The sequence below is a fragment of the Bartonella sp. ML70XJBT.G genome (genome assembly GCF_028618575.1).
Taxonomy (GTDB): domain Bacteria; phylum Pseudomonadota; class Alphaproteobacteria; order Rhizobiales; family Rhizobiaceae; genus Bartonella.
In genome coordinates, this window is the sequence record NZ_JAQITA010000018.1 from 1 (window position 1) to 44,738 (window position 44,738).

Here is a 44,738-nt window from a genome sequence, read left to right on the forward strand (position 1 = left end):
GGGTTTCTGCTGAAGAGGCTTTAAAATACAACAAGAGATACAGTGTTGTCTGGCAAGTGATCAATGCTTTGCTTTCCCATGATGAGAACTTTGAAGTAACCCTTAACCAGATGATTTTAGATCAAGACGTCAGTCATACTTTAGAGATTGTTGCTTTAAAGAGTATGACCACGGTTGAAGATAAAATCTATGTTTATGAGAAACCAGAAAGCACGGGGCTTGAGATTGGAAAAGCAGCCTATGAACCTCGTCATAGTTATAAAGGGCAAATGAGATTACCTTTTTATAAAGAGTTTCCCAATGCCCTTAAAACCCTTTTGGCTAAGAAATTTACCCTTGCGGATTACTGGGGCATATGGGCTGGCAATGTTGCTGAGATTGCTCAAAACCATATTAATCGTCTTAAAGATATCCTATCCGATGAAACCAGTGAAGCCTATCACGCCTTTGATGGGTTTTATAAAGAACTCAAAAACAACTTAAACAGTGAAATCAAACAAGAGGAAGCGCTTGAGATGTTAGGACAACATCTTGTCACGCGTCCCGTGTTTGAAGCCTTGTTTGAGGGCAATGAATTTGTGCAAAACAATGCCATTTCGCAAGCCATGGAAAAGATCTTAGCTGAGTTGGATAAAACCAATATTGAAGAGGTATCAAAAGAGTTACAAGAGTTTTATGACAGTGTGAAATTCCGTGCCTCTGGGATTACCTCCCCCCAAGCAAGACAAAACCTTATTATCAAGCTATATGAAGATTTCTTTACCAAGGCATTTAAGAAAACCACCGATAGGCTTGGGATTGTTTACACCCCCGTTGAGGTTGTGGATTTTATCATTCATTCCGTTGATGAGGTTTTACGCAATGAATTTGGAAAAAGCCTAGGATCACGTGGTGTTTCTATTCTTGACCCTTTTACTGGAACGGGTACCTTTATTACACGGCTTTTACAATCCAATCTCATAAAACCAGAGGATATGGAATATAAGTTCCGTCATGATATCCATGCCAATGAGATTGTTCTCTTAGCGTATTACATAGCAGCCATTAACATTGAATCGACCTATCATAGTCTTATGAAAGGAGATTATATACCATTCAAGCATATTGGTTTAACCGATACGTTTCAAATGCTTGAAGAAAAAAACTTGATAGACGGTATACTCAAAGAAAACAGTGAGTATTTGGAACATCAGAAAAAACTAGATATTGAAGTTATCTTTGGCAACCCTCCTTATTCGGTAGGACAAAAAAATGAAAATGATAATGCAAAGAATACTCCTTATCCTATTTTAGATGAACGTATCCGTAAGAAATATATATCGAATTCAACAAAAATAATAAATCGAAGCAAACTTTATGATAGTTATATACGAGCAATTTGCTGGGCTAGTGACCGTATAAAAGACTGTGGTGTGATTGGTTTTGTCACGAACGCGAGGTTTATCAATGGACGTTCTATGGATGGTTTACGAAAATGCCTCGTTAAGGAATTTAGCAACCTTTATATTTTCCATTTACGTGGTAATCAACGAACCTCTGGAGAACTTTCTCGCAAAGAAGGTGGAAAAATTTTTGGTGAAGGCTCTCGAGCCCCTATTGCTATCTCTATTCTTGTAAAAAATCCAAATGCACAGCAGCATGGTAAGATATATTTTCGTGATATTGGAGACTATCTCAATAGAAAAGAAAAGCTCACGATAATTGAAAAATTTAGGAGTATTGATGGCATTACACGAAGCAAAAAAGGTTGGCAAATAATTACACCAGATAAACATGGTGATTGGATACGTCAACGTGATGACAATTTCAACGCCTTTTTAGCTATAGGTGATAAAGGTGATAAAAAAGACCATAATAAAAAGCTCTTTGAAAATTTTTCGTACGGTGTTTCAACTAATCGTGATGCTTGGGCGTACAACTCAAGCCGTGAAATTTTAGCAAAAAATATGGGTAATATGATTACCTTTTATAACAGCGAAGTGAAATATTTTAATGAGATCTATCCACATGCTGACCACAAGACACGTAAAAAGGCTGTAGATAATTTCGTAAATTCAGATGCTAAAAAAATTAGTTGGAGTCGCGCTCTTAAACAACAGTTAGATAGAGGAAAGGTTTTTGAATTTGAAGAGACATGCCTCGCACAAAGTCTTTACCGTCCTTTTACACGACAGTGGCTTTATTATAATCGCGTCTTTAATGAAACAGTGTATCAAATGCCGCGTATATTTCCAATAGGACAATCAGTTGAAAATAGGGTAATACAACTTACAGGCATAGGAGTAAAAAATAGCTTTTCTATTTTGATGAGTGAAATTCTTCCTGATAGTAATATGATAAGTGCTAGCCAATGCTTTCCACGCTATATTTACGAAGACACTACGGTTTCAAAAGTTAAAAGTAAGCAACAATCCCATTTGTTTACAGACTTTACAGAAGACAGCACAACAGCTGGTTTACAACGCCGTGATGCTCTTACTGATGAGGGACTAGCACATTTTAAAGCCGCTTATCCTAATTAAACTATCACTAAAGATGATCTATTCTATTATGTTTACGGTTTACTTCATTCGGAAGATTATCGCGCCCGTTATGCTGATAATCTCTCTAAAGAATTGCCTCGTATCCCATGTGTAAAAACTGCTGATGATTTTTGGAAGTTTGTGACAGCAGGGCGTGAACTGGGTCATTTGCACGTGAATTATGAAACTGTAGAGCCTTATCCAGTGACCTTTAAAAAAGGAAATCCAAAAGTTACAGAGATCTCTAATCCCGAAAAATTCTATTATGTTACAGAAATGAAATTCGCAAAAGCAGCTAAAGAGAAAGGAAAATCCGAAAAGGATAAATCAATAGTTATTTACAATGGCAATATTACCATAACAGATATCCCTCTTGAAGCTTATGAATATATTGTCAATGGTAAACCCGCTCTTGAATGGGTTATGGGGCGTCAATGCGTTAAGACTGATAAAAAGAGTGGCATTGTTAATGATGCTAATCGCTATGCTGTTGAAACCATTGGCAACCCTGCCTACCCTCTAGAGTTATTTCAAAGGGTTATTACCGTAAGTTTAGAAACAATGAAAATCGTAAAAAACTTACCAAAATTAGAAATAAGAGAAACTGAATAACTTATAAAGCATGCTCACATAATGGGTATGATAAACGCATAAGGGGTATAGAGCTTATAACCATAATCTATACCTTTTTTGTTAAGTTGATTAGATACAATCCTAATATGCGTTATTCTAAAAAAAAAATCATTTGCACATTTAGATACTCTCATTTGGATTGCTTTAAGATTTATAAGAAACCCCATCTTAAATAGAGTTAGATTTTTTTACATTGCCTTTAAGAGGTTATACCGTAATCTCAAATGATCGCTTTATTGTTTTCAAAAGCTTTGTTTAAAGAGAGTTATGTATATTCATTTTACTTATAGATTTTGTAGGTTCTTACCCCCCCCCAAAACCCCTACAAAACCCCTTTTTATATATATTATAGATTGTATTTACGGATTGTATTTAATATAGGCTGTTTCTTTAAAACATTAACACATTGAAATATAATGATTTTTATTTTGGATTAAAAAATAAAATAATACGTACAAAAAGTACCCCCAAAACTCATAACCTAATGATCTTGATAGCATTTCTTATGAGTTACAAACCATCTTTTGAAAGGCTTTAAAGGATCACATGATTTTCATAAAGCACGTTGTAATCATTCTCTAAATCATAAGGTTATCATTCAAAAGAACTGATAAAATTCATAAAAAGGATTTTGATAACGTAATCAGTTTTTAATTTCATATGCTTTTCATAAGACACGTTTTAATGACTCATTAAAATGATCACTTTTGTCAGTTCAATTTACTGACACATAACTGACAAGTTTTAATCAATTCACATCATTGGCTATCTTTAAAGATTGTACTCTTGATATAAGTTATGTTTTAAAGATATTAACATATTGAAATATATTGATTTTAATTTTTTACCATTCAAAAAAAATAATAGAGGGTCTAAAAAGAACTGACAAAACTGACATCACTGACAAAAGCCTATTAAAAGGAATTTTACTGATCTCTATAATTATCAATCTCTCTTTAGATGTTTTCATAACAGTCTATAAATTACAATTATCCTACTTATCGTTTCTCTTATGAAAATGAAAAATGATGCCATGGCTATAAAGCATATAACAGCTATAGAAAATGCGTAAAAACAGCAGCTTCAAATAACTAAACTGTAAATGAACGCATTGATTATAAAGAGAGCACCTATAAGAGGCTATTAAATTTTAAATGTATTATAAACAAAATTCACAAAAAAATTTAAATTCATTTAGTAAAAAAACTGATAGGTTATAAAGATAAAAATACGCATTATGAGAGCCTTTTTAAATATTATAGATGTATAGATTCAAAACATAACGCAATCGTTTCATAAAGCCCATAATATAGCTTTAAACGCATATAAATATAAAAGAAGCAATTCATAATCATAAGATATTATCAATACACAACGTATTTAAAAAATACAAAAAAATATCAAAAAAAGATAAAATATTATTTGACAATAAATACGTATTTTGTTATATGAAGATGATAAGCTAATTTTTGTATTGTTATCCTCATTTCTTCTAAAAAAGCTACTTTTAGAACTTCACTAGAATGGGCGGAGTTATGCGTCATTTGTTTTCATTCCTTTCATAAATGGTAATCTTGATAATCAACAAGCTCCACATCTGTTCCGATAAAGCGAAAAATAACACGCCAATTTCCATTCATCTTAAAAAGTATATTACTCTTTATGCGCATTGGGAACGGCTTTTCTAGATCCTAGTAAGCTGAATATATAGCCTTGTCCGATTAGAACTCCAAAAATCGTAACAAAAACGCCTATGATTTGCGTGATTTGAGGGATGAAGCCGAACAGGATTTGCACCAATAAGGCTGAAATAGGTACAAAATTGAAAAATATCGCCGTCTTACCCGGACCTCGGATCGCTATTCCAATATTCCAAAATAGGTAGGCTAAAACTGATCCTGCAACCCCTATCCAAAGAAGTGCGAATAAACTAGCGCCGGACATAGACATCGTTTCTTGAAGAGGAGATTCGAATAAAAAGGTTAGGACGCCAAGGGCGACGGTGCCAGAGAGCATCGTCCAGCTTGTTGTTTCAAGCGGGGTTGCGTTCTTGACAAATGACCGCGTGCCCACGGTATAGAACGCCCAACCAATGGAACCTAAAAGAATCATAATATCTCCTTTGGCAAAGGAAACATGGTTAGACAAAAATCTCCCATTTGTTATGACTAAATAGACCCCGAACATGCTAATGAGCATCCCTATAACCCTCTCACAGGTTGGGAAAGATTTATTCATGATAGCTTCAATAATATTAGCACTAATAGGGGTTGTCGCCATGATGAGGGAGGCTGTTATGGGATTTGACGTTTGCAAGCCAACAAATAAAGCGCCATTAAACCCTGCCACACCGATAATCCCTAGGAAAATATAAGAAATAAAATTTTGCGATAAAACATGCCACCGCAAGCCTTCTTTGAAAATCATAATTAAAAATATGGCGATTACGGCAATGAGAAACCGCTCAAAAGAAGCTGTCCATGGAGAAACAGTCGTTAAAGCTATCTTAGTGGCTTGGAAATTGGAACCCCAAAAAAAGGTTCCTACGAGGGTTAAGACAAGAGCTATTCTGGGCGTGATTTTCATTGGATAGATCCTTATACTTGATACCAAAGTGGAGCATCGAGACGTATAGAAGAAATTTGTGCGGTATTAGATGAGGAAAGAATAAAGTTGACCGCGGAAGCAATGTCATCTGGGTGAAGCATTTTGGCAAGATTCTCTGGAGGTATCTCTGGGAATCCTTTAAAATTGCGACGAAAATCCGTGTGTAGATATCACCAAACCCAAACTCAACAACAAAACGAGCTAAGTCTGGAGCAATGCTACCCAGTGTCTTAATAATCATTTGTCCATCGGGACCATCAATATGTTCTAGTGCCTTCAGTCCAGATTCGTAGCGATCCTCGCATACTAATGGCGAGCCGCAACTAGATATGAAGTCTAGTTGCTTTTCATCAAAGACCTCTTTTGCAGCAAAAACACTATTTAAGGCTGCTGGAAACCCTGCATAAAGTGCCAACTGTATCATTACTTCAATCAGCTCAGCAGGACTACACCCAATATTAAGAGCACTGGTAAGGTGGAATTTGAGTTGCCGTCTTGCATTACCGAGAGTTGCAAAGATGGCAACGGTGGCAAGCTGCCGAATACGGCTTGTTAAGTGAGGTCGCTCATAAATTTCTCCATACACAAAAGAGATGATGAATTTTGCGAGATCAGGGGCAATATCGGCCATTTCTTCAAGAATTGAAGGGGTCTCGACCAATTCCATAGAGCGTAAACGCTCCACGCCCAATTCATAAGGCATTTTTCTTATAATTTACAAATGTTTGTTCTTGCATGTAATGGCCTCCTCCCCACGGAGCCTTAGTTGGATAAGGCTTTTACTTTCCTTAAAAACTAAACCTTCAATTAAAATGCAATACCTTATCTCCTCTTGCGGACTTGCATTGCATGAATCGTTATCGTGCTTTAATATCCTAGTCAATCATTTTTGTAAATTTATTTTATATTATTTTTCATTTTTTACATTATAGGCAATCCTTATGAAGCTATAGCAGATAGTAAGGGATTTTTCTATGGTATTAATATTACGTTGATGCAGCAGGCACGTGTAGCCTTTCCAGACGTTGTACTTAAGACTGAGCTAAAATTAGCAAATTAAACCTTCTTATTCGTATTTGCGCAAGAGAACTGAGGTGTAACTTGTTGAGCGTAGAAACACCATGCATGATTATGTGCGCATTGAGCTATAGGACTTAGTTGTATTTAGTATTTTGCGGCTTGAATTTACCGAGGAAAGTGCGAAGCGTTAAATTTATAACAGATGCTACTGACTTACCTCTAATCTAGTAAAGTTCTATCATGACAAAGCCATTTGTTGGGGTGTACGGAAGAGCTTTGTTTTTAACTCAAGTTAGAGGTATGTAATAGCAGATGAGTGCAGTACTCCTTTGCTGCAAAGTCCTCCAATCGGTTTAGCTAAAAATATTATGCCGCAATTAGGGCCCAATATAGCTTGATCATGTCTATAAATTTTGGTTTAATACCTTTACACTGGAGAACTTTAGTAAAATTAATGCTGTGTGCCTCTATCAAGTTGTAAAATATATTATGCTTTAAGATCTCGGTAAAAATTTTCATGAGAGCCAAGTGCTAACAAGGTCAAAGTAATCGTGTGATCTTCATAGCTGTAAGCAAGCAGCGTCAATTGCTTGGCCATTTTAAATTTATAGATAAAAACACCAGAAAGATCACCTGTTTTGGCTTGACCAATGGTAGGCGTTTTCATAATGACGCGAACAGCTTGGTCTAGATCTTGTTTTTGGTTGGCATGCAGTTTTTTGACAGTTTTTTTAAATGAATGGGTTTGTAAAACTTGCATAGATTCAGCCAAATTCGAATGCTGTTACATCGCCATCTGCATTTTCTTGTTGTCCAAGTAAGATTGCTTGAATAAATTGAAAGGAGAGATCTGGATTTTCTTCGGCTATTTTGCCCATACGCGACCAATATTCAATTTGCTTAGGAACCGAGCGGCTATAAACAGACGCGTAACGCTTAGCCTCATTAATAAGATCATCAGACAGTTTAACAGTTGTAGCCATGACTATACTCCTATCTTACAATAAGGTGGTAATATAGTTTAAAAGGTGTTAAAAAGCAACCTTTGAAACACAATAACCTTAGCAGATCTCTAACACAATTCCTTCTCTCAAAGCCATCTTTCTTAATATCTGAAAGAAGAGAAAATAAAAGATAAATTTAGAACTAAATGATCGAGAATAAGCTCTAAAAAGGTTCGGGATAGGCAGAAAATAAGTTAAAAGAATCAACGGAATCAAAATTCCCGAACTTCTATATAATCTATTGATTTTATATAAATATAGCATTCCTACCCCTAAAGCCATTCATTACCCCTTCTCTCATTAAAGCTTGTAGAGTGAAAGCTAACTGGGTATAATCAAGGTTGGTTATGAATCCACATAATGCATATCTGTAAAAAAATGAAAAATTGGGGGAAGCTCTTATGATAAATAATATTTACTGCGTTGGACACAATTATGTAGAACACGCATATGAACTAGGCAATGTTGTTGAAGATGAGCCTGTTATATTTAGCAAGCCAAACAGTTCACTTGTGTTAGGAAATCAAATTTGTCTCCCTGACTTTTCTCAAGAAATACATTTTGAAACTGAAATTGTGCTTAGAATCTCAAAGGACACTTTTATGGTCAATGAGATAGAAGCTGAAGAATGTTACGATGCAGTAGCGCTAGGGCTTGATCTCACAGCAAGAGATTTACAAACAAAACTAAAAGAAAAAAAGCTTCCTTGGCTTTTGTCTAAAGGATTTAAAGGAGCCGCATACGTTTCTGACTTCATAAGCAAAGAAAGAATAAATAACCCAATAACTTTTGAAATGAAGCTAAATGGTGAAACGAGGCAATTTGGCAATACAAAAGATATGATCTTTAGCTTTGAAAAAATAATATCATTCTTAAGTCGCTACATCCAACTAAAGAGTGGCGATATAATATATACGGGCACTCCACAAGGTGTAGGCAAACTTTCTTCACTTGATAGAATAGAATTATATCTCGAAGATAAGTTAGTTTCAGAAATAAAAGTCAAATGAATCATCAAATAGTTACCTTTTTTATCGTCTCATTATTTTTAGTCATCTCCCTTGGGCCCAATATGGCTCTTATCATCGATAACGCAACGAGATTGGGAAAAAGAATGCTCTCGCTAACGTTGCATGATTATGCACAGCAACATATGCGCATGGAGCATTTTCCATACTAGGTGTGTCAGCAATCATTCTCAAAAATAAAACGCTCTTTTTTAGTAAAACTTATGGGTGGCTGCTATTTATTATATATGGGAGTTAAATCGCTTAAATCCGGAATAAACAACTTAAATTCAAGAGAAATAATATCACAAAATGAAAGCAATACTAAGAATGAAGTAAAGATTTTAACCAGCTACGTAGACGGATTTATGACGCAAATACTAAACCCAAAGGTATCGATATTCTATATCGCAGCTTTTCCAAAATTCCTATCTTCTGGTGGTAGCATTAAAACAGGATGTGAACTTGTAACCATACATTCCTTTAATATATTTGCATGGTTTACTTTGATGACTATTTTTATATCATTTGCTCGTATCATTTTAAAAAAGTAACGCGTAAAAGGAATAATTAATATAACGACAGGCACCGTTTTATCTTTTGATAATAAGTTGCACAACTTTCAGTAAAAATTTTTATATTTTTTGTTTATCGCTATTTATATTGAGATCTTCGCTAGAACTGATACGATCACAAATGCTTCCTTATTTTCTATGCATATAGCTAAGTTATGAATTCATCGAGCGTACTCTTTGAATTTTTTAATAAATTAAAATTAACGATCATCTCTTTAGTGAAATTTTAGCTATCTTATTGACCTTATTATTACCAAAAGGTACCACAAATCGCAGATTATAAATACTGAAAGACCATAGCAAGCTTAAAGTGACTGCTCATACTTAGACGTTATCTTTGATCAATAGATATGGTAAATGCATTTGGTTAATTTGGCCTAATAAGAAGCAATTACCGCTTAAGTTGTAGTCTATCTATAAAAATCTCTTTGCTGTTTGTAATATTCCAGTTGAGAAACATGCCAGACAGTAATTATCCTGTGACGGTCATTTGAATTTTTACAGATTAAGCTTACATAACCGCACGTCGGTGTCTCATTTCTTACACAGTGCATTTTTCACGGTAGTTGCATAGTGACGTATCTTCAATTTGCCATTTAGTGCATATTAAAACTTTAAGCGCATAAAGTAAGGTGCGCGTATATGCGTTTGCGAGATTGGATGTATCATTTGCCATAGCTATCGCACAGAATCAAGAAAGGAAACTCCTTTCATTATTAAAATAGCTCGTCATTGCGTAATATTTAAAATGCCTTTGATATTTTAGCTGGAACATACTCATAAGAGGATATTTTGAATAACTATTCGAATTCAAAAGCGCAGTCAAATCTGATTTTTACCAAAGAATATAATAAACTTACGCCTTCTCCCCCATAATAGAAATAGTGATCAAAATAAATAAATTACACGACTGTTTCTTTTTATTGCCCACATTAGTAGAATTTTGCTTGGTGTATTACATAAGATCCTCAAGTTAGTATCCTGTTTTATCAAAAAAGTGCGTAATATTTTCTAGTTTAGATATTACTTTTATTTGTATTTTTACTTATAGAATAAAATTGATAAATTTTTATATCCGTAGCTCTTTAAAATCATCTAAAACTTTATTTCTTATTGTTATCTCTAAAAAAAACGATTTTTAAAAGAGTATTCTTTTTTGAAAATAACTTGCAATAATATAATAAATATAATTTAGTACTTATAAGCGTATATTTACATGTATATTATTATTTTACTATCAATCAATTACTAAAGCACGACAAAATGCCGAAGAAAGTTAATTCATTCATGAAACTCTTTTTCTAAAATTAAAAAGACTTTTCATCAAAAAGATATATCCTATATAGTACATGAAATCGCTGCGGAGATGTTTTATGTTAAATGTACAAGCTGTTTCAATTCCACACACTTATTCCATAACTAAAATGGTAAGACAATTTTTAATTGTTCTTTTCTTGACGCTTTTAGTGCCATTCCTAAGTGGCTGCGGATTTAATACAATACCAACAAATGAAGAAAAAACACATGCCGCATGGAGTGAAGTACTCAACCAATATCAACGCCGTGCAGATCTTATTCCTAATCTCGTGGAAACTGTCAAAGCCTATGCTGCTCATGAACAAGCTGTTTTTACCAATGTTATTGAAGCACGTGCTAAAGCAACGCAAGTAAACATCAACGCAGATATGTTAAATAACCCAGAAATGATGCAACAATATCTCAACAATCAAGCAAATTTATCAAGCGCCCTCTCACGTCTTATGGCTGTTGTCGAAAATTATCCTGATCTTAAAGCAAATCAGAATTTTCTTGCTCTGCAATCACAATTAGAAGGAACTGAAAACCGTATCTCTGTTGCACGCCGCGATTATATTGAAACAGTACGTGTTTACAATACTGCACTTAAGACAATGCCAACGATAATTTGGGCAAAATTATGGTTTCGTGATGCTAAGCCTATGCCAACATTTACGATTGATACCAATAGTCAGCAAACTCCAAAGGTCAATTTTAATTAATGAAACTGTTTCGACATTCTCTACAACGCAATGTTTTTTCATATTTATGGACTCTTTTAAGTGTTCTCTATCTGATCATTGTATTGGGGAATGTCGCTTACGCACAAAGCAAATTTCCTCCCTTAACGGGCTATGTTAACGATGTGGCTCACTTGCTGGATAATGCAACAAAGCAGAATCTAACAGAAAAATTGGCTGAACACGAAGAAAAAGCTGGAGATCAAGTTGTTATTGTAACTCTTCCGACCCTTTCAGGAAACGATATAGAGACGTACAGTAATGCTCTTTTTCGCAGATGGGGGATAGGTCAGAAACAAATTAATAATGGCGTATTACTTGTCATTGCCCCCAATGAACGTGAGATGCATATTGAAGTAGGCTATGGTTTGGAAAGCGTGCTCACAGACGCTCTTTCCGCAGTTATCATTAATAGCTTTGTTCTTCCCAATTTTCGTGAAGGAAATTATCAAAAAGGAATTGTCGAAGCAGTTCATGCTATTATCAGTGTCATTACAGAAAATGATTCTGATTTTTCTATTCGAATCAAAGAAAAAGCTAAAATTGTTGAAGCGCAACGCAAACAAGCTGAAAAAGAAGAAATGATCGTGAAGATAATCATATTTTTGACCTTTTTTATCATGTTTGGTTTGCCTATTCTTGCAATGATCTTTGGAAAAAAAGTAGGACCCCAAAAATATCTTTGGATGGGGATCGTTTTTACGCCTTGGTTTTTTAATTTAAATGCTGGCAGCAGACATTCTGATGATATCTTTGGCAACGGTTCAAGAGGTGGAGGATCATTTGGAGGAAGGAGATCATCTGGAGGAGGTGGTTTCTCTGGTGGTGGTGGATCATCTGGTGGTGGTGGTGCAACAGGAAGATGGTAAAATAAAAACAGATTTTTAAAACGTAGAAAATTCTTAAGATAAAATTTCACCTGTATTATCTTACTTTTAATAAAATATTTGACATCTTACTCTATAGCTCTTTTATTGTTTCATGCTACTTTAAACACCAACATAAATATTGCTCATGACATTTGAATTAAAACATGTTGATCGTGATCATTTATCACATCAATTTAAAGCGGTTTCTGCAAGTCCACCAGTGGAATGGAAAGTCAGCAATAGCTTGATCGAATATCCTGAAGCACTGCGTTATATGCAAGAGCATGTAGAAAACATTCTTGCAAAAAAAGCCCCTGAACAGGTTTGGCTCCTTGAACATCCTTCCCTTTATACAGCGGGTACAAGTGCAAATAAAAAAGATCTTTTAGCACCTCATTTGTTTCCTGTTTATGAAGCAGGGCGTGGTGGTGAATTTACATATCATGGTCCAGGGCAACGTGTTGCTTATATTATGCTTGATCTTAAACGCCGAAAACAAGATATCCGTGCTTTTATTAGTGCACTCGAAGAGTGGATTATACAAATGCTTGCAAAATTTAATATTAAAGGTGAACGCCGTGAAGATCGTGTTGGGGTCTGGATTCAGCGACACAATTTCCCTTCGACACAAAGTGGTTTACCTTCTGAAGATAAAATTGCAGCTATTGGCATTCGCGTGCGTAAATGGGTGAGTTTTCATGGGGTTGCTATCAACGTTAATCCTCATCTAGCGCACTATTCAGGGATCGTTCCCTGTGGCATTACTGATTATGGTGTAACCAGCTTTTTTGATCTCGGTTTTCCTGTAACAATGCATGATATTGATATTGCTCTCAAACAAACCTTTAAACAAATTTTCGGTCCAACCATTGATGTTTCCTAACTGCATTGATTTTTAAATAAAAAAAAGGCATAAAATTTATTTTTGTGAAGACTAATTTTATGAGGTGGATAATCAAACGCTATGAGCGATAACAGCAAAGATCTTTTTAGTATTTTAAATAATGCGCAGTCTCGGATAAATACAAAAACCAAAAATCCGCATTCTTCCATGAACTCCGAAGCAATAGCTTCAAAAAAAAATACAAAAGATATACAAGAAGATAGCTATAATGCTCTCTCTATTCGCGTGCTTGAAGGGTTAGAACCTGTACGTTTACGCCCTGGAATGTATATTGGTGGAACAGATAGTAAAGCACTTCATCATTTGTTTGCTGAAATTATTGACAATGCTATGGATGAAGCCGTTGCTGGTTATGCAGATTTCATTGACGTATCATTAGATAGAAACGGTTATTTAACGGTTACGGATAATGGACGTGGCATTCCTGTTGAAAATCATCCTCAAATGCCTGATAAATCTACCCTTGAAGTTATTATGACACAACTCCATTCAGGTGGAAAATTCGATGGAAAAGCTTATCAGACTGCTGGAGGGCTCCATGGAGTAGGAATTTCTGTCGTCAATGCTCTTTCTGACGATATGGAAGTCGAAGTAGCACGAGAACGAAAGCTTTATCGACAACGCTTTTCACGGGGTATTCCTCAATCTGGATTGGAAGATTTGGGTGATGTTTATAATCGTCGTGGAACACGTGTTCGATTTCATCCTGATCCTAAAATTTTTGGTGAAAAAGCCGCTTTTGAACCAGAAAAAATTTACACAATGGCACGCTCAAAAGCCTATCTTTTTGGTGGTGTAAAAATTCGCTGGAATTGTGATCCTATCATTCTTGAAGACACAAAAAATATTCCCGAAAAAGCTGTTTTTCACTTTCCTGATGGACTTAAGGATTATTTGCTCTCCTCACTCAAAGATGAATATCGCGTAACATCAGAAATTTTTTCTGGAAAAACAAAACACTCTAATGGTCATGGCTCTGTTGAATGGGCTATCGCTTGGCATGGTGGTAATGCTCATGTACAATCTTACTGCAATACTATTCCCACCGGAGAAGGTGGAACACACGAAATGGGACTGCGTCAAGCTCTTTTGCGCGGATTAAGATCTTACGCTGAATTAATAGGAAACAAGCGCGCTGCTATTATTACATCCGATGATGTAATGATTTCAACGGCTGCAATACTTTCAGTTTTTATAAAAAATCCTGAATTTGTTGGACAAACAAAAGATCGATTAGCAACAATTGAAGCACAGCGTATTGTTGAGAATGCAATACGCGATCCTTTTGATCATTGGTTGACCAATTCTCCACAAGAATCAACAAAACTCCTTGATTGGGTTATTGAACGTGCTGAGGAACGCGTTAAACGCCGCCAAGACAGAGAAATAAACCGAAAAACAGCTGTGCGTAAATTACGCCTGCCTGGAAAACTCGCAGATTGTAGCCAAAATTGTGCTGCTGGAGCTGAATTATTCATTGTTGAAGGTGATTCTGCTGGTGGTTCCGCTAAACAAGCCCGGAACAGAGCACATCAAGCGATTTTACCTCTTCGTGGGAAAATCCTCAATGTGGCCAGTGCTGCACACGAAAAAATGAATTCAAGCCAAACAATCAGTGATCTTATACTCGCGCTTGGATGTGGAACAGGCTCTAAGTATCGTGAAAAAGATCTCAGATATGAACGTATTATCATTATGACGGATGCAGACGTTGATGGTGCCCATATCGCCTCACTCCTTATTACTTTTTTCTTTCAAGAAATGCCCGATCTTATTCGTCAGGGACATTTATATCTTGCCGTCCCTCCCCTTTATAGAATCTCACAAGGAGGAAAAATTGCTTATGCACGTGACGATACACATAAAGATGAATTGTTAAAAACTGAATTCACAGGGAAAGCTAAAATTGAAATTGGCCGTTTTAAAGGACTTGGAGAAATGCGTGCTGACCAGCTTAAAGAAACGACGATGCATCCTGAAAAACGTACATTGCTACGCGTTTCTATTGACGCAATGGAAATGCAGGAAACGAAAAATATTGTAGAAAGTCTCATGGGAACAAAACCAGAAGCACGGTTTCGTTTCATACAAGAAAATTCTACTTTTGCTTCCAATCTTGATATTTAACGTTCAAAAAAATCCCTTTTCAAACCACTGCTGCTGCATCAATCACGCGTAGCTGTGGATTAATTGTTCCATTCCAATAATTCAAACTCAAATTACCAGCCAAATGGATCATTTCACCAACATTTCTCAACAGAAAATCACCAAGTGACGTCCCCACAGCACGGAAAGCTATTCCTTGTAGTCTTTTGCCTTCCATATTAGCCACCGTAAGGCGAAGATGTCCTTTACCCACTTCAGACAAATTCATTAATCGATGAGAAGGAAGAACAAAAACAGGTGTTGTATTCCCCGAACCAAAGGGGCCGGCTTTTTCAATCATATCAAAAAGCCCTTTATTGGCACCAGAAGCAGAAAGACAACCATCTATACGGAGAGACTTTTTAGCACGCAACTGTGAAACCATTAAAGAAACTTTTTCTGCCAGCCATTCTCGAAAAGTTTCAATTTTTGTCGCTTGAATTGTGAGTCCTGCTGCCATACTATGCCCTCCCCCTTTTTCTAATAAATTGAGTGTAACAGCTTCACGCACAAGGGCTCCTAAATCTATGCCACTGATTGAACGCCCCGATCCCACCCCACTTCCATCTTCTTTCAAAGCAATGGCAAAAACAGGACAAAAAAAACGCTCTTTTAAGCGGGATGCAAGAATACCAATAATTCCTGGATGCCATTCTTGGTGAGCAAGTACGAGGGACAGAGGCATTTTCCCATCTTGATAAAGAGAATCAATATACGATTCTGCTTGGGCTAATTGAATACTCTCCATTTCTTGACGCTCTTGATTAAGCAGATCCAATTGTTCTGCTATTTTGTCTGCTTCATCTTTATCTTCACAACTGAGCAAATATGCTCCCAAAGCTTGGTCGCCAATACGCCCTCCCGCATTAATTCTTGGACCTAACAAAAAACCTAAATGAAAACTATTCAGTGGCTCACCTATACGCGCAACCTTTGTTAAAGCTCCTATCCCGTGATTATACATAGAACGTGCAACTTCGAGCCCTTTCACCACAAAAGCACGATTCACACCTTGTAAGGGAACGACATCACATATGGTTGCCAAGGCAACAAGATCAAGCATACTGAGAAGGTCAGGAAGTTTTCCTGCAAATTTCTTCTTTCGCAATAAATGATGGACCCACGCTAAGGTAACAAAGACAACGCCAGCTGCGCATAAATGCCCTTGTCCCGAAAAGTCATCAGGACGATTAGGATTAACAAGCGCAACAGCTTCTTGATGAATCTCTGACATTTGATGATGGTCTAAAATGATAACATCAGCGCCTGCAAGTCTGGCGGCTTTGACTGCATCTGGACTGTTTGCCCCACAATCAACGGTGATAATCAAATCAGCACCTTGTTGTACCAACATCCTCATTGCTTGTTCATTGGGACCATATCCTTCAACAATACGATCAGGAATATAAATTTTTACCTCGACATCCAAATAACGCAGAAAGCGCGCCATAAGTGCCGATGAACAAGCACCATCCACATCATAGTCACCAAAAACTGCAACCTTTTCTTGATTCAAAATAGCTTTTACGATGCGCTCTGCTGCACATTGCATATCGATAAAACTTTCTGGATTAGGCATAAGCGTACGCAGTGTTGGATTGATAAAAGCAACAGCTTCTGATTCATCCACATCTCTTGCCGAGAGAACACGAGCTAATTGATCTGGAAAACCAAATTTTTGAGAAATAGCGCGCGCATTATTTATCCCTTGAATATCAAGAGCATCCAACCAAGCTTGACCACAAGCAGAAGATTCAACATTGAGGAAATAACGGGACCGCTGCATTGTTGCTTATTTTATAATGAAGGCGAATAAAATACAATCATGCGTTCAAGATAAAACAGTCTTTTGCCACATTTATTCTCAATAAAATGTACATAGGCACCTCTTTGTATGAGGTATCATAACACCTCAATGATAACATACTGTTTTATAAAGTTTTTATTTTCTCTTGACGTAAATCAAAAGACATTATATCAGAATAAACAATGCGCGTTAAATATTTCGCTATGATACAACTTTCAACGCAAAACAATGAAAATGCCCTTCGTGATAAGGGTTTTAATAAAGGATACTTCTATGGCAACTTTTTCACAAAAGCCAACTGAAGTGGTGAAAAAATGGGTTATTATTGACGCAGAAAACCTCGTTTTAGGCCGTCTTGCCACATTTGTTGCTAACCGCTTGCGTGGTAAACATAAAGCTACATTTACTCCACATGTTGATGACGGTGACAATGTTATTGTGATCAATGCAGATAAAATATCTCTCACCGGTAAAAAATATACCGATAAAAAATATTATTGGCATACTGGCTATATCGGTGGAATTAAGGAGCGTACAGCGCGTCAGATTCTTGAAGGTCGTTTTCCTGAACGCGTTGTTGAAAAAGCTGTGGAGCGCATGATTCCTCGCGGACCTCTTGGTCGTCGTCAATTGAAGAATCTCCGTGTTTATGCTGGGAGCCAACACCCGCATGAGGCACAACAGCCCGAAGCTCTTGACGTTGGTGCTTTAAACCGCAAAAACAAAAGGATTGCTTGATTATGGCTGAAATTAATTCTCTTGCTGAGCTTAGTGTCGTCACAAATACTGTAGAAGCTCATGAAAATGTCGCTCCCGTCCATGTGCAAAAGCTTGATTCACAGGGACGTGCCTATGCAACAGGTAAACGTAAAGATGCTGTTGCTCGCGTATGGATCAAACCAGGCTCTGGAAAAATTACCATTAACAATAAGAAATTTGACCAATATTTCGCACGTCCTGTTTTGAGAATGATTCTTCGCCAACCAATTGTTGCAACAAACAGGGATAGCCAGTTTGATATTGTTGCGACCGTTGCAGGTGGTGGTCTTTCTGGACAAGCTGGTGCAGTGCGCCATGGTATTTCCAAAGCTTTAACCTATTACGAACCTGAACTTCGTACAATCTTGAAAAAAGGTGGCTTTCTTACCCGTGATAGCCGTGTTGTCGAACGTAAAAAATACGGTAAAGCAAAAGCGCGTCGTTCTTTCCAATTCTCAAAGCGCTAATTTTCATTTTTGTGCAATGCATAGAGCCTCGTTTTCAACGAGGCTTTTTTTATTTGCTAAAGCAGAATTCTTATGACACGAGATTTTGCTTGTTTATCAATATTTTTTATGAGGACAATGTAGAAGAGAAGTTTTTTATCTTTAGAAAAAAATAAGGATGCAAAATGCCTTATTTTGTAGGTAAGGACTGGAAATCGTCCATAAAAGCTTCAGAACTTCGATTTACATTTTTTAAAGTTGTGCTTTAGTAACTCAAGCATAAATAACTTATTCATATACATGCTCTTTTTACAGAAACATTAGCCATCTATGGTTAGTGATCTCATGCGCTTTTCAGTCTCTTTTTTCTACTATATTACGCAAAGTTTCAGTCTAAAAAATTCTTTACCATTGAGATAAAATGCGGAACAGAAATGGGCTTTGACATATATTCTTCACACCCACTGTCGCGAATTCGTTCTTCATCGCCTTTCATAGCAAAGGCTGTTACAGCAACAACGGGGATAGATCTAAGCTCCTCATCCTCTTTTAATTGCTTAATCACATCAATCCCTGATACTTCAGGCAATTGAATGTCTACAAGGATAAGAGAGGGCATGGATGAACGAGCCAAATCTAATGCCATAAGACCATTGCGTGTCTCAACAGTTTCATAGCCACTCGCTTCCACAAGATCACGAAATAACTTCATATTCAGTTCGTTATCTTCTACGATCATGACTTTTTTTGACATTAGGTAACTCCACCCTTTGAGATAAAATAGATCAAGAGAAATGAATACATACTCCCTCTCAGTTAAGATAAAATGATAAAAAAAATTGTAAACTACAAAGAGCCTCAATAATTTTTGTTAAAAGCATTTTTTCGCAAATATTTGCTATGCTTATCACTATGCTTTTTCATTTTATAAGCATAAAATCATAATAACTATGAGATTATCGTATATTTTTTGAACGGATCTACAAAATTTATGGATATCTTGATAACGCAGAGGCTTTTTCATCGTAGAAAAATATCAACCTCAAATTTAGCTCAAATATACATTTCAAAGAGAGAAATCACTTTGATATGCATTGGTTGTTTGGGGGCAAACAATCAGTGTTTAACCTGTTCGATTAAGATGCTTACTGCTATAATGTTTTGTTGTCTCAAACATTTGTATGATACATCAACAAAGCTTTTCAATAATACATTCAGAACAAAGATTACCGATGAATTTTAAACGAAATTTTGGAAGAAATCACACATGCAATTAGTGCAAAATTAAATGCAAAAGCGCTAACAATATTGGAAAATCTCATTATAAATTCTCAACATTTCCTTCCTCCTTATTTCCTCTCTTTTATTATTCTTCAAAAGGAATTAGTAAGAAAATATGAACATACAGAAAACTCTTTCAATCTTTTGTAATTTCTATACATCAATCACATGAGTTTTATCATTGATAAGCAATAACATCTGTATAGCTCTAGGCTTATTGTGCAACACCAGATGAAAGCATCATTTTTGTTTATTGAAAGAGAGGGTATGAAGCTTTATTTTGCTCTTTGCAGCATCCGCCAAAATTGAGAAATAAGCCTAACTAAGTTTTTTTAATAATAGAAAATTACTTTTTTATAATACAATAATATAGATTATAATTAAAACAGACTATTTTATATAATTTAATACATTATCAAGTAAATTATATCTATAAAGCATAATAACAACAAATATACAAAAAGAAGTTGAAGATATAAGTACAAAAAATAACTTTAATAACATTACTTTTTTTCTTTTTTACTATAATATTTAGACTTAAAAAACAAATTTAAATAAAATATAGCTGTAATTATACTTATTATTCAAAATAACATATTTACAATAAAACTACTAAAATCTTTCCACATAAATAATAACCACTACAAATTATTTCATTAAATAATAAAGTCCAAAATATATTATAAAATATATAATAATTATAATTGACCCTAATTTTATAGACTGTCTCCAAGTAGGAAATTTTAATTTAGAATAAAACATACTTAAAAATACAAATATATTTGTTGCAAGTAATGTATTTTTAATATTAAACATAAGATCAATCATAACAAACTTCAAATTAAATATATGACGTTATATAAAAATTAACTAAAGAAAATAAGAAGAAGAAAAATACAAAAAATGAGATTATTCTTATAAATGATTTTTTACTAATATATTTTTTAAGACACTCCTTAGATTTATAATACAATTCAAATAAAGCTATAAAGACAAATAAAATAGATATTGATAAAAATAATTTAATTAATTCGCTAATAATATGAAAAACATCCATAACATAAAAAATTTCCAAATTAGAATATAGAATTATTATCTAAGAGTTAATTTTATCAATACTTATAGACACATTAATAAAAATGCGTTTATAAGATTATTATAAATATTAGAGATATATTTATAAATTAATAATAGCACTCGTTATACTTGTAACCTAGACCTATACCTGCTCCTACCCCATAGCCAATACCTGCTCCGATACCTGCACCAGTGCCTGCACCTGCAATTGCACCCAATCCACCTGATGAAGAACCTCCTACTAAAGCACCTACAACTACTCCAGTAGTTCTTCCAATATCTCTTCCTACCACTCCGTATGAATTTGCTGTAGAAAGATAATCTCCAACAGTACACCAGGCTGTGATCCACTACCTTGACAAATTTATTGATGAAATATTTGACCACGTATTAGAAACATGAGACCATCCATTAGAAAAACTAGACCGAAATGAACCAAACATATAAATCCTCCTCCTTTATATTTATTAAAACAACGTATCATAGTGATACAGATAAAATGGTTAGCATGCTATTTAGAGCACTTTCAAATATAATTTTAATTTAAAATAAAAATAATGCATACATAATAAATACAGTATGTGTGTATTGTTTATACGTAAAAATATATTTTAATTACATAATAATACTCTTTACAATACTTTTAAAATATTAAACCAAAGCTCTATTTCTCTTTTAAAAATCATAAAATCAAATGAACCCTTCACAAGAAAAACCAGTATCATTCTCCTAGTTTACAAGCACACAAAGAAATATATTTATTATGTTCTCGAACTTAGTTACGTTGCTGTTGTTTTGCGTTTGCTGGGTTTGGTGAACCCCTTTATCTTTCAGGCAATTATTGACCGTATTCTCCCTTTTCAGCGTGCTGAAAGTCTCTATGCTATTGTTATCCTCATGATCGCTATCATGCTGTTTAGCACAGCTCTTAGCACTCTATCAGGTTATTTAGGCACTTATTTAGCCAATCGGCTTACCCTAGAATTTGGACGGCGTATTTATACCCATCTTTTAAGTCTCTCTTTACCTACCTTACGCCATTGGCAAGTAGGAGAACTGTTTTCACGTATTGGAGAAGTTGATACAATTCGCGGGTTTCTAACAGGAACTATTGCAACAACTGTACTGAATGTTCTGTTTGCCATTATTTATCTTGCAGCACTCTTTTCCATTAGTCCGAAACTTACCTTTATCGTCCTTATCATTTTACCCTTACAAATGGGCTCTTTGGCGTTTGTTGGTCCCTTTTTGCGCCGCCAATTACGCCGCGCATTCACTCTGCAAGCCGCCCATAAATCACGCCTTATTGAAAGTTTTACTAATCTTGAAGCCATCAAAGCACATGTAAAAGAACCTGCTCATACGATACGTATGCAAGAAACTTTAGCACGCAGTCTCGATCAAAGCCTTACAACGAGTAAATTTCACCTTTTAAATGGGGCTTAAGCCATATTTTTGGTGATCTTTTCACCATTCTTATTATCTTTTTTGGCGCTCAAGCAGTGCTGCAAAATCAAATCACACTAGGACAACTTATTGCCTTTCATCTTCTTGCTGGCAATGTTTCTGGTCCTATCTTAAGCCTTGCATCCTTATGGGAAGAATGGCAGCATTTAAAAATTTCTCGTCTTCGTTTAGGTGATATTCTTAACTCTCCTTCAGAATGGGAAACAGAAAAACTACCTCTTCAGCTCACTGCGCCCCCTTATCTTGAAGCGAAAAATATCTGCTTTTCTTATGGAGAAAAATCTATTGTTAACCATCTTGATATCTGTTTGCAACCTGGCAAGCCTATCATGTTGCTTGGTCCTTCAGGCTGTGGAAAATCAACTTTAGCCAAACTCCTTTTCGCTCTTTATCCCCCAGCAAGTGGACAAATGATTAACGATCAATCTATACAGAATTTTGATATCCGTAGCGTTCGTAAAACAATCGCATATTTTCCCCAAAGTCCTTGCCTTTTTTCCGGAACCATTCTTGAAAATATGTATCTTGCCAAACCGGATGCTACTGAAGATGAAATCAATGCTGCAATTCATGCTAGCGCTTGTTATGATCTCATTGCCCAATTGCCTCAGGGGCTCCATACCCAAGTGGGTGAGCAAGGTGGCTTTTTGTCAGGTGGACAACGCCAACGCTTAGCATTGGCTTGTTTTTTTCTCATCGAACCGCAGATTCTTATCTTGGATGAACCAACTTCTGCATTAGATGACACGGTCAGTACACAAATTGTTGAACATTTATATAAACTTTCGCAAGAGCGCATCGTTCTTGTCATTCCCACAAACGTGATCTTTTTCCCAAGCATGCAACCATATTAGATTTTACTGATCTGGAGGCAAAAAATGGCAGATAATGCTCCCCATTTGCGCCCTTTATCGCCAACCCTTCATATGGTGGTTGCTGTTTTGATCACCTTATTCCTTTTTATTGTGATTGGTAGCTTTGTCACAAAAACAGAGATTGTTGCACGGGGACAAGGAGCGGTTATTCCCACTTCCTATGTTCAACTCGTCCAAGCGCAAAATACAGGACGTATTGAGAAAATTCTCGTAAAAGAGGGGCAATTTGTTCATCAAGGCGATCTCCTTATTCAATTGGATCCCCGTGAAGCCCTCAATGAACGCGCACGCGTTCAAGCCGATATTGCCCAACAGACTCTTCAAGCCCAAATTGCCGCAGCGATTTTAGCTGCCTTGAGTGAGCGAGATCCTTTGGAGAAAAATTTTGTAACCAAAGGGCTCGCTTATTTGCAGTTTCCTACCTCAAGCAGTACAACAGCGAAAATGGAGGGAGAGAAACTCATTCACGCGACCCTCCAATCATTACAAGATAAAGTAAAAGCACTGAAAGCTCAAGCTGATCGTGTTACACGAAGCGGTGCTGTTCAATACGCGCAATTGGATAAATTAAAAGACGATCAACAATTAAGCCAAGAAAAGCTTAAAGCTGCTAAAAGCCTAATGGAAACAAAAGTCATCAGCAACTCCCTTTATCTAGAACGTTTACATGACTTTAAAAATGTAGAACATGAAATTTTAGCCAATCAAAGACGCTTAGAAGAAAACACGGCTGAAATAGAAGCACTCCGCCAACAAAGACAAAGCCTTATTTCTGATGAAATCGCCCGCTATCGGCAACTTTCTCGTGAAACAGAACTCACTCTTCAAGGATTAAAAGCCAAACTTGACAGCTGCCAATATCGTCTTGACCACTTATCACTTTATGCACCTGTGGATGGACGCATTGATGATTTAAGTATCCACACTTTGGGTGGTTTTGTAGAAGCGGGGAAAACGCTCATGCGTATTGTCCCAGGCTCAGGTGGACTGATTGTTGAAGCGTTTTTTGATAATCGAGATATTGGTTTTTTAGAAAAAGGCCAACGTGCTTACATAAAATTTTCTGCCTTTCCACCTGAACGCTACGGTGTTGTCTATGGCACAGTTACCAATGTAGGTGCAACAGCTCGCCGTGAGCAAGAAATTAATGGTGCTTATGCTGTTTTAATCAAAATCGACCAGGATCACATCACTTTTAATCAGAAAAAGTTGAAATTTATCCCAGGTAGGACTGTGATAGCTGATGTCATTACTTCAAAACGGCGTCTCATTTCTTATTTCTTTGAACCTATTACAAAAATTTTAGAACAATCTCTAAAGGAAAGATAATGTCTGTAAATGAAAATTCATCACCATCACTTATAGATCCTCTTACGGCTTTGGGTGCCATGGCCGTTTTAATGCTTACATCTCCCTTATACCGTCGCTGGCGAATTTGGGATATTGACGAAACTTAGGTCCAGCCTTACGGTTTGGGCAATATAAACTCTATAAAAATGAACATGGAGAATTTTGTGCCTTTACCACTTGGGCTTTTTTAGATGAAAAAAATCATCAATCCATGCTTGAAACGGGAGAACTTTTACCCAATGCCAATTGGCAAGCTGGAAAATATATGTGGTTCATTGATTTTGTTGCACCTTATGGTCATACTGCACATATTGTCCGCGATATGCAGCGGCATGTATTTCCTGATCAGCGTTATTGTTATGCTGTACGACGTAATGAAGATGGCGGGATACGAAAAATTACACGCTGGTGTAGCTATAGAACACAAAATCCAGCCAAATAGTTTTTACAAGACAAGTGAGTATAAATTCATTTAGAAACTCTTCCCAATATATGCTCTCATAACAGATTTTCTTAAATTAAACCTTTCCCGAACGCATTTTAAAAACGATAACGTAAGCCACCAGAAAAATAAATTCCGGTAAAACCAGCTTTAGTAAGCTTATGTTGATAATTTAGATCACCATAAAGTGTAACTTTAGGAGATAATTGCGAATTAATACCCAAACCAGCTTCTAAGGAAGATCCAAAGGAACCTAACTGGAAAGCATCTTTAAAATGCACAAATTGTTTTCCTCTAAAATTATGAGAAAGATGAATTTTGCCATACAAAGACATGATACGCTCCTTTTCAGGCTCTGCAAATGTCTTGGTTAAACGCCCACCAATACGCATTACCCATTGATCAAATTTTCCCATATCAATATCAAATCCATCAATATCGCGTGCTTTATGAAATTGAAGATGCTGATAAACAAATTGAATTTGTGGATCAAAAACAAAACCTTCATACCCAGTGATAAATGCTTTACCAGCAGATAATGAAATATTTAGGGGATTTCCCTTTAATGTTGCCGCTTTGCCCCGTACAGAAGTGAGAACATCACCTTTTAAAAGACCATAGGATAAAAGGCCATCCACATAAAATCCAGCCTCATGTTTCACATTACCATAGGCCGTCACTGACTGTTTATGGAATATACTTTCTCGACTTTTTTCAACATTCTGAGGTTGCAAAGAAAGTCTTCCATAGGTTCCCATAATGCCAAAGGATGTTGTACTGTATGCATTTTCAATCGTTTTAAATAAAATACCTACCTCTATGGCATTATAATCAAGATCACCCGCATAACCATATTCAAGTGCGGAAAGATCTGGGACATAACGATGTTTTCCGCCATAACCATGAACAAATAAAGTAGGACCTCTATCAATCTGTCTACCAGAAACAGAACGTATAGTTTTCAATTGCTTATTTTTATTATTAATATCCATCAATCCAGCGTGAAATAAAGAATTTGGTAAAAGAAGATAGGTTGGAATTTGTGGAACAACATCCCTCACTTTTAGCTCAAAATGAGAGAGTTCTGATGTCTTTTGAATGGGTTGAATATATTTACTTTCGAGGCGAAAATCCCAAAAACTCCCATCGCCTTTTACTAATCTTTGAGAATTCTTTGCTCTCCCAAGAGAAGAATCTGGGCCATACCCACGCAGATAATATTGGTAAGGAAAACCTTCCAACGCAATATAAGAGCTACTCAACTGAAAAGAATCTTCGGCTGCTTTTCCAGAGACTTGAATAAGTGAAATAGTTTTAGCGTTTTCACCACTTGCTGCCTCCCCTTGATTTGCTGCAATAAACTGCACATGAACTGTGGTTTTTCCAGAAACATCACCATGGATCAAAAGCCGGTCTGTCTTTTGATTATTAAGCGAGCCATCACTATTGAGATGCGTATTGAGATAAATCCGAGCATTATCTTGAGCATTGTAAACTTCTCCTTCTCCCTTTCCAATATAAAGAGTCTGGTATTCTTGCAAAGTTGAATCTTCGAAGATAAGAGAACTGTCAGAAAGTTTTACAAATGAAATAGACGAGAAGACACGGTTTAAATCTTGCGAATTTGCCTCTTTCCTTTTTGTCAAAAGCCATTTTGATCCTCCTGTCAAATAAAGTTCCGCAACAGAAGCATCCGTAACGCGGGTGCCCCCTATAAGAGAAGAAGAATCCGCTAAAACCGTCACAGAGGAACCCTTCTCCGCTATGAGTAATAAGTCACCGGAGATCCACGTGCCTTTTGTTAAGCCAATATAACCACTGCTCTTATGACTATGAATAGCTGTACCATTGGGAACGTCAAAAGTTGTATTTTTCAGAAAAACAAATCCCTGTTGGTCTTCATTGTTTTCTTTGTCCATATCAAAATACATGCCATATTTTTTACCTGTAATAGTAACTTTCGAATCTTCAATATTAACGCGTGAAATTAAAATACTTTCCTCGCCACTCCCACTTGAATGCGTATGAGCATCTAATCCCATCCATAAACCATGAATATCGGTTGCCATAACATTGCTCTTTTTTAAAGAAATAGAACCATTCTGATTTACATTAAAAACTGAAAAACCAATCTCATCGTCTTCATCTATCTCTATTTGTTGATCTTTTGAAGAAATGCTAACCCCCTCTAAAGTTGCACGCCCCCGTATGCCTACATAAAGTGCTGCTGCATCTTCCACATCAATCGATCCGCCCGTCATCTTAATAATCGCATCAACACCACTGAAAAGAGCTATTCCTTGGTTAAAGTCCTGCCCCTTTACCTTAATTTTTGTATTCGTTAAAAGCACAGATGCTCCTTGCTTTTCTGCATGAACAGCTATTTCGTTTGCCTCAACGGTTCCACGATTTATCTCGATTATTCCATTATCCGCTCTCAGACCTGTTGACATATCCTTAAAAGTTGAATCATTCAAAACAACTTTTCCCCCTTGTGATGCGACGACACCATAAGCATTCTCCGCACCATCAACACCACTCATTTGGAGACGATTTGCTTGGATAATTGTGCCTGTCTTCTGTGCAACTACGGCAGCAGACGATGTAAGAAAATTGCCTCGCCCCTTCTCTTCTTTCTTAGAAGATTTTACAAATTTGTATATTTTATCGCTAATTGTATGTTCTGCACCATCACTACATTGATAAGGTAATTGGTTTTCATTACATCGAAGTGATACAGGCAAGCGAGAACTCGCATTAACATTTGTATTCAATAAAAAAGGAAAAATAGCTGTTGTAAAAACACACGAATATAATTGACTTTTAGAGACCCTAATCATCATTCCTCTTCAAACTTCCTTGTTCTCAGCAGAACCAAATAATGTAGGCAAGAACAAACTGTGGATTAAAACACGATGATATAAAATAAATAATAAGCTGCTTATCCGGCAAATCTTAATACACATAATACGTTTTGTATTTTATGTAAAGTGAGAATAAAATAAGAGGTCACAATTCACGCTTGCAACCTTTTAAAAGGTTTATACAAAATAGCTAAGAAAGCTAGCATCATTCGCTATCGGAAAACAAATCTGATAAAATTATGCTGATAAAAATTTATAAAAGGAAAACTCTGAAGAGATCTGAATATTATAACGTATTGTATTTTTAAAGAAAATTACATTTAACAAAAAGAACTATAAATAAATATAGTAGAAAATGTATTATATAAATATAAGACAGATCGATAAAAAGTAAACCTCCACGGTTTTCTCTGAAAGAAGAACTTCAAAAAAATCTTTCTGTTCATTTTTATTTCGTAAAATGATGTTCCACTTAAATAATCTATGAGACTAAATAAAAATTACTTACACAATAAACTTTGGATCTTAACTAAAAATACGATACAAGAGAATAATCAATATCCTAAAATTAAGAGGTATCAAACAAAACATCTCACTAAAATCCGGTCTATGGATAATGGCATGTATAGTCGTCTTGAGGTAAAGATTTTAGTAAAAGCGTTTTTTATATAAAGTCAGTTTCGGTCAATAATAACTAACCAAAATACCTAAAAACTCAAACCCGTAAGAATAGCATTGCCAGTTTTTAGCTGAAGAAAACTTAATTTTTGATGTAGAGAGCTATTTTAAAATTTTCTATGGATGCCTTTGATCCTGTTGCTTTTTTAAGGGTTTATGCGATACTGAAAATTGTTTTTGTAAAACTTTTTTCGGTTTTGATGTCTTTTTTTCATTCTCAAAATGCGCTAGCAAAGCTTGTTTTTGTTTCGCTGCACTGGACACAGCAAAGCGATCATCGTCCTTAGACTACTGATATCCTGCTATCATGAAATTGGTTAACAATGAATCATTCCGTGAAGCTTATACAGAATAAATCCCCTTTGAATCCTGCAACCTGTCCCGATAACCAACTCTGAACATGCACTTATAAATTGATGCAAACAGCACGAAACCCAATCTATCTCTTTAGGGGGACATAGATTGGTTCACAACAACATTTGGATAGAGCATGTTGGATTGAGCTTTACCGATACCTCATCTTTTTCATAATGCCAATGTCGATGAAGACAGCTGGTTTATACATCCAGTTGTGCTTAAGAGAACTATGTTACTCAAATAATCTCAAGATTTTTCTCACTTTCTCGTCTTCCAATGAATTTATTTACGATAAAAGACTTGTCGCTTATTAATATTTCTTCTCCCCATTTTCCAAGATATTTCAGAACTCAATGGAAATGATGGATAAGAAAAAAGACTGAATTTTTAATCATTCCCAAAAGCAAAATTTAAGGCTGACATTCAGGTTGCTCTTTATGCTCTTTACAATGAGGGCTATTCAAGCGTCTCTCAACACTTCTCTGAGGAATCACTGCACTAGGCTGACAAATTGGCAGATTTCCATGTTTCTCACACCATTTCACCATCCCCAATTTATCATGAAAACCTGCTTGTATCATACATAGACGCTCTGTTTCTTCTGCATTTAATTTTTCATCGAGGCTTGTGTCTGTATCAAGGCGACCATCAAGATACTGCATTCCACACTCTAACAAAGCTTTTTTTATCTCAATTTGATCTGCACCAGGCTTCTCCCATGCATCTACAGCTGTTTGAGAAGGCTGCTCTAGGAAACATCCAGCCATAATAAATAGAAATATCCCGCTTAATAATTTTACAATCTGCTTCATTTTTCTATCCTTGAATATTTGATATTAAAAACAACCTATAAATTATTTTATATCCTGTCTTTTCCTTCCAAAATAATGATAGACGACATCAACCTTTATTATCATTTTGGATATCTTATTTTCAATAATTTCTGGCATCATATATCATGTCAAAAATATGGTAGAATTACTGCTCAATACTTCTTCCCTCAACGTTATACCCATAATTATGATCATATTCGTATTACAACTTAAAGTAGTTTTTAACTATTGTATCACATTGGTATAACAATTATAGATAAATATAGATAAACAGCATTGCAGTGATGCTTTGAGAAAACAATTCCAAATAAGAAAGCACAAACATGGATGTGGGGATTGTGGTTTCCACAAACAGTAACACTTAAGGTAGGCATTTATATTGTTCTGGATGCTTTTCACAAAAAGAACTATTGAAACCTTCTTGATACTGCGCTGTGGATTGATAGAGGCAGGATGATAAATGGGATTTTTTTCTTTAAAAGCATAACATGGCCCCATCCTTGAACTCTTTCATCTTTATAGCAAAATTCATCTAAAACATACAGATAAAACTGCTGCTTTTTCATTGAAGCTCACTTTTGTCTTTTTTGCATCCTTATCATAAAGGATTGGCATGGCGCATTCCAACAATGTGCTTTTTCTATCCCATTAAATCTATATTAAACTTCTCTTACATGCTCATATATTCAAAAGGAGGCTTGCATAAAATCATATCTAGTAGCACTTAACAGAATAAGCCTACTCAATAATTTAGAGGTTTATTTCATTTTTTGCTCGATGAACTTTAAAAATAAATTGGGTATAGAATTGAAAGAATACTCGCACCCTGTGCGTGTATCGCCCGCATGACCATAACAACTATGAATACTCAGAAAATATCCCAATAGTGCTTTCTCTACTCTTTAAATAAAATTATACTATAGATTGTCTTGGAGATATAAGTCGTATCATCAATAGAAATTTATTTCTAAGGATAACTGAGAAAAGGTAAGTAAATTATAACAAAACACCATATCAAGAGGAGCAACGACATAGTTTTGTAAGCTGACATAATTTTTCTTACAATTGCTTACAACATATCACGTATTCGCTATTGATTATGCATGACCAACGAATTGCAAAAGATAGAACTCTGTTTTATTTGTTATACTGTGAACGCTCTATTTTCCAGTATCACCGAATCCACTGCTTACTATCAAGCTACGAGGGCTGTGCACATCAATAAGCATCTTTCTATGCCATAACGATATCAAAAATTCTAAAATTTCTTTATCAAATGACTCACCCTAAAACTTTTTATAAAGTGCTCCCCCAAACTCTACTTTCCATGAGTCAGCTTATAAGAAAACTGTAAAATAAAATTGTTTAATTATCTTCAGCTTTTCAATAATAGTACTGAAATATTGGTTTTTTATTACGCTCTATTATAGGATTTCCCTCTCTATTGGTTAAATAGATTATATTTTCATTTTTTTATTATGCCAACAGTGCCAACAAGATGCTCTAAATGTAATTTTACCAATTTCATCTTAAGCTTTCCTAATCCTTCATCTATTGATCATATCTAAGCTATTATGAACTATTCCCTCAACCGACTGTTCATCTATCGGCACTTCAGCTTAGCGATTCTGCTGTGTTGCGGCTGAAGAAGGACCCCTTAAAACCTTTTTCCCATTGCTTTCTAGCTGGCTTTACCTGTAAGGATATGATGCTACCATTGCTGATATAGCAAATCTGTTATCCGCTTTCGCTGTATCATAGGCTTTTTCGTGATTTAAAATATTGTTGACGATGCTCTTTGTAAGGCCACATTGCATTCTTGCATCTCATCATCCCAAAAATCTTAAATATTAACTGCTCGTTTAAACATTTAAGACGTGAGCTCTACATAGGAAAGGTAGCAAAAGTCCTTATTCTTCATAATAACTTAAAGTCCGAATAATAACTTAAAGTCCGAACATCTATTAAAAATTCTCATTTCACTTATAATTGAATAATATCCGTACAGTTCACTATTCGTTTTTATAAGCTTCTTATCTCTGCTTTTCTCAAGTCTTATATGAAGGAAATACAAAGTTTTCCCTCATGCATATATCGTATAGCAAAAAATCAATTTTTCCTGATTATAAAAAACTTTTGATCATTTATGGTAACTTTTTTAATTTTTATAAAAAATACCAATCAAAAAAATATTAAAATAAGGCATTGTATTATTTTAGATAAGACATCTTTTTCCTTTAAAATATCGCTGTCTATTCCCTATGCATTCTTCTCCTTTGACGTTCTTTAAAAGGTCGTTTTATCTGATAAAAATAAAAAATTTTATAAATAAAACAAAAAGATAAAGCGCATTAACAAAAATACAACAACCACCATGGATGTTTATGATAACAGTCATCTCACAGTTTTTTATGTCATATTTGTTAAAAAAGCGCTTTTTCTGCATTGTAAAATAAAAAAAACGCCCGAATTCTAAATTCAGGCGCTCTCCTCTTATTCTTTATGAAATTTATTTAAATTATTCAGCAACTGCTTCAGTTGCCATATTTGTCAACATCGCCTTAGCTACCTCATTATTACTCGATTTGCGTCGCTCATCTACGATTAAATCATCACGAACTGCTGCAATACGGCGGATTTGTGCAATCGTACCACCTGTTCCGGCAGGAATGAGACGACCAACAATAACATTCTCCTTAAGACCTTGCAAAGTATCAATTTTACCAGAAACTGCCGCTTCCGTAAGCACTCTTGTTGTCTCCTGAAAGGATGCTGCCGAAATAAATGATGGTGTTTGAAGAGATGCTTTGGTAATTCCAAGAAGGATGGGAGTACCGGATGCGGGTTTCTTCCCTTCTGCAATCAAATTATCATTGATCTCATCAAGTTCAATACGATCAACATTATCGCCTGGGATATAACCAGAATCTCCAGATTCCGTAATTTCTACTTTTTGCAGCATCTGGCGAACAATCACTTCAATGTGCTTGTCATTAATGAGAACACCCTGCAAACGATAAACTTCTTGAATTTCATTAACAAGATAAGATGCCAAAGCTTCAACGCCCTTAATCGCCAAGATATCATGAGGCGCTGGATTCCCATCAAGGATATAATCCCCTTTTTCAATTTGGTCGCCTTCTTGGAAGTGAAACAACTTCCCCTTTGGAATCAAATATTCTACTGGTTCAAGGGTTTCATCATTTGGTTCAATAATAATACGACGCTTATTCTTATAACCACGACCAAATCGAATTGTACCGCTGACTTCAGCAATGATGGCGTGGTCCTTTGGACGCCGTGCTTCAAAAAGCTCTGCCACACGTGGTAGGCCACCTGTAATATCTTTTGTTTTAGCACTTTCCATGGGCAAACGCGCAATAACATCACCGGCCTTAACATGAGAACCAGGTTCAACAGACAAAATAGTCTCCACTGACATCATGTAACGGGCTTCACCACCTTTATGCAATTTGGCAATGTTGTCACCTTTTTTATCTGTATGAATGATAATAGCTGGTTTTAACTCAGCACCACGAGGATTCGCACGCCAATCAATCACCAAACGCTTCGTAATACCCGTAGATTCATCAGCTGTTTCAGTAACTGATAAACCATCAATCATATCCTCAAAGCCTACATAACCCTCAACTTCAGTTAAAATTGGACGCGTATAAGGATCCCATTCTGCTATACGTTGTCCACATTTAACAACGTCACCATCATCAACAAAAATATGTGCACCATAGCTCACACGGTGAACAACACGCTCTTTACCCGTCTCATCCTTGATGAGGATAGCCATATTACGTCCCATAACCACCAAATGGCCTTCAGAATTGCGGACCACATTACGATTGCGGATCTCTACCCTACCCTCATAAGACGCTTCTAAATGAGATGAATCAACAACTTGTGCTGTTCCGCCTAAGTGGAAAGTACGCATCGTAAGCTGTGTTCCTGGTTCACCAATTGATTGAGCAGCAATCACACCAACTGCCTCACCCTGATTAACTGGTGTTCCACGTGCCAAATCACGACCATAACATTTGGCACAAACACCAAGACGTGTTTCACATGTTAAAGCAGACCGAATTTGAACAGATTGAATTCCGGCTTCTTCAATCTTAGCAACATCAGCTTCCTCAATCATTGCTCCACCCTCAAGAATAACTTCCCCAGAGACGGGATGCAAAATATCAATCAGCGCTGTGCGCCCCAGAATTCTTTGCCCAAGAGACGCAACAATTTGCCCTGCATCAACAATCGGCTGCATAGTGAGCCCCTTTGCAGTACCACAATCAACAGCTGAAATAATCGCATCTTGTGCAACATCAACAAGACGCCGTGTGAGATAACCAGAGTTAGCTGTTTTTAATGCAGTATCAGCAAGCCCTTTACGAGCGCCATGTGTTGAATTGAAGTACTCGTTAACGGTTAGCCCTTCCTTAAAGTTTGAAATAATGGGAGTTTCAATAATTTCACCCGATGGCTTTGCCATTAATCCGCGCATACCAGCTAGCTGTTTCATCTGATTAGCAGAACCACGCGCACCAGAATGCGACATCATATAAATAGAGTTCATTGGACGCTGACGTCCCGTTTTAGGATCAAATCCAACGGCTTGAATGCGCTTCATCATTTCATCGGCAACACGATCCGTACATTTCCCCCACGCATCTACAACCTTGTTATATTTTTCACCTTGCGTAATCAAACCATCATTATATTGCTGTTCATATTCTTTGGCCAAAGCTTCCGTTTCTGCAACCAAACGTGACTTGCTATCAGGAATAACCATATCGTCCTTGCCGAATGAAATCCCCGCTCGACACGCATAAGAAAAGCCAAGTTGCATAATACGATCACAAAAAATAACTGTCTCTTTCTGACCACAGTGCCGATAAACCTGATCAATCATTTTAGAAATATTCTTTTTCGTCATCTCTTGATTGACTGTATCAAATGAAATATTTGAATTTCTTGGTAAAAGCTCTCCAATAATTAAGCGGCCAGGCGTTGTATCATAAAGTTTAGCAATCTCTTTTCCATCCTTGCCTATATTTTTAACACGACCTTTGATTTTCGTGTGAAGCGTTACAATCTTATTTTCCAAAGCATGATGGAGTTCACCCATATCAGCAAAAGCCATTCCCTCTCCTGGTTCTTTTTCAGAAACAATGGAAAGATAGTAAAGGCCAAGAACCATATCCTGTGATGGAACAATAATCGGTGCACCATTGGCTGGATGAAGGATATTATTGGTCGACATCATCAAAACACGAGCTTCGAGCTGTGCTTCAAGAGAAAGCGGAACATGAACCGCCATCTGATCACCGTCAAAATCCGCATTAAAAGCTGTACATACCAGTGGATGAAGTTGAATAGCTTTGCCTTCAATCAAAACAGGTTCAAAAGCCTGAATCCCTAAACGGTGCAATGTCGGCGCACGATTGAGCAAAACAGGATGCTCACGGATAACTTCATCCAAGATATCCCAAACCTCAGGATGTTCTTTTTCAACAAGCTTTTTGGCTTGTTTTACAGTTGACGAATACCCCTTTGCATCAAGCCGCGCATAAATAAAAGGCTTAAATAATTCCAGAGCCATTTTTTTAGGAAGACCACATTGATGTAGTTTTAATTCAGGACCCGTCACAATAACAGAGCGTCCTGAGTAATCAACACGCTTCCCAAGTAAGTTTTGACGGAAACGTCCTTGTTTACCCTTTAGCATATCTGAAAGAGACTTTAATGGACGCTTATTTGCCCCTGTAATCACACGCCCACGCCGACCATTATCAAACAATGCATCAACAGCTTCTTGGACCATACGTTTCTCATTACGTACAATAATCCCAGGAGCACGAAGCTCAATCAAACGCTTCAAACGGTTGTTACGATTTATGACACGACGATAAAGATCATTCAAATCTGAGGTCGCAAATCGCCCACCATCAAGTGGAACCAATGGACGTAAATCAGGTGGAATGACTGGTATCGTCTTCATAATCATCCATTCTGGTTTATTGCCAGATTCAAGGAAATTCTCGACGATTTTAAGCCGTTTAATCAGTTTTTTTTGTTTTAATTCCGACGTTGTTTCAGACAATTCAACGCGCAAATCATTAGCGATTTTCTCTAATTCCATACCTGCTAAAAGCTCGTAAATAGCTTCAGCACCAATCATAGCCGTAAACTGATCTTCCCCAAACTCATCAACAGCGAGCATATATTCTTCTTCAGAAAGAAGTTGATGAAGCTTAAGGGATGTCAAACCTGGTTCTGTTACAATATAATTCTCAAAATAGAGAACCCGCTCAATATCCTTTAAAGTTAAATCTAAAAGTGTAGAAATACGCCCTGGTAATGATTTTAGAAACCAAATATGCGCAACTGGTGCTGCAAGTTCAATATGCCCCATGCGCTCACGACGCACGCGCGAAAGTGTCACTTCTACACCGCATTTCTCACAAATAATGCCCTTATATTTCATGCGTTTATATTTACCGCATAGACATTCATAGTCCTTAATCGGACCAAATATACGCGCACAAAAAAGACCATCACGCTCTGGCTTAAAAGTCCGATAATTAATCGTCTCAGGCTTCTTGATCTCACCGTACGACCAAGACAAAATCTTCTCAGGACTCGCAATGGAAATACGAATAGAGTCAAATGTCTGTGCTGGCGCTTGAGGATTGAAAAGATTCATGACCTCGTGGTTCATGCCGTTCTCCTTCAAAGATTCTTAGAACCTGTTGTAATATCTCATTTGTTTTATCACAGATGTTTTTTAAAGGCTATTTCTACTTTTTAAAACTGTCTGTGCTCTCTTCATAAAAGTTTCTTGATTTAGCCTCTCAAGACAACCAGAGCGCACTCTTTCCAGCGCGCTCCTTTATTATTCTGATGTATCAGATAATGCCCGCTGCGCAATAAGTTCACGTGCATCATCAAGTTCTACATTAAGAGCAAGTGAACGCATTTCTTTCACCAACACATTAAAGCTCTCAGGTATACCAGCCTCAAATGTATCGTCACCACGCACAATTGCCTCATAAACTTTTGTTCGACCAGCAACATCATCGGACTTAACTGTCAACATTTCCTGGAGAGTATATGCAGCACCGTAAGCTTCAAGTGCCCAAACCTCCATTTCACCAAAACGCTGACCACCAAATTGCGCCTTACCACCCAATGGCTGCTGTGTAACAAGGGAATATGGTCCAATCGAACGCGCATGAATCTTATCATCAACAAGGTGGTGTAACTTCAACATGTAAATATAACCCACCGTCACCGGACGATCAAAAGGCTCTCCAGTACGACCATCGTAAAGTGTGACTTGGCCTGAGCTATCTAAACCTGCATCCTCCAGCATCATATTGATATCCGCTTCATGTGCTCCATCAAAAATAGGTGTTGCAATTGAAACGCCTTTTTTCATCTGCTGCGCTAATTTGTAGAGGCTTTCATTATCATACTGACGGACTGGTTCATTATGATCATTATCAGGCATAAGATTTTCGATACGCTGGCGCAGAGGTAGTATATCCCCAGTCTCTTGATATAACTCTAACAAATCACCAATCTTCTTGCCCATTCCAGCACATGCCCAACCAAGATGCGTTTCAAGAATTTGTCCAACATTCATACGACTAGGCACACCAAGTGGATTTAAAACAATATCAGCATGGGTTCCATCTTCAAGAAATGGCATATCTTCTACGGGAAGAATACGAGATACCACCCCCTTATTACCGTGACGTCCCGCCATTTTATCACCTGGTTGGATTTTGCGTTTTACAGCTACAAAAACCTTCACCATTTTCATGACACCAGGAGGCATTTCATCGCCTCTTTGGACCTTCTCAACTTTATCCATAAAGCGACGTTGTAGGGCATCCTTTGATTCATCATATTGCTTGCGCAAAGCCTCAATCTCACCCTGAAGCTTTTCATCCTCAACAGCAAATTGCCACCATTGTGAGCGTGGATACTGCCCCATGATCGTATTATCAAGTTTCTTACTGCTTGCAAAACCTTTCGGTCCTTCTACTGCCACTTTACCTGCTAACATATCGGAAAGACGCGCATAAACATTGCGATCAAGGATCGACTGCTCATCATCACGGTCTTTCGCTAAACGCTCAATTTCCTCACGTTCAATTGCCATTGCACGTTCATCTTTTTCGACACCATGACGGTTAAAAACACGAACTTCAACCACAGTTCCAAAAGTTCCAGGCGGCATGCGCATAGAAGTATCGCGAACATCTGAAGCCTTTTCCCCAAAAATCGCGCGTAAAAGCTTTTCTTCTGGGGTCATGGGACTTTCACCTTTTGGTGTAATCTTACCCACTAAAATATCACCAGGTTGAACTTCAGCACCAATATAGATGATGCCAGCTTCATCAAGATTCCTTAATGCTTCTTCTGCAACGTTAGGAATATCACGGGTGATTTCTTCCGGACCAAGCTTTGTATCCCGTGCCGCGACTTCAAACTCCTCAATATGAATCGAAGTAAAGACATCATCGGCAACAATGCGTTCAGATAACAAGATGGAATCTTCGTAGTTGTATCCATTCCAAGGCATAAAAGCCACAAGCACATTCCGCCCAAGAGCTAAATCACCAAGATCTGTGGAAGGACCATCAGCAATAATATCACCCTTTTCTATCCGATCCCCAACATGCACAAGAGGACGCTGATTAATACAAGTAGACTGATTAGAACGCTGAAATTTCTGTAAGCGATAAATATCAACGCCAGATTTTGAAGGATCTAAATCTTCTGTTGCACGAATAACAATACGGGTTGCATCAACTTGATCGACAATACCACTGCGCTTTGCACTCACAGCTGCACCTGAATCACGCGCAACAACCGATTCCATTCCCGTACCCACAAAAGGTGCTTCAGCACGTACAAGAGGCACTGCCTGGCGTTGCATATTTGATCCCATCAACGCACGATTGGCATCATCATTTTCCAAAAACGGAATAAGAGCTGCTGCGACCGAAACTAGCTGTTTTGGAGAAACGTCCATCAAATCTACATGATCGCGCGGCGCCATCAAAACCTCACCCGCATGACGACAAACAACGAATTCTTCTGTAAAGCGCCCTTCACTATCTAACGAAGAATTGGCCTGTGCTACATAATGCTTTGATTCTTCCATCGCAGAGAGATAAATAACTTCTGTTGTTACTTTACCATCAACAATTTTACGATATGGACTTTCAATAAAACCATATTTATTAACACGTGCAAATGTCGCTAAGGAATTAATCAAACCAATATTAGGGCCTTCAGGGGTTTCAATCGGACAAATACGACCATAATGCGTAGGATGTACGTCACGAACTTCAAAACCCGCTCTCTCACGAGTCAAACCACCTGGACCAAGAGCAGAAAGACGACGTTTATGGGTAATTTCTGATAATGGATTGGTTTGATCCATAAACTGTGATAATTGCGAAGAGCCAAAAAATTCGCGAACCGCTGCAGCAGCAGGCTTTGCATTTATTAAGTCCTGCGGCATGACTGTATCAATTTCAACCGATGACATACGCTCTTTTATCGCACGCTCCATGCGCAATAAACCAATGCGGTATTGATTCTCCATCAATTCCCCAACGGAACGAACACGACGATTGCCAAGATTATCAATATCGTCAATTTCACCACGACCATCACGCAATTCAACCAACATCTTCACAACAGCAAGAATATCTTCTTGACGCAAAATGCGAACTGTATCTGGACAATCAAGATCCATCCGTAAATTCATCTTAACACGCCCAACCGCAGAAAGATCATAACGTTCTGGATCAAAAAACAGCGAATGGAACATAGCTTCTGCTGTATCCATTGTTGGTGGCTCACCTGGACGCATTACGCGGTAAATATCAAATAATGCATCCTGTCGGCTTTCATTTTTATCCACTTTTAAAGTATTACGGATATATGCCCCAACATTCATATGGTCGATATCAAGGATATTGATTTGATCCGCATTAACATCAGATAAAATTTTTAATATTTTTTCATCAATTTCATCACCAGCTTCAAGATAAATCTCACCTGTCTGATAATTGACAATATCTTCTGCTAAATAGCACCCTAATAAATCATCCTCACTGACTTTGACTGCTTTTAACCCCTTTTCAGCTAAAGATTTTGCAACACGAACCGTTAGCTTTTTACCAGCCTCAGCAACAACTTCGCCACTGTCTGCATCAACAAGGTCAGAAACGAGCTTCATTCCTTTAAAGCGATCAACAGAATAAGGAATACGCCACCCATCCCCATCTCGCTCATAAGTCACTTTATTATAAAATGTCGACAAAATATCTGATGCATCCATGCCTAATGCCATCAAAAGACTCGTAACAGGAATCTTACGTCGCCGATCAATGCGGGCATAAATGATGTCTTTAGCATCAAACTCGATATCAAGCCAAGACCCCCGATAAGGAATAACACGAGCAGCAAAAAGAAACTTACCCGATGAATGGGACTTTCCCTTATCATGATCAAAAAAGACACCAGGAGAACGGTGCATCTGTGAAACAATAACACGCTCTGTACCATTAATGATAAAAGTACCATTCGTCGTCATTAAAGGCATATCGCCCATATAAACGCCTTGCTCTTTTATATCTTTGATATCCTTTGAGCCAGTGTCTTCATCAACATCAAAAACGATTAAACGTAATATCACTTTCAATGGTGCAGCATAAGTCAAATCACGCTGACGGCATTCCTCAACATCAAATTTTGGTAAATCAAATTCATAACCAACAAACTCAAGCATAGCTGTACCGGAAAAATCCGAAATAGGAAATACCGATTTAAAAACAGCTTGCAAACCTTCATCTGGTCGTCCACCTTTGGGTTCCTCAACCATGAGAAACTGATCATATGACGCTTTTTGAACCTCAATAAGATTCGGCATCTCTGCTACTTCAGGAATCTTACCAAAAAATTTGCGTACGCGCTTACGACCATTGAATTGAGACATCATCGCTAGGGTCTGAGCCATCGTCGCTCCTTGATCTTTACTTTTCAAGGTAGACTAAACCTTGAAAGCCTTATATCATTAACCTGCATATGCAGATCAGTTCATTCGATACCCATTTAGGGCACTACCAATTTGTCCCACTCATAAAAACCATCTATTCAATTGGCTCAACAATGAGGGACTAAGAGCAAAAACCACTCCCAACAGTTACTGGAAAGCTGGGAAAAGTTCTTCATTAATCATTTCCCTTCTTGTGAGAAGAAAGGAAATCGGCGAACATAAATGCTCGCCGATAAAATCAAATTTATTTAAGTTCAACTTTAGCACCAGCAGCTTCAAGTTGAGATTTAATTTTTTCTGCTTCGTCTTTTGAAGCCCCCTCTTTAATAGGTTTAGGTGCTCCTTCCACCAAATCTTTAGCTTCTTTAAGACCAAGGCCTGTAAGAGCGCGAACTTCCTTAATAACATTAATTTTTTGCGCACCACCTTCAACAAGAATAACATCAAATTCTGTTTTTTCTTCAGCAGCTGGCGCAGCAGCACCAGCAACAGCAGCGACAGCTACAGGAGCAGCAGCCGAAACACCCCACTTCTCTTCAAGCAACTTAGAAAGCTCTGCTGCTTCCAAAAGGGTTAGGTTAGAAAGGTCTTCTACGATCTTCGCTAGATCAGCCATTTTTAAATTCCTTCAATTAAAAGATTTGAACCATTGTTTAAACTTATTCAAAAAATAGAAAAGTACTAAAACTCTTCCATAGTATGAATGCAAAACAGCCTTAAGCCGCCTTATTCTCCTGAGCATATGCCCCAATGACACGTGCAACCTGACCACCAGGTGCATTAACAACCTGTGCGATACGGGTTGCAGGAGTAGAAATCATACCGACAAGTTTTGCGCGTAATTCGTTTAGTGAAGGCAATGAAGCCAATGACTTCACAGCATCTACACTCAAACTTATTGCACCCATTGAACCGCCAAGGATGACAAATTTGTCATTGGTTTTCGCAAAATCAACAGCAACTTTCGGTGCTGTAATTGGATCTTCTGAATAAGCAATAAGCGTCTGTCCCGTAAACAAACACGCTATTGATTCAGATTCCGTGCCCTGAAGAGCGATTTTAGCAAGACGGTTTTTGGCGACTTTAACGGCACCGCCAGCTTCACCCATTCTCGAACGAAGATCGTTCATCTGCGAAACTGTCAGACCGGAATAATGTGCAACAACAACAGAACCAGACTTCTGGAAAGCCTCGTTAAGCCATGTAACAAATTCGCGTTTTTCCGCTCTATTCACTGTCTCTCTCCATTTAACAGATTTGCTAAAACAAACCCGTTGGTTACCTTTGATAACATAAAATATCTTATGCCACCGATGAGGATCCTGTCCCCTTTTTCACGCACAGCGATCAAAGGCAACCTTGGCTCAAACCCTTTAAGTCTTTAACTCTCAGTTCTTACCCCAGTCTCATGCAGGTTTTTTTGATTAAGATACTCTAATAGCATCACCCACAATCTCGGACAGGATATTCCGGAATTTCCTCCGGCATCACCTAAGCTCGATAAAGCTTAGATAACAAAATAACGATAAAAATCGATATTTTAAAATATAATTTTGATATTCATACACCCCAAACAAAATTATAAATCTGTTTAAACTCACTCTGCACGAACTGTTGTAGGATCAACTTTAACCCCAATCCCCATAGTTGAAGAAACTGCAACACGTTTAATATATTCACCTTTTGCACCTTGCGGTTTGGCTTTAATAACAGCACTGGCAAAAGCTTTAATATTTTCTACTATTTTTTCAACCCCAAAAGAAGCCTTACCAATGCCAGCATGTACAATACCAGCTTTTTCTACACGAAATTCAACAGCACCACCTTTAGAAGCTTTAACAGCACCAGAAACATCAAGTGTCACAGTTCCAACTTTCGGATTTGGCATCAAACTGCGTGGACCAAGAATCTTACCAAGACGACCAACCAAAGGCATCATATCCGGTGTTGCGATACAACGATCAAAATCAATCGTTCCACCATTAATACTTTCAAACAAATCTTCAGCTCCTACAATATCTGCACCAGCTGCTTTAGCTTCCTCAGCCTTATCTCCACGCGCAAAAACCGCAACACGAACATTACGCCCCGTTCCATTGGGTAAATGAGCAACACCCCGAACCATTTGATCTGCATGACGCGGATCAACGCCTAAGTTCATCGAAATTTCAATTGTTTCGTCAAATTTAGCAACTGCACGCTCCTTAACCATCGAAACAGCATCATTTAAAGCGTAAAGTTGATTAAAATCAACATCTTTGCGGATATTTTTTATTCTCTTTGCTAGTTTTGTCATAACATTAGCCCACCACTTCCAAGCCCATAGAGCGAGCAGAACCTTCAACCATACGCATCGCTGACTCAATGTCATTAGCGTTAAGATCTTTCATCTTTGCTTCTGCAATTGAACGTATCTTATCACGCGAGATGCTCCCTACAGACACTTTACCAGGCTCTTTTGAACCAGATTTTAAATTTGCTTCCTTTTTTAAGAAAAAGGATACAGGAGGTGTCTTTAAAGAAAAGGTAAAAGACTTATCTTGGTAATAAGTGATCACAACTGGAATCGGTGCACCCTTCTCCATTTCCTGTGTCGCTGCATTAAATGCCTTACAAAATTCCATAATATTAATCCCACGCTGACCAAGAGCTGGACCAATCGGTGGAGATGGAGTAGCAGCCCCTGCAGGAACCTGCAACTTAAGCTGACCTATACTTTTTTTTGCCATAACAATCTGCCTTCAATTTTACTGGTATACGGACAACTTGCTCGCCCGCCACCTACTGCAGTTAAGTGGTTCGGTTCATTAAGCCGACAATAGCCATAAATCACCTCCCACCAATTACTCAAAGTGATAAAAACCACTTTAAATCTCATCAGAGTTTTTCAACCTGATCAAACTCTAAATCAACAGGCGTAGGACGCCCAAAAATGAGAACCTCGACCTTAAGGCGAGAACGCTCTTCTTCAACCTCTTGCACGATACCATTAAAGGAAACAAAAGGACCATCAGCAACGCGAACCTGCTCTCCCACCTCAAATAATACAGAAGATTTCGGAGTCTCAACCCCTTCTTGAACCTGTTTAAGAATCTGCTCAACTTCTCGATCAGAAATGGGAACGGGACGCGAATCTGACCCCAAAAAACCCGTCACTTTAGGGGTATTTTTAATGAGATGGTAAACCTCATCTGTCAACTCAGCACAAACAAGAACGTAACCAGGAAAAAATTTCCGCTCAGCATCAACTTTGCGCCCACGACGAACCTCTACAATACGCTCTGTAGGAACAAAAATCTTCTCAAACAGATGATCAAGCCCCTTCTGTTTTGCTTCCTTCTCAATAGCTTCCGCTACCTTCTTTTCAAAATTTGAATATGCTTGAACAATATACCAACGAGCAGCCACAGTCACACTTCCTTGCACTTTTAACTAAAAAGATATTTTAGAAGATCAATAAACCGCCAAACACCAAAATGCATAATTTGATCCACAACAAAAAAGAAAGCCGAAGCTAATGCCGTTACTAACAACACCATAACAGTCGAAATTACTGTTTCACGACGCGTAGGCCACTTCACCTTAACTGTTTCTGCATAAACCTGCTTTAAAAAGGTAATTGGATTGGTTTTAGATGCCATTAGTCACACTATACTCTTTCTACTTTATAGTACTTATACAACAAAATAAATACGACAAAAATGCGAAAAGCCAATCTTAAGCCTTATGCACCTTCCTTATTCTCTACTCAATAACGATTCACACACAAAAAAACAAGCCCTATAGAAAAAAAAGAGAGGAAGGCAGTGAAAAAACCGCCTCCTAACAGCGAAAACTCATTTCTCTCTGGCAGGGGCAGCAGGGCTTGAACCCGCGACCTGCGGTTTTGGAGACCGCCGCTCTACCAACTGAGCTATACCCCTAACTTTTTTATTAAATCATTCACCAATTCCCCTCAAAGACCAATCCTTACTCAATGATCTTAGAAACGATACCGGCACCAACAGTACGACCACCTTCACGAATAGCAAAGCGAAGTTTCTCTTCCATGGCAATAGGCACAATCAATGAAACATCCATCGCAACAT

29 protein-coding genes, 1 tRNA gene and 4 pseudogenes are annotated in these 44,738 nt (G+C 37.3%); 13 read left to right on the forward strand and 21 right to left on the reverse strand.

The window, feature by feature from the left end; genetic code table 11:
- Positions 1-3,134 (forward strand): annotated as a pseudogene (locus PVV64_RS08265) (type ISP restriction/modification enzyme); the annotation flags it as partial.
- Between the two features lie 1,460 nt (positions 3,135-4,594).
- Here PVV64_RS08265 and PVV64_RS10460 read toward each other — a convergent pair.
- The 6 genes and pseudogenes from PVV64_RS10460 to PVV64_RS08290 all read right to left on the reverse strand — a co-directional run.
- A pseudogene (locus PVV64_RS10460) lies at positions 4,595-4,699 on the reverse strand (transcriptional regulator); the annotation flags it as partial.
- 15 nt (positions 4,700-4,714) lie between these two features.
- Positions 4,715-4,795, reverse strand: a pseudogene (locus tag PVV64_RS08270) (Killer protein); the annotation flags it as partial.
- A 13-nt stretch (positions 4,796-4,808) separates the two neighbouring features.
- The gene (locus PVV64_RS08275) at positions 4,809-5,741 is read right to left on the reverse strand and encodes a DMT family transporter (RefSeq protein ID WP_273760571.1); all 933 of its coding nucleotides are present in this window, start codon (positions 5,739-5,741) and stop codon (positions 4,809-4,811) included.
- On the reverse strand, positions 5,662-6,429 hold the full coding sequence (locus PVV64_RS08280; RefSeq protein ID WP_273760572.1) for a carboxymuconolactone decarboxylase family protein: 768 nt from the start codon (positions 6,427-6,429) through the stop codon (positions 5,662-5,664). Before PVV64_RS08280 ends, PVV64_RS08275 begins: the two co-directional genes overlap by 80 nt.
- Positions 6,430-7,269: 840 nt before the next feature.
- Entirely contained in the window at positions 7,270-7,554 is a 285-nt protein-coding gene (locus PVV64_RS08285) for a type II toxin-antitoxin system RelE/ParE family toxin (protein ID WP_273760573.1), read from the reverse strand.
- Positions 7,547-7,765 carry a TA system antitoxin ParD family protein gene (locus PVV64_RS08290; protein ID WP_005773872.1) on the reverse strand — a complete coding sequence of 73 codons (219 nt, stop codon included), beginning with the start codon at positions 7,763-7,765 and terminating at the stop codon, positions 7,547-7,549. The genes PVV64_RS08285 and PVV64_RS08290 overlap by 8 nt, the downstream gene beginning before the upstream one ends.
- Before the next feature lie 422 nt (positions 7,766-8,187).
- Here PVV64_RS08290 and PVV64_RS08295 point away from each other — a divergent pair, with 422 nt between their 5' ends.
- From PVV64_RS08295 to parE, 6 genes are all read left to right on the forward strand, one after another.
- Positions 8,188-8,796, forward strand: a complete 609-nt coding sequence (locus tag PVV64_RS08295; protein WP_273760574.1) for a fumarylacetoacetate hydrolase family protein — start codon at positions 8,188-8,190, stop codon at positions 8,794-8,796.
- A gap of 245 nt (positions 8,797-9,041) precedes the next feature.
- The gene (locus PVV64_RS08300) at positions 9,042-9,347 is read left to right on the forward strand and encodes a LysE family translocator (RefSeq protein ID WP_273760592.1); all 306 of its coding nucleotides are present in this window, start codon (positions 9,042-9,044) and stop codon (positions 9,345-9,347) included.
- A 1,394-nt stretch (positions 9,348-10,741) separates the two neighbouring features.
- On the forward strand, positions 10,742-11,386 hold the full coding sequence (locus PVV64_RS08305) for a LemA family protein (RefSeq protein WP_273760575.1): 645 nt from the start codon (positions 10,742-10,744) through the stop codon (positions 11,384-11,386).
- Positions 11,386-12,273 (forward strand): YgcG family protein, encoded by an 888-nt coding sequence (locus PVV64_RS08310; RefSeq protein WP_273760576.1) that lies wholly within the window; start codon positions 11,386-11,388, stop codon positions 12,271-12,273. Before PVV64_RS08305 ends, PVV64_RS08310 begins: the two co-directional genes overlap by 1 nt.
- Before the next feature lie 145 nt (positions 12,274-12,418).
- Positions 12,419-13,156 carry a lipoyl(octanoyl) transferase LipB gene (gene lipB / locus PVV64_RS08315; protein WP_273760577.1) on the forward strand — a complete coding sequence of 246 codons (738 nt, stop codon included), beginning with the start codon at positions 12,419-12,421 and terminating at the stop codon, positions 13,154-13,156.
- 81 nt (positions 13,157-13,237) lie between these two features.
- Entirely contained in the window at positions 13,238-15,304 is a 2,067-nt protein-coding gene (gene parE / locus PVV64_RS08320) for a DNA topoisomerase IV subunit B (RefSeq protein ID WP_273760578.1), read from the forward strand.
- Positions 15,305-15,323: 19 nt separating this feature from the next.
- Here parE and recJ read toward each other — a convergent pair whose 3' ends face one another.
- On the reverse strand, positions 15,324-17,108 hold the full coding sequence (recJ, locus tag PVV64_RS08325) for a single-stranded-DNA-specific exonuclease RecJ (RefSeq protein ID WP_273760579.1): 1,785 nt from the start codon (positions 17,106-17,108) through the stop codon (positions 15,324-15,326).
- Between the two features lie 294 nt (positions 17,109-17,402).
- Between recJ and rplM the strand changes: the two genes are divergently transcribed.
- The gene (gene rplM / locus PVV64_RS08330) at positions 17,403-17,867 is read left to right on the forward strand and encodes a 50S ribosomal protein L13 (RefSeq protein WP_208441926.1); all 465 of its coding nucleotides are present in this window, start codon (positions 17,403-17,405) and stop codon (positions 17,865-17,867) included.
- Positions 17,868-17,869: 2 nt separating this feature from the next.
- Positions 17,870-18,355, forward strand: a complete 486-nt coding sequence (rpsI, locus tag PVV64_RS08335) for a 30S ribosomal protein S9 (protein WP_273760580.1) — start codon at positions 17,870-17,872, stop codon at positions 18,353-18,355.
- A gap of 367 nt (positions 18,356-18,722) precedes the next feature.
- Here rpsI and PVV64_RS08340 read toward each other — a convergent pair whose 3' ends face one another.
- Both PVV64_RS08340 and PVV64_RS08345 read right to left on the reverse strand, forming a co-directional pair.
- Positions 18,723-19,088 carry a response regulator gene (locus PVV64_RS08340; RefSeq protein ID WP_273760581.1) on the reverse strand — a complete coding sequence of 122 codons (366 nt, stop codon included), beginning with the start codon at positions 19,086-19,088 and terminating at the stop codon, positions 18,723-18,725.
- A gap of 1,711 nt (positions 19,089-20,799) precedes the next feature.
- Positions 20,800-20,985 (reverse strand): hypothetical protein, encoded by a 186-nt coding sequence (locus PVV64_RS08345; RefSeq protein WP_273760582.1) that lies wholly within the window; start codon positions 20,983-20,985, stop codon positions 20,800-20,802.
- 520 nt (positions 20,986-21,505) lie between these two features.
- Between PVV64_RS08345 and PVV64_RS08350 the strand changes: the two genes are divergently transcribed.
- From PVV64_RS08350 to PVV64_RS08365, 4 genes and pseudogenes are all read left to right on the forward strand, one after another.
- The gene (locus PVV64_RS08350) at positions 21,506-22,138 is read left to right on the forward strand and encodes an ABC transporter transmembrane domain-containing protein (protein ID WP_273760583.1); all 633 of its coding nucleotides are present in this window, start codon (positions 21,506-21,508) and stop codon (positions 22,136-22,138) included.
- Between the two features lie 56 nt (positions 22,139-22,194).
- Complete coding sequence (locus tag PVV64_RS08355; protein WP_273760584.1) at positions 22,195-23,013, forward strand: ATP-binding cassette domain-containing protein; 819 nt, start codon at positions 22,195-22,197, stop codon at positions 23,011-23,013.
- A gap of 24 nt (positions 23,014-23,037) precedes the next feature.
- Entirely contained in the window at positions 23,038-24,363 is a 1,326-nt protein-coding gene (locus PVV64_RS08360) for an HlyD family type I secretion periplasmic adaptor subunit (protein ID WP_273760585.1), read from the forward strand.
- Positions 24,364-24,544: 181 nt separating this feature from the next.
- Positions 24,545-24,826, forward strand: a pseudogene (locus PVV64_RS08365) (toxin-activating lysine-acyltransferase); the annotation flags it as partial.
- A gap of 98 nt (positions 24,827-24,924) precedes the next feature.
- Here the strand turns inward: PVV64_RS08365 and PVV64_RS08370 are convergent.
- From PVV64_RS08370 to PVV64_RS08425, 12 genes are all read right to left on the reverse strand, one after another.
- Positions 24,925-27,666 (reverse strand): autotransporter outer membrane beta-barrel domain-containing protein, encoded by a 2,742-nt coding sequence (locus PVV64_RS08370; protein WP_273760593.1) that lies wholly within the window; start codon positions 27,664-27,666, stop codon positions 24,925-24,927.
- A gap of 1,469 nt (positions 27,667-29,135) precedes the next feature.
- Positions 29,136-29,537: a hypothetical protein gene (locus PVV64_RS08375; protein WP_273760586.1), complete on the reverse strand. Its 402-nt coding sequence runs from the start codon at positions 29,535-29,537 to the stop codon at positions 29,136-29,138.
- A 2,539-nt stretch (positions 29,538-32,076) separates the two neighbouring features.
- On the reverse strand, positions 32,077-36,288 hold the full coding sequence (rpoC, locus tag PVV64_RS08380; protein WP_273760587.1) for a DNA-directed RNA polymerase subunit beta': 4,212 nt from the start codon (positions 36,286-36,288) through the stop codon (positions 32,077-32,079).
- Positions 36,289-36,462: 174 nt separating this feature from the next.
- The gene (gene rpoB / locus PVV64_RS08385) at positions 36,463-40,611 is read right to left on the reverse strand and encodes a DNA-directed RNA polymerase subunit beta (protein WP_273760588.1); all 4,149 of its coding nucleotides are present in this window, start codon (positions 40,609-40,611) and stop codon (positions 36,463-36,465) included.
- A gap of 283 nt (positions 40,612-40,894) precedes the next feature.
- Complete coding sequence (gene rplL, locus PVV64_RS08390; RefSeq protein ID WP_004860149.1) at positions 40,895-41,266, reverse strand: 50S ribosomal protein L7/L12; 372 nt, start codon at positions 41,264-41,266, stop codon at positions 40,895-40,897.
- Between the two features lie 100 nt (positions 41,267-41,366).
- Positions 41,367-41,885: a 50S ribosomal protein L10 gene (gene rplJ / locus PVV64_RS08395; RefSeq protein ID WP_273760589.1), complete on the reverse strand. Its 519-nt coding sequence runs from the start codon at positions 41,883-41,885 to the stop codon at positions 41,367-41,369.
- A 362-nt stretch (positions 41,886-42,247) separates the two neighbouring features.
- Positions 42,248-42,946, reverse strand: coding sequence for a 50S ribosomal protein L1 (gene rplA, locus PVV64_RS08400; protein WP_273760590.1), 699 nt, complete (start codon positions 42,944-42,946; stop codon positions 42,248-42,250).
- A 4-nt stretch (positions 42,947-42,950) separates the two neighbouring features.
- Positions 42,951-43,379 carry a 50S ribosomal protein L11 gene (gene rplK, locus PVV64_RS08405; RefSeq protein ID WP_006925402.1) on the reverse strand — a complete coding sequence of 143 codons (429 nt, stop codon included), beginning with the start codon at positions 43,377-43,379 and terminating at the stop codon, positions 42,951-42,953.
- 148 nt (positions 43,380-43,527) lie between these two features.
- Complete coding sequence (nusG, locus tag PVV64_RS08410; RefSeq protein WP_273760594.1) at positions 43,528-44,058, reverse strand: transcription termination/antitermination protein NusG; 531 nt, start codon at positions 44,056-44,058, stop codon at positions 43,528-43,530.
- 20 nt (positions 44,059-44,078) lie between these two features.
- Positions 44,079-44,291, reverse strand: a complete 213-nt coding sequence (secE, locus tag PVV64_RS08415; RefSeq protein ID WP_273760591.1) for a preprotein translocase subunit SecE — start codon at positions 44,289-44,291, stop codon at positions 44,079-44,081.
- 206 nt (positions 44,292-44,497) lie between these two features.
- Positions 44,498-44,573: transfer RNA gene (locus tag PVV64_RS08420), tRNA-Trp, on the reverse strand.
- A 46-nt stretch (positions 44,574-44,619) separates the two neighbouring features.
- On the reverse strand, positions 44,620-44,738 hold a 119-nt coding region (locus PVV64_RS08425), incomplete at its 5' end, for an elongation factor Tu (protein WP_208436598.1).

What these genes read in the sequence shown, in the direction of transcription:
- PVV64_RS08275 (WP_273760571.1), bottom strand. Translation starts at nt 5,741, where the DNA reads ATGAAAATCACGCCCAGAATAGCTCTTGTCTTAACCCTCGTAGGAACC.
- PVV64_RS08280 (WP_273760572.1), bottom strand. Translation starts at nt 6,429, where the DNA reads ATGGAATTGGTCGAGACCCCTTCAATTCTTGAAGAAATGGCCGATATT.
- PVV64_RS08290 (WP_005773872.1), bottom strand. Translation starts at nt 7,765, where the DNA reads ATGGCTACAACTGTTAAACTGTCTGATGATCTTATTAATGAGGCTAAG.
- PVV64_RS08295 (WP_273760574.1), top strand. Translation starts at nt 8,188, where the DNA reads ATGATAAATAATATTTACTGCGTTGGACACAATTATGTAGAACACGCA.
- PVV64_RS08300 (WP_273760592.1), top strand. Translation starts at nt 9,042, where the DNA reads ATGGGAGTTAAATCGCTTAAATCCGGAATAAACAACTTAAATTCAAGA.
- PVV64_RS08305 (WP_273760575.1), top strand. Translation starts at nt 10,742, where the DNA reads ATGTTAAATGTACAAGCTGTTTCAATTCCACACACTTATTCCATAACT.
- PVV64_RS08310 (WP_273760576.1), top strand. Translation starts at nt 11,386, where the DNA reads ATGAAACTGTTTCGACATTCTCTACAACGCAATGTTTTTTCATATTTA.
- lipB (WP_273760577.1), top strand. Translation starts at nt 12,419, where the DNA reads ATGACATTTGAATTAAAACATGTTGATCGTGATCATTTATCACATCAA.
- parE (WP_273760578.1), top strand. Translation starts at nt 13,238, where the DNA reads ATGAGCGATAACAGCAAAGATCTTTTTAGTATTTTAAATAATGCGCAG.
- recJ (WP_273760579.1), bottom strand. Translation starts at nt 17,108, where the DNA reads ATGCAGCGGTCCCGTTATTTCCTCAATGTTGAATCTTCTGCTTGTGGT.
- rplM (WP_208441926.1), top strand. Translation starts at nt 17,403, where the DNA reads ATGGCAACTTTTTCACAAAAGCCAACTGAAGTGGTGAAAAAATGGGTT.
- rpsI (WP_273760580.1), top strand. Translation starts at nt 17,870, where the DNA reads ATGGCTGAAATTAATTCTCTTGCTGAGCTTAGTGTCGTCACAAATACT.
- PVV64_RS08340 (WP_273760581.1), bottom strand. Translation starts at nt 19,088, where the DNA reads ATGTCAAAAAAAGTCATGATCGTAGAAGATAACGAACTGAATATGAAG.
- PVV64_RS08360 (WP_273760585.1), top strand. Translation starts at nt 23,038, where the DNA reads ATGGCAGATAATGCTCCCCATTTGCGCCCTTTATCGCCAACCCTTCAT.
- PVV64_RS08370 (WP_273760593.1), bottom strand. Translation starts at nt 27,666, where the DNA reads ATGATTAGGGTCTCTAAAAGTCAATTATATTCGTGTGTTTTTACAACA.
- PVV64_RS08375 (WP_273760586.1), bottom strand. Translation starts at nt 29,537, where the DNA reads ATGAAGCAGATTGTAAAATTATTAAGCGGGATATTTCTATTTATTATG.
- rpoC (WP_273760587.1), bottom strand. Translation starts at nt 36,288, where the DNA reads ATGAACCACGAGGTCATGAATCTTTTCAATCCTCAAGCGCCAGCACAG.
- rpoB (WP_273760588.1), bottom strand. Translation starts at nt 40,611, where the DNA reads ATGGCTCAGACCCTAGCGATGATGTCTCAATTCAATGGTCGTAAGCGC.
- rplL (WP_004860149.1), bottom strand. Translation starts at nt 41,266, where the DNA reads ATGGCTGATCTAGCGAAGATCGTAGAAGACCTTTCTAACCTAACCCTT.
- rplA (WP_273760590.1), bottom strand. Translation starts at nt 42,946, where the DNA reads ATGACAAAACTAGCAAAGAGAATAAAAAATATCCGCAAAGATGTTGAT.
- rplK (WP_006925402.1), bottom strand. Translation starts at nt 43,379, where the DNA reads ATGGCAAAAAAAAGTATAGGTCAGCTTAAGTTGCAGGTTCCTGCAGGG.
- secE (WP_273760591.1), bottom strand. Translation starts at nt 44,291, where the DNA reads ATGGCATCTAAAACCAATCCAATTACCTTTTTAAAGCAGGTTTATGCA.